The following is a 57,671-nucleotide window of genomic DNA, read 5'->3' as shown; positions in this document are numbered from 1 at the left end:
ATACAGGTGACCGGACGGATAGCGCTTGAATTCCGTGATTTCGCCACGCACGCGAATGCGGCCAAATGTGCCTTCAAGCACCCGGCGGATGGCCCCTGAAATCTCGGCAACCGAAAATTCCGGGGTATTGCCGCCCATGGTGCGACCGGAGTCGGGAAACTGTTCATCCATTCGCGCAAGGTATGATAGAGACGGCCACCCCGAAAGGGCCGAGATGAAAAACGGGAGAAACAGAGTAATGCGGGTGCTGCTGATTGGATCAGGCGGACGTGAACATGCCATGGCCGCTGCCATTGCGCGGTCGCCATTGCTTGACGCCCTGTTCATTGCGCCGGGCAATCCCGGCACCGCCGTTCTGGGCACGAACTGCGCCGTGCGCGCTGATGACGTGCCAGAACTGATCGCACTGGCGCGGCAGGAAGGCATCGACCTGGTCATACCCGGCCCCGAAGCCCCGCTGGTGGCAGGTATTGCCGATGCGTGCGCGAAGGCGGGCATTCCCTGCGCCGGCCCCACGCAGGCCGCCGCCGCACTGGAGGGCAGCAAGACCTTCACCAAGGAAGTGTGCGATGCGGCAGGCATCCCCACCGCGCGATGGGAACGCTTTGACGCTGCCGGTCCCGCGCTGGACTATGTCCGCCGGCATGGGGCGCCCGTGGTGGTGAAAGCCGACGGCCTTGCGGCAGGCAAGGGCGTGGTGGTGGCGCAGACCGTGCCTGAAGCCGAACAGGCCATTACCGACATGATGACCGACGGCACGCTGGGACAGGCGGGCCACAGCGTGGTAATCGAGGACTGCCTGATGGGCGACGAGGTATCCCTGTTCGCGTTCTGCGCGGGGGAAACCGCCGTGCTGATTGGCGCGGCACAGGACCACAAGCGCATTGGCGATGGCGATACCGGCCCCAATACCGGCGGGATGGGCGCGGTCTCCCCCCCCACCGGTTTTGACCGTGAACAGCAGGAAGCCGCCCTGGACCTGCTGGTACGGCCCATGCTGCGCGAAATGGTGCGTCGGGGCACGCCGTTCACCGGCATCATTTTCGCGGGCCTCATGCTGACCGCAACCGGCCCGCAACTGATCGAATATAATGTCCGCCTTGGGGATCCGGAAGCGCAGGCCCTGCTGATCCGGCTCGAAAGCGACCTGCTGGCCGCCCTTGCCGCCGTGGCAAAGGGGCAGCTGGATCAGACAGATATCCGTTTTGCCAACCAGTCCTCCGTAAGCGTGGTCATGGCCGCGCGCGGCTATCCCGGCACGCCGGTAACGGGCGGGGTGATCCGCGATATCGCGACCGCCGAAGCCATGCCGGGGGTGCATGTATTCCAGGCGGGCACGAAACGGAATGCAGCGGACGAACTGGTTGCCGCGGGCGGGCGCGTGCTTGCGGTCTGCGCGACGGGCGACACACTGCAGCAGGCCCGTGACCGCGCATATAGTGCGGTCAGGGTCATTGACTGGCCCGATGGCATCTACCGCCATGACATCGGCCAGCGCGCTCTGCTGGCGGAAGGATGACGGACCTGTCCTGCGGCATCCCCCCTGCAATGGGCGACTATTGATACCCCTGCTGCAGGGCCATATAATGTTTCACTATCAAAACCATAATTTCCTTCCCGTCTGAAAAGCCGCTGCCATGCCCCCCCGATCGACCCCTGTCCTGACCGAAGGCGAAGGCCTGCATGGTGCGGCCCGCGTCCGGGCGGTCAGCGCCGTGGCGCTGTCGGTACTGCTGGCGCTGCTGGATTACGCCATCGCCAACGTGGCCCTGCCCACCATCGCGCAGGACATCCATGTTTCCCCGGCTTCGGCGGTATGGATCGTCAATTCCTACCAGTTGGCCAGCGTGGTCTCGCTGCTGCCCATGGCGGCCCTGGGCTCGCGCATCGGTTTTGCGCGGCTGTGCCAGATCGGGCTGGCGCTGCTGACGGTGGCGTCACTGTTCTGCGCACTGTCCCATTCGCTGCTCATGCTGTCGCTGGCGCGGGCGGTGCAGGGCGTGGGGGGCGCATGTATCATGAGCGTCAGCATCGCGCTGATCCGCTTCATCTATCCCCATGCCATACTGGGTCGCGGCATCGCCCTGAATGGCGTGATGGTGGCGCTGGGCGTAGGGGGTGGCCCGACGGTCGCCTCCATCATCCTGACGGTCGCGTCATGGCCATGGCTGTTCCTGATCAACATTCCGCTGGGGGTGACAGCCCTTGTGCTGGCGCTGGTTTCGCTGCCGCGCACGCCTGTCAGCGCGGGAACATTCGACGGGATCAGCGCCCTGCTGAACGTGCTGACCTTTGGCGCGCTGATCATGGCGGGGGATTCGGTGGCGCATCACGCGGGCATGGCGCAGGTCATCTTACTGCTGCTGGCCGGGATCGGCGCGGGCTGGCTGCTGGTGCGCCGACAGCGCGGGCGCGAACACCCCATGTTTCCGGTGGACATGCTACGTATCCCGGCCTTCCGCACCGGGACGCTGGTGGGATTCGTGGGCTTCGTATCCTCCAACCTGTTCATGATCTCCTTCCCGTTCACGCTGCAGTCCATGTTCCATTATCCCCCGTCCATCGTGGGATTGCTGATGACACCGTGGCCGGTTGGCATCATGGCCGTATCCCCCGTCATCAGCCGGCTGGCGGACCGCATTCCGGCCGCCATCCTGTCATCGGTAGGACTGTTCATCACCTCAATGGGGTTTCTGCTGCTTTATAACCTGCCACCACATCCGGGCTGGTTCGACATTGCATGGCGCATCACGATCGCGGGGATGGGGTTCGGGATTTTCCAGCCGCCCAACAACCGCATCATGATGGTGACGGCCCCGCCGGGGCGTTCAGGCAGCGCGTCGGGCATGGTGCAGATCGCGCGGCAGTGCGGGCAGGCCACCGGGGCCATGTTCGTGGCCATGGCCTTTGGCCTGATCACGCATGATGCGGAGCGCAGCTGCCTGGGCTTCGGGTCGATTGTCGCCTTTATCGGCATGCTGTGCAGCGCCGCGCGCCTGCTGAACCGCCGCACCGCCTGAAGGACGACAGATACAGGAACGGGCAAAGGTTCCGGATATTGCCCTGCCCCAGATAAAGACAGCGTTATCTGAAGCTTTCCGGACAGAGCGTCACCAGAAATTTCTTTATGGTCCTCAGGCTTTCATGGCGTGCGTTCGTCCACCACGCTTTCCACATCCGGCGCGCTTTTCCCTACGATCAGGTTCATCAGCACGCCCGACAGGATGCACAGCAGCACACCATTACCCAGTAACAGCCGCGCCAGCCCGCTTATATGCGTAAACAGGTCCGGGCACGCCATTGGCAATACGCCCAGCCCGATGGAAACAGCCGCAATCAGGCCATTCCGTGTCCCTTCAAACCGGACATGCAGCAGTTCGCGTATGCCGCCAATGGTGGTCATGCCGAACATGACCAGACCACATCCCCCCAGAACCGGCGGTGGCAGGGCGGCAATCAACGCGCCAAGCTTGGGAAACAGTCCCAGCCCGATCATGACCATCCCTGCCGCCGCCACGACAAAACGGCTGCGGATATCGGTTATGGCGATCAGGCCGGTATTCTGCGTAAAGGCATTATAGGGAAAGCTGTTGAACAACCCGCCCAGCATGGTGGACAGGCCATCGGCCCGTAAGGCGCCGGCAATGGTGGCATCGGTAATCGGCACATCGACCACGCGGCCAATCGCCAGGCAGTTACCGGTCGTTTCCGCCACGATGATAACCATGCTGAGCAACATGATCATGATCGGCATGAAATGAAATTCCGGCATGCCGAACGCAAACGGCGTGCTGATGGCAAACCATGGCGCATCGGCAACCACGCCATAATGGCCCATGCCGCACAGCGCGGCGAGGATACTGCCCGCAATCAGCCCGATCAGAACGCTGATATTGGCCACGAACCCCCTGCCCCATGCCTGCACCCCCACGGTAATAAGGATGGTGGCGAACGCCAGGGTCAGGTTTGCGATGCTGCCAAAATCGGGTGTGCCAGGCGTACCGCCGCCAATCCACCGCCCCGCCACCGGCACCAGCGTCAGGCCGATGATGGTGATCAGGCACCCGATCACCACCGGCGGGAAAAACCGCATGAGCCGCGCCATGAACGGCGCCAGCACCACCATGGCCAGCCCCGCGCCGATGACCGCGCCAAATACCGACGGCACGCCGTACATCTGCCCGATCAGCAGCATGGATGCCAGCATGGCAAAGGACGACCCCTGCACGATTGGCAGGCGGGAGCCGAATTTCCATACCCCGATACTCTGTATGATCGTGGCGATGCCCGAAGTCATCAGCCCGCAGTTGATCAGCAGGATGGTCTGCGCGGATGACAGGTGCATGGCCGCGGCAAAAACCAGCGGCACGGCAACCGTGCCCGCGTACATGACCAGCGCATGCTGGAGGCCAAAGGCGAACAGCATGCCCGCAGGCAGCATTTCATCAACCGGGTGTGTCGGGTCTGTTTTCACAATCATACGGTTTCCAGCGGCAGCGCGCCCTGTCTGCCTTTCTGTCAGCGGCCCTGTGCCATCCGGCCATGCTGAAGGCATGACGGAAACTGGGTGTTCCGCCTGTCCGTTGACTTATGGAATACAGATACGCGGACAAAGCTTAAAAAATGCAACATGCTGTTCATCTAACTGCCTGTTGCACGTTCCGATGACCACCCGCCGGCCCGGAACCCGCATAAAACACTCATTCCGCCGTAATATTCGATCTGCCTGCCCCGATGCAGGCGGGAAAGTGATTGGGAACAATGCGGGTCCTGTGGCTTTCATGCCACATGGTGCCATTCCCTAATGCCCTGAAAACGGAAATTTTTCCGGGTCACGGCGAACATAAAAAAACGGCCCTTCCCATAAGGAAAGGGCCGCCGTGCTGTCTGGCAGGATACCGTCAGGAAACTGACAGGGTTACTGCGCATCCATGAACTGGTCGCTACCCATGATACCAAGCTTGCTTACACCCAGGCGCTGCGCATCTGCCAGAACCCGTGCCACGACCTTGTAGCTGGCCAGACGGTCTGGGTGGATATGCATTTCCGGCTGTACCGGCTGGGCGGCTGCATCCCTGAAACGGGCCTGCAGGTCCGCATCGCTGGCGACGGGTTCGCCATTCCACGTGATGGTGTTGTCAAAATCGATCGCCACCGTGTCCACAACCGGGTCCGGTGCGGAAGACGGCGGAGGATTGCCCTGCGGCAGGTCGATCGAAACTGAATGCGTCTGAAGCGGAATGGTGATGATCAGCATGATCAACAGCACCAGCATGACGTCAATCAGGGGCGTGGTATTGATATCGACAATACCTTCGTCCTCTGTCGTGCTGTCTGAGCCGATATTCATGCCCATGGTCTACTCTCCCGAAATTGGCCGGGGCACACAGGCCCCGGCCGGGAATGGATATCAGCCGTGCGGCTGCTCGGTAATGAAGTCGATGTGGACGATACCAGCCTGCTGGCAGGCTGCAATCACCTTGCCCACACCTTCGTATTTTGCCGCCTGGTCACCACGGATCTGGATCTGTGGCTGCGGGTTTTCCGCCGCCACGTGTTCCAGATGGGACTCCAGATCGGCATAGCTGGTCAGAGGCGTCTCGTTCCAGTAGGCCTGACCCTCCGGGGTCACTGCGATGACGATGTTGTTCATCATCGTCCGGGTGGGCTGGTTGGCATCCATGGGGAGGCTAACCTTGATGGTATGTGTCGCGACGGGGATGGTGATCAGGAAGATGATCAGCAGCACCAGCATGACATCGACAAGCGGTGTGGTGTTGATGGCGGACACCACCTCGTCTTCATCGCTGCCACCTCCAACTTGCATACCCATGATCAGGCCACCCGGTTATCGATAGTCGTCGTGGTCGGGGAGTTGTCCGGATGGACGGTGATTTCTGCACCATGGCGATAACCACCCATCAGGATCGACTGCACGTCAGCGGCGAAGTTGCGGATCTTGTCCATCGCACCCTTGTTACGGCGCACCAGCAGGTTGTAGCCCAGAACCGCAGGCACGGCGGTGCCCAGGCCGATGGCGGTCATGATCAGCGATTCACCAACCGGACCGGCAACCTTGTCGATCGAGGCCTGACCCGCGATGCCAATGGCCGTCAGCGCGTGATAGATGCCCCACACGGTCCCGAACAGACCCACGAACGGAGAGGTCGACCCCACGGTGCCGAGGAAGGCAAGGCCGCCCTGCAGCTTGGTCTGGATCACGTCAACCGAACGCTGGATGGACATGGTGGTCCAGGAATGCAGGTCGATGGATTCCTGCATCGTGCCTTCGTGGTGTTCAGCAGCCTTCACGCCGGTATCGGCAATGTAGCGGAACGGGGAGTTCGCGGGCAGGGCGGCAGCACCGTCCTTGATGGAACCCTTGGTCCAGAAATCGGTCATGACCTGCTTGGCAGCGTTCATGACACGCGCCTGCTCAAAGAACTTGGTGATCATGATGTACCATGTGCCAAGCGACATGAAGACCATGATCAGCAGGACGCCACGGGCAATGAAGTCACCATTGGCCCACAGCGCGCCCAGGCCATACGGGTTACCCTCGGGTGCCTTGGGGGCATCGGCCGGGGGGGCTGCATCGGCGGCGGGCGCCGGGGCTGCGGGTTCTGCCGGGGCGGCAGGGGCCGCATCAGCAGCCGGTGCGGCATCGGTCGGGGTGGATGCCTGCGGGGCCGGGGCATCCGTGCCGGGGGCCGGGGTGGCGGCAGCGCCGCTGCCATCGGTTGCGGGGGCGGAAACCGCCGGTGCCGTGGCCGCATCGCTAGCGGCCGGGGCGGCGTCCTGTGCCAGCGCGGCGAGCGGGGAAGCCGCGCACAGCATGGCAGCGAAAGCAGCCGAGGCAACAAGAGTGTGTTTACGATGCAGTCTGATCATTTAACCAAAATCCTCTGGAGCAGGATGTTTTTTTTCCGAGGCGGCGGGGTGCTGCCGGCCCCCGCCGTGCCTGACCTAACACTCAGGCTCAGTCATTCAGACTGAACGTGATCGTATAGAGATGGTGGAACTCCTTGACGGGCACACCATTTTTGACAGCCGGCGCATAACGCGAACGGCGGACCGCCTTCAGCGCGGCATCAGCGAATGCCTGGCCACCCTTTACACTGACCACCTGGCAGTTGCTGGTAACACCGGTCGCTTCCACGTCACATGCCACGGACACGACGCCTTCACGGCCTTCTTCCGACATTTCCTCCGGATATTCCGGCACGACATGGTTCAGCGGCGACGTGCCTGCCGAATGATCGGGCACGGGCGGCGCGTTGGACACGGGCGCATCAGCCGGCGGGGCTGCCTTTGCGGGCGGCATCGCCTTCGGCGGCTTCGTGTGGGTCACCTTCATCGGCGGCGGCGGCGTCGGAACCTGAATCTTCGGCGGCGGAATATACGGCGGCGGCGGCTGCGTAATTTCCGGCGGCGGCGGCGGTGGTGGCGGCGGTGGCGGCGGTGGTGGCGGTTCCTTGATCATGTGGACTTCCACCGGCGGCCGCGGCGGTTCCTTGGGCGCATCCGGCGGGGAACTGAGCCCGAACAGCAGCGCAAGCACCAGCAGCCCTTCAAATACCAAAACAAGGGCGAAAATTATTATCTTCTGTAGTCTGTTATCACTCTGTTCCGCATACGTCATACCCATACCTCACTCAGAACGGCATAGTTTTTAGGAAGGAATTATTACAGAATTTGTTCTGGTTGTTCTGATTTCACCAATTTTACTACGGGAGTATGACCAGATTTCTACGAAACGACTGATGCGATCCGCCTTGTTCTCCCCAGCTCAACCCTGAAGCCCGATTGCCCTCTTTCCCGGCGGAACGGGAAAGCACGACCCTCGCCACCTCCGGCAGTGCATATACCAATGCACAGGCATTGGATGCGCCCTGCCCTGACAGGCCAAGCCATTCATTCATCACGTTTTATCCATAAACATTATTAACATCTCGAAATCAACCCTGATCTTAATATGAAATAATCTTCCAGCGGCGCCCCGCCCGACAGGCCGCGGTCCATGGCGAAAAAATGCCCTGTTGGAATGGCCGCTGTCCCGGTCTGGCAGGCCGGTAAAAAACTCATACCTGCCAGCTTGATCAAAAAAAAATCCCAGTCAAGCAAACTGTTAAAAAATTAGGAAAAAATCTGCCTGTTCGTGCCCGATAGCCTGTTTTTTCATATGATATTATCAATTCGACATGAACCGGCGGTCTGACAGTATAAGCTGCAACGATCCGTTCATTTCGTCCTGTTTCCAGATCCGGGGGAACTTTTTCCCTGTCGCGGCGTTGCGTCCGGCACACCGCTGAAACAGGGCATGGTTTCCGGGGCGGGCTGATAGGCCAGGGCCTCCCCCTGCTTCACCATTTCCAGACAGGCGGCGAACGTACTGCTCCATGCCGACCGCCGCTGCCCCGATGACAGGTCGCCCCCCTGCCCCACCCGCACGGAATCGGGCAGCATCCGGTCCAGCGGCACCGGTTCGTCCTGCGCACGCGCAAGACAGGTGCGCACGCGCATGCGGGCGTCCTCCACAGAAAACAGGTCCAGCTGCACCGGGGCATAGAATGGCGTTTCCACCGGCATGACGCCCCAGTTGCCGTCAAACACCGCAAGGCAGCCCCACAGGAACTCGATCCGGTCCACTTCCCACTGCGCCGATTCGTCCGCTTCGGGGGCAACCGCGCCGCCAAAGGCATGGACATCCCGGCCCAGCTGTTCACGCACCGCAAGCCAGCCCGCCAGGCGGGCGGCGTCCTCCGCCGCCAGCAGGCGCGTGCGCAGGTCGGCTGCCTCCTGCGTGGCCTGAGCCTGACGCGGATCGTCCGCAGGCAACATGAGTCGCGAACGCAGCAGCAGCAGCCCCGACGCCATGACCGCCCACTGTGCCTTGATTCCCAGCGGCAGGTCGGTATGGGTCCGCGCGGCCTCGGCCAGCTGGTCGATCAGGGTGACGATATCCAGCCGCGCCAGATCGATTTCACGCGCATGCGCCAGCTGCAGCAGGTGCGACAGCCCGCCCTGATAGATGTCGAGGACAATGACCGGTTCGCCATCGGGCAACGGCCTGCTGAACAGGTCGGTCTGTTCCGTCATGCCAGCGACCGTTCCGACAGGCGGAATGTCAGGGTGGGGTAATGCTCCTCCATCCGGCGGACCACGGGGGCTGGCGTGCCCATGCGGGTAAAGAAACCATAGACCATGGCCCGATGGCCACGCGGCAGGCGGCGGCCCGCCTTGCGCCCCGGCAGGTGGCGCACCTGTCGCGGTGCTTCGGTCAGGCCCCAGTTGGCATGCAGCCATGCCCGGGCATCGGGGTGGGTGGCGCCCAGATGGAGGATCCGCTCCGGCACGGGCACAAGCTGGTGGAAATCCAGCGGACATGCCTTTTCCATACGCAGGCCCAGCCGGGCATGCCGTGCTTCCGCCGCCGCACGGAACTGGCGCGCCAGAATACGGCAGCCATCAATGGACAGTCCCGCCCGGCCACGTGCCGGGCCGTTGGCACCAATGGCCAGCGCGAACATGTCCTCCTCCACCCGTTCGGCGTCAAACGGCCACGGGATCAGGCCGGGACCCGCCGCTTCCGTAACAAAAGCGTCCATGCCGGCATCCGGCCCGTATACCAGCAGATGCCACCACTGCCATGGCGATGGTTCGGCAGGCTGCGGCCATGCGGAAAGTGGCCGCCGTCCCCGCCTGCCCGGTGGGCGGCGCGTGGTCTCGGCGGGCGTCTCCTCCTCCCGCGCGGTTGCGGGAGGCAGGTCGGCCCAGGGCAGGCGCAGGTTTTCAGTCATGGGTCAGCAGGCGTTCATACTGGCGCAGGGCACGCGGATCACGGTACCGGGTATGCTGGCACAGTGCTTCGGTGTCCATGCCCTGCCGCAACGCAGCGACAATGTAGCCCGCACGCAGGGCATGCGCGCTGAGTGCCGTTGCGATCTCGGGCGGGATTTCGGCCATCGCCGCGCGTCGTTGCAGGATGCGGGTCACGGCATAGGGTGTCAGCGCGCGTCCCCCCACGCGCTCCCCCTTGGAAATGGCGCGGAACAGCGGCCCGGTCTGCCGGTGCGCCACCTGCTGCCATGCCGTGAACGCCGCAGCGGGGCACATCTCCTTCGCTTCGGGCAGGGGCAGGTGCACCGGCTGCGCTTCACCGTCCTCACGAATGCTCAGCACGACCGCCATGCGGTCGATGCGCACGTCCTCCACCTGCAATCCCACCAGTTCCGAACGCCGCAACGCGCCCGCAAACCCGAACAGAAGCAGGCAGCGGTCACGCAGGCCGCGGGGGGATCCGTCCGCGCAGCGTTCAACCATGGCGCGCAGCATGTCCGGTGTCACCACCGCGGGCGGCGGAGCCGGACGGCGGGCCCGTTCGGTCATGTCGGTCAGTGCCGCGCGGATGCGGCCGTCGGTCACATCCCACGGCATTTCGTTAAAGCGGTGCATCTTGCCGATCGCAGCCAGCCTGCGGCGTATGGTGGCGGGCGCGAATTCCGTCAGGCTGCGCAGGTACGCCGCCACGACATCCGCCGCGGCGGGAATGGGGGACACGGCATGTCCCGCGCACCAGTTGGTGAAATGCACCCAGTCCGCACGATAGGCCCGCAGGGTGGCCACGGCTTCACGCACGGGGGCTGCGACATCGGCCCCTGTCATGGTCTGCTCCTGTATCGTGACCGCGTCAGACCAGTTCCATCCGGTTGACATCCACCATGCCGAAATCCGTGATCTTGAGATGCGGGATCACCGGCAGCGGCAGGAAGGCCAGTTGCAGGAACGGCTCATCAAGCTTGCAGCCCAGCGCACGGGCGGCGGCGCGCAGCACCTCAAGCTGGTCACGCACGGTCTCGAACGGGGCGTCGCTCATCAGGCCCGCCACCGGCAGCGGCATGTCGGCCACCACCTTTCCATCACGCACCACCACGAAGCCGCCACCGGTCTTTTCCAGATGGTTGACCGCAAGCGCCATGTCCGCGTCATCCATGCCAACCACGCAGATATTGTGGCTGTCATGCCCGACCGAGGACGCCAGCGCGCCACCCGACAGGCCAAACCCCTTTACGAAGCCCCGGCCGATATTGTCGTTATGGCCATGCCGTGCCACCACGCAGATACGCGCGATATCCTGCGCCGGGTCGGGTTGGACGACGCCATCGACCACCGGCAGGTCGGCATGCAGGAAGGGGGTGATGATCTGGCCAGGCAGCAGGCCGATCACGGGGCGCTGCGTGCCGCTTCCCCTGACCTGCATGTCCCCTGCGCTGACGGGGCCGGGCAGGTTGATGCTGTCGGTGCCGACGGGGGGAATGACCTCCCGCGCGGCGAACAGCGCGTCATTTACCAGACGCCCCGCGCTGATCACGTCCGACACCCGGCATTCGCGCAGGTCATCAAGCAGCACGATATCCGCCCGCCGGCCCGGCACGATCATGCCCCGGTCACGCAGGCCGAAGGCATTGGCGGCGCTGAGCGAGGCGCTGCGATAGGCGGCCAGCGGCTCCACCCCCAGCGAGATGGCAAGGCGGATCAGGTAATCCAGATGCCCTTCATGCGCGATTTCCAGCGGGTTGCGGTCATCGGTGCAGAAGGCGAAGAACGGCGATGTCACCGGGTTGAGCAGCGGCACAAGCGCACGCAGGTCCTTGCACACCGAGCCTTCGCGGATCAGCACCGTCATGCCCTTGCGCACCTTCTCCAGCGCTTCTTCGGCCGTTGTCGCCTCATGGTCGGTGGTGATGCCGGCTGACAGGTAGCCATTCAGCTTCCGCCCGCGCAGCAGCGGGGCATGGCCGTCAATATGGCCGCCCGCGAACGCTTCCAGCTTTTCCATGCACACCGGGTCGCCATTCAGCACACCGGGAATGTTCATGAACTCGGCCAGGCCAATGACCTTGGGGTGATCACGGTACGGCAGCAGGTCAGCCGCATCCAGCGTCGCCCCCGATGTTTCCAGATGGGTCGCAGGTACGCAGCTGGACAGGTTGACCCGCAGGTCCATGACCGTGCGCAGCGCCGCTTCGGTAAAGTAGTCCAGCGCCGGACGCCCCAGCACGTTGGCCATTTCATGCGGGTCGCATATGGCGGTGGTCACGCCATGGGGCAGGACGCAGCGGTCGAATTCAAACGGGGTGATCAGCGAGGATTCAACATGCAGGTGCGTGTCGATAAAGCCCGGCACGGCAATGCGGCCATGCCCCTCGATCACGTTCGTGCCCTCGTACCGGTCCAGCGTGCCAACAATGGTGTCACCACATATGGCGATATCGGTTGGCAGCAGTTCACCGGTCACCAGATCGAACAGACGGACATTGCGGATCACGGTGTCCGCCACGCTCCGTCCGCTTCCCTGTGCAATCCGGTCGGAAATCACGCTACCTGCCATACTGTCCTGCTTCCTGGTGAAAAAACGATGGTGCCCGCAGTCTATCACAACAGCGCGCCTGGCAAATCGATACACGGATTCTTTTTCGTCGCCAGCCCGCGAACCATCGCGGCACTGTTGACAAAAGCAAGGCATTTCAACATCCTGAAACGACCAAGGGGAGTCCCGGCAAGGGGCTGAGATACCGCTGGCATGGGCCAACCATGCGCGCGGGGACCCTTCCGGGCGCATCGTGCGTTCCGGGGAACCTGATCCGGCTCATACCGGCGGAGGGACTGGTGCAGACAATCGGCACGACGCATCGGCCCTGCTGGCCCGGGCGACACCGCGCGCATGATCCATGCGGGCGTTCCGGTTTTCTCCCCCACACCCCCTGTCGGAGAGGAAACTTGGAGCATTGCCATGTCGACTGTTGCTTCGCCTTCGTCTCCCGACCATGTCACCACCGGCCCCATCATGGGGTCCACCAAGATCTGGTCCTCGCCCGAAGGCCACCCGCATATCCGCGTGCCGTTGCGCGAAATCGCCCTTGAACCCGGCGCGAACGAACCGCCGGTGCGCGTCTATGACACCTCCGGCCCCTATACTGATCCGGCTGCGCGTATCGATGTACGTGCGGGCCTGCCCCCCGTCCGTGCACCGTGGATTGCGGCACGCCACCTGCCCACGGTCGTGCCCCGCGCCGTCCGCCCCGAGGATAACGGCTTTGCCAAAGGCGAAAACCTGGTCCCGCCCTGCCCTGCCCCCCATACGGTGCATGAAGGCCAGCCGGGGCAGATGGTCACGCAGTACGAATTCGCCCGTGCAGGCATCATTACCGAGGAAATGATCTACGCCGCCCACCGCGAAAACCTTGGCCGCACCACCATGGACGAAGGGGCCGAGGCACGCCGCGCCGATGGCGAGGATTTCGGCGCGGACATTCCCGCCTTCGTCACCCCCGAATTCGTACGGTCCGAAATCGCGGCGGGCCGCGCCATCCTGCCCGCCAACATCAACCACCCCGAACTTGAGCCCATGGTGATCGGGCGCAATTTCCTTGTGAAGGTCAACGCCAATATCGGCAATTCCGCCGTAACCTCGTCAGTGGCCGAGGAAGTGGAGAAGATGGTCTGGTCCATCCGCTGGGGTGCCGATACGGTCATGGACCTGTCCACCGGGCGCAATATCCACAACATCCGCGACTGGATCCTGCGCAACGCGCCGGTGCCCATCGGCACGGTGCCGCTGTATCAGGCGCTGGAAAAGGTCGGTGGCGTGCCCGAGGCCCTGACATGGGACATCTTCCGCGACACGCTGATCGAGCAGGCGGAACAGGGCGTGGATTACTTCACCATCCATGCGGGCGTACGCCTGCAGCATGTGCCGCTGACGGCCAACCGGGTCACCGGCATCGTCTCCCGCGGCGGGTCGATCATGGCCGGGTGGTGCCTGCACCATCATCGCGAAAGCTTCCTGTATGAACATTTCGGGGAGATATGCGACATCATGCGCCGTTATGATGTCTCGTTCTCGCTGGGTGACGGGCTGCGCCCCGGCTCCATCGCCGATGCGAATGATGCCGCCCAGTTCGCGGAACTGGAAACACTGGGCGAACTGACGAAAATCGCATGGGCGAAAGGCTGTCAGGTCATGATCGAGGGGCCGGGCCACGTGCCCATGCACAAGATCAAGGTCAATGTGGAAAAGCAGCTGCGGGAATGTGGCGAGGCGCCGTTCTACACGCTTGGTCCGCTGACGACCGATATCGCGCCGGGCTACGACCACATCACATCAGGCATAGGGGCCGCCATGATCGGCTGGTTCGGCACCGCCATGCTGTGTTACGTGACACCAAAGGAACATCTGGGCCTGCCCGACCGCAATGACGTGAAGGTGGGTGTCGTGACCTACCGCATTGCCGCCCATGCCGCCGACCTGGCCAAGGGGCACCCGGCCGCGCGCATCCGCGATGATGCGATCAGCCGCGCGCGTTTCGATTTCCGCTGGAATGACCAGTTCAAACTGTCGCTCGATCCGGATACTGCGTGTTCGTACCATGATGAGACACTGCCGCGGGAGGCGCACAAGAACGCACATTTCTGTTCCATGTGCGGACCCAAATTCTGTTCCATGCGCATAAGCCATGACCTGAAGGCCAATGCGCAGCGGCAGGCGGGACTGGAACAGAAAAAGGAAGAATTCCGCAATAACGGCAATCGGATCTATGTACCGGTCGACGATGCGGTGACACCTGCGCAATAGGCCCGCAGGGCAATCGCGGGACCGATTCCGATGGGTCTGCAACAAGCCGGAATGCAGGCCCATCGCGCAGCCCGAACGCCATAGGCAAAGTTTCCGCTGACACGCTGTCCGGACAGCATCAAACAGATGCCGCCTTTCAAAAACAAAGGCGGCATTTGGAAAATTATTTCTGAAAACAATGTTTTGATTAAAGAATGTCCAGAGTTTCCGGGCGTTGCCTTTTTCAAAAGACAGCGGTCTTCGAAGCTTTTTGAAAAAAGCTTCACCAAAAACTTTCAGCCGGTTTTTAGCAGGAAACGGGCGCGCAATCCGCATTGGACAGGGCGTTGGACACTGTCGTTTCCGCCACCCTGTGTTCCGCAACCGTGCCCCCCGCCGCCCGGCGGATCATGAGGAACGGCCCCGACCAGGATCCGGCGATACGCCATTCCCCTTCGATCTCGCAGCCATCCGCGCTCAGCGTGCCCGCATACAGCACGGCATGGATGTGCACATGGTCTTCATATGTCTTTGTAAACCGCACATGCAGGCCGTTGCGCTCCCCCTGTACCGTTGCGATGAAACACGCCCCGGCACTGGCGCCCGACGTGGCGCGCTCCGTCACCGTTCCGCCCACATGCCCACCGGTTTCGAACAGGGAGGCCGAAAAAGACTCCGGCATCAGCGTATGGGGATAACTGAACTGCCCATCCCACTGTCCCGTTACATCCAGAGTCGTCTCAGTCATCGAAACCTGTGTTTATCTTGATACAAGGGAACCCAGACCAATCTGCCAACCGGAAACGGCAGAAGCTGTCGGACACTACTTTATTTAAAAGACCGCGTTCTGGTCCGCAGGCCATTCCATACAGCCCGCACCAGGGATGGGGATGGGGATGGCCGGGCATGACACCCATCCCGGCCATGTGCGCGTGATCAGATGACCTTTTCGACCCAGCCATGCGGGTCGGGTGCCGTGCCGCGCTGGATGCCGATCAGGGCATTGCGCAGCTTTTCGGTCACGGGGCCAATACCCGCGCCATCACCGATCACGGCCTCGCCCCTGTGGCCGCGGAAACGCCCGATGGGGGACACCACCGCCGCCGTGCCGCAGGCGAACACTTCCTTCAGGCGACCGGACGCGGCATCGGCATAAAGCTGATCGATGGCATAGGGTTCTTCCCGCACGGTCAGGCCCATTCCACGCGCCAGCGTCAGCAGCGAATCACGCGTGATGCCACGCAGGATCGTGCCGGTCAGCGGCGGGGTGGCAAGAGAGCCGTCGTCAAAGACGAAAAACACGTTCATGCCGCCCATTTCCTCGATCCAGCGGCGTTCCACCGCATCAAGGAACAGGACCTGCGCGCAGCCATGGCCCTTGGCTTCCTGCTGCGCCAGCAGGCTTGCGGCATAGTTGCCGCCGCACTTGGCTTCCCCCGTGCCGCCGGGGGCGGCGCGACAGAAATCGGACACCCACACGCTGACCGCTTCAGCGCCGAAATACGCGCCCACGGGCGATGCGATGACCATGAACATGTATTCCGACGCGGGCTTGACGCCCAGGAACGTCTCGCTCGCGATCATGTAGGGGCGGATATACAGGCTTTCATCGGGGTTGCCGGGAACCCAGACATGGTCCACGCGCACAAGCTGGCGCACTGCCTCGACAAACACTTCATCGGGCAAATCCGCCATCGCCAGGCGTTCAGCCGACTTGCGGAAGCGCGCGGCATTGGCATAGGGGCGGAACAGGGTAATGCCGCCGTCTGCCGTCCGGTACGCCTTCATCCCTTCGAAGATTTCCTGCGCGTAGTGCAGGACGGCCGCCGCCGGGTTCAGCGTAATCGGTGCATAGGGCTGTACGCGCGCATCATGCCATCCCCTGCCTTCCACATAACGGATCACGACCATGTTGTCGGTAAAGACACGCCCGAAACCGGGATTGGCCAGAATCTCCGCCCGCCGCTGCGGCGAAACCGGGGAGGTGCTGGGTGAAAGCGTAAAGGGAAGGGAAGTGGCGCTGTCCATAGCCGTTCGTTTCTCTTTCATCATGGCGCTGGCGCGATACACAGGGCGCGCCCCTGCCCGCCAACAGATGCGGGCAACGTTAGCAGAAGTTCACCAGAACATTGTGCCGGTCAACCCCGCCACGTGCGCATGACCCCTGCTTTTCATGCCTCGCCCAGCATGAAACCAAGCCGCCGCAGCACCTGCGGCAGGTGTTCGCGCCCATGCAGCGCGCTTATGTCACCCAGCCGCGCCAGCACGCTGTCGCTCCATCCCCGCGCGGGCTTGCCCTGGGCCGCGGCGGCCGCGCGCAGGCGGTCGTCATAGGCGTCCAGGACCTCGGGATTGCTGGCGGCGGCCCCGTTGTACTGCTCGGAATGCAGGACAGCCTGCTGCGGCAGGCGGGGGCGGATGGCGGTGGGCTGCTTGCGATCAGGGTAGCCCACGCTCATGCCGAACACCGCAAGCGTGCGTTTGGGCAGCCCCAGTTCCGCGGAAATCGCTTCGGGCTGGTTGCGCACCGCGCCCACATACACGATTCCCAGACCATAGGACTCGAACGTGGCCGCCGCGTTCTGCGCGGCAAAGGCCGTATCCATGACCGCGCCCAGGAACGTATCAAGGCAGTCCAGTCCCGGCAGCGCACGCCCGCGCGACTGTCCCACATGTTCCAGCCGCGACAGGTCGGCGATCCATGCAAGGAACAATGGCGCCTGCGCGATGAAATCCTGATCCCCCGCGATTCTGGCCAGCCGTTCGCGCCGCGCCGGATCGCGCACGGCGATCACGCTCCATGCCTGCAGGTTGCATGAGGTCGAGGCCGACTGCCCCGCCGCCACGGCCGCTTCCAGCACGCCATCGGGCACTGGCGTGGGGCTGAAGGCCCGCACCGAACGATGGGTCATGAGACTGCGCGCCACCGGGCTTTCGGGCAGGGAAATACCGGGGGGACGGGTGCCATAGCGCGCCTGCCACAGCGCGTTCATGGAAGACAGGGCGGAAAAGGAAGAAACGGTGACGTCGGACATGGGCATGCCTCCTGCCTGTGCAATGATGGCTGAAAAATCAGCACACCACACCCACCTTCCGGCAGGAAGCGGGGGAAGGTCACACCAGCCCTGCGCTTTTCTGCATCGCATCACGCACTGCCCGGACGGTGCGGAACAGGCATGGGTACGGCTGCCGCTACATTGGAAAATCTTCTTGCACAATCAGAAGGTTCAGAAACCAGACCGCTTCACGATCATGCGAAATCACGCGGCTGTACATAGGAAGACAGACCTGAATCAGGCATGGATGATGCATTGAACGCGGTCCTGCGTTCCCCTCCCCCTCATCACCACGGAAGACTGCCAGCATGTTCGACGCCCTCATGATCAGCCGCGCGGATGGCGTGGTCACGACCCGGCTGGAGCAGGTCGATCCCATGACCCTGCCCGAAGGCGACGTGACGGTGGAAATTGATCATTCCAGCCTGAATTACAAGGATGCGCTGGCCATAACCCGTGGCGCGCCGGTGGTGCGGCATTTTCCCATGATTCCCGGCATCGACCTTGCCGGACGCGTCATTCACTCCGACGATCCCGTCCATTGCACGGGTGACCGGGTTCTGGCCACCGGCTGGGGACTGGGGGAACGGCACTGGGGCGGACTTGCCCGCATGGCCCGCCTGTCGGGACGGTGGCTGCTGCCACAGCCTACGGGCCTGAGCGCACGGCAGGCCATGGGAATCGGCACGGCGGGACTGACCGCCATGCTGTGTGTCATGAGCCTTGAAGAAGGCGGCCTGACCCCCGCCAGTGGTCCCATCATCGTCAATGGTGCCGGCGGCGGTGTAGGGGGTATGGCGATCATGCTGCTGGCGCAGCTGGGCTATCAGGTGGTGGCGGTCACCGGACGGCCACAGCTTCATGCCTACCTGACCGGCCTGGGGGCCGCGGAGGTACTGCCGCGCGATACCCTGTCCCCCACTGGCAAGGCGCTGGAAACCGCGCGCTGGGCGGGGGGAATCGACGTTGTAGGTGGCGAGACGCTGGCCGCGATGTGCGCCTCCATCCAGTACGGGGGCACGGTGGCGGCATGCGGGCTGGCGGGCGGGCTGGCGCTGCCGATGACAGTAGCGCCGTTCATCCTGCGCGGCGTACGCCTGCAGGGAATCGACAGCGTGATGTGTCCGCGCCCGCGCCGCATGACGGCATGGGCCCGGCTGGCGCGCGATATCGATCCCACACGACTGGAAAGCATGCTGCACGATGCCCCCTTGTCCGACGCCATCGCCATCGCGCCGCGCATCCTTGCCGGTCATATCCGGGGCCGGACCGTCATCACCATCAACTGAACCAACCGGGGCCGCGCAATAAAAAACGGCATGCCCGCAGGGGCATGCCGTCCGTCACCCGCCATCGCGCAACCATGGCACGACGCCGTGCCTTCAGTGGCAGGGGAAACCCAGCAGGTGACGGCCATCATGCACGAATTCATGCACGTAATGACCGGAAATAAGGGAGGTCGCCCCCTGCTCCGCTCCGACGAAATACAGCAGCAGGGACGCCAGAACCAGCCCGAACACACCCCACGGCAACAGGTCGCGAACCGGGATGGAAACCTGCGGCGCGGCGACAGCGGCGCTGGACAGAACGGATGTATCTTGGCTCATTGACTGGAAACTCCCTGGATCACATGCGACCCGGGGCAGCATGTGGGCGACGTGCCGCGTCAGGCCGTCCTTCCCATAACCGGATCGGGGCGCATGTTTCCAAAAACGGCATGGAAGGTCAATCACTCCCTGTGCATATCCCACCCCTTCCCCCCGTGCGCGGCCACTGCGCATGACCCAGACCCTGACCTGCATCGCGCTGCCTGCCGCCGGGTGCATGCGTCGCGGCATTTTCCCGAGACGTGATGAAATCCCGCCCCTGCCCACCGGTCTGGCGCGGCACGTCGGGACGGCCGGGCAGATCATGCTGCCCCCCGCCCTTCTGGCCGCGTGGCCTTCCACCGCCACCGGCACGGCCTGCCCGCAGGCGGCCCTGACCGCGCCGGACATGGGCGCATGGCATGGGCAATCGCTGAAGGACCTGCCGCCTGACGACGTGGCGCGCTGGATTGCGGATGCCGGTTTCGCCCCGCCGGGGGGTGAAAGCCGGGCTGCGCACCTGCATCGCATGGCCCGGTGGCTGGTTGCCCTGCCGCCTGCGCCCGCGCAGATCACGGTGCTGGCGCATGCCACGGTGGTCCGGGCCATCGTGGTGGCTGCCCTTGGCGGAAGCGCAGCCATGCTGTCACGGCTGGATATCGCCCCCCTGACCCGGTCCCGCCTGACCCGCCATACGGCATGGCGCGTGGCCATCAGCGGCGCACCGCTGCCATGACCGCATGGCATGCGCCCCGCACCGGGTTCCTTTGACAGTGCCGGGACCGATCGTCTAAATCCGCCGGTGATGGTTCCCCCTTCCGGGGGAGAATAGGGAAGACGGTGCGCCATACCGGCAAGTCCGTCGCTGCCCCCGCAACTGTGGGTGGTGATGTCCCGGCACGGTCCATGAAAACATGGACCGGCATACGCCACTGGCCCCCTTCACGGGACCGGGAAGGCCGCCGGGATCGGGGGTGCGGCCGCACCCTCCGCCACAAGCCAGGAGACCTGCCATCATGCCACGCCCTGCCGGCGGGCATAACAGGACCGAATTCGATCGCATGGCCGGCGGGGTGCCCGGCACGCGACAGGCGACCACCCCGCCCCATGCCGGGTGACGCCGCCATGACCGTGCACCCCGCATTCAGCTGCCACGCGCAGCACCGCCGCGAAAGGGCACGGACCGTCATGAGCATTCCCGCACCACCCGAGCCGACGGATGAGACCGGCCCCGTTCACCTGCATGTCTGCGTGACCTGCCGCCGTGGCCTGCCCGCGTCCGACAATCCGCCGGGACGGCAGCTGCATGACGCCATGCAGGCGCTGGCGGCGGACAGCCCGCAGGTCGTGGTGCACGAGGTCAGCTGCCTTGCCGCCTGCAATGACGGCTGCACCGCCGTGGTGGCCATGCCGGGCAAATGGGGCTGGCTGCTGGCCAATCTCGGACCGGAGAAGGCGGATGACCTCATGACCTATGTCGCGGCCTACGGCGCATCACGCAGCGGCACCGTCATGCCGTCCCGCCGCCCCGCCAGCCTGTCGGACATGGTGCGCGGCCGTTTCCCCGCATCCCTTTTTTCAGGAGCCTGATCGCCATGACCCCATCCACCACGGCCCGCGCGCGGGTGCCCGTTACCGTCATCACCGGTTTTCTGGGGGCGGGCAAGACCACGCTGCTACGCCATGTGCTGGCCAATGCGAAGGGACAGCGCATCGCCATTGTCGTCAATGAATTCGGCACGCTGGGCATTGATGGCGATACGCTGCGCGCCTGTGGCGTGGAAGGCTGCCGCGACGAGGATATTGTCGAACTGACCAATGGCTGCCTGTGCTGCACGGTGGCAGATGACTTCCTGCCCACCATGGAGGCGCTGCTGGACCGTGATGCACCGCCCGACCATATCGTGATCGAGACATCGGGGCTGGCGCTGCCCAAACCGCTGCTCAAGGCATTTGGCTGGCCCACCATCCGCACCCGCATGACGGTGGATGGCGTGGTGACGGTCGTGGACGGTCCCGCGGTCGCCGCCGGCCGCTTTGCCGACAACCCCGAGGAAGTCGCCCGCCAGCAGGCCGCCGACCCGTCGCTGGACCACGACAACCCGCTGGCGGAAGTATACGAGGACCAGCTTCTGTCCGCCGACCTGGTGGTGCTGAACAAGACCGACCTCATGACGCCCGCGCAGGCCGACGCGGTGGAATCGTCCATCCGCGCCGAGATCCCGCGCGTGGTGAAGGTGGTGCGCGCGACCGACGGACAGGTGGACCCCGCCATCCTGCTGGGGCTTGATGCCGCAGCGGAAGATGACCTTGACGCCCGTCCCTCGCACCACGATGCCGAAGGCGGCGAGCACGAGCACGATGATTTCGAAAGCTTTGTCGCACCCGTGCCCGAACAGGACAGCGTGGAAGATTTCATCGCGCGGCTGAAAACACTGGCTGAACGGCATGACATCCTGCGCATGAAGGGCTACGCCACGGTGCGCGGCAAGGCCATGCGCCTTGCGGTGCAGGGGGTGGGCAGCCGTTTCCGCCACCAGTTCGACCGCGCCCTGCCCAAGGACGCGCCGCGCACGGGCAGCCTTGTGGTCATTGGCCAGAAGGGGCTGGACCAGTCCGCCATTACGGCTGCATTGGCGCAGGGCTAGACGGCAGGCAGACTGACGGGAACGGGGCAGCGCCATGCATCTGCTTGCACGTGAGGTCCGCACGCTGGATGACGGCGCGCAGGCGGAAGACCTGGGGCATGCCCCGGCTGATATCGTGTTCCTGTCCTTTTCGGACAGTGACCTGCTCTGCCTGAGCGCCGCCCACGCGGCACAGGACGCGCCTGCCGCGACCCTGCGCATGGCCACGCTGTCGCGCCTGCTGCATCCCATGTCCATCGACCTGTACGTAGCCGATACGATCATGGACTCGCGCTGCGTGGTGGTCCGGCTGCTCGGCGGCGTGGAATACTGGCGCTACGGGGCGGAAGAACTGTCGCGCGCGTGCCGGCAGGGGGGCATTCCACTGGCCTTCGTGGCGGGGGACGGGCGCGATGACCCCCGCCTTGCCGCCCAGTCCACCATGCCGGAACCCATGCGCGCCCGCCTTGACGCGCTGCTGCGCACGGGGGGCACGGCCAATATGGAAGCCGCCCTGCGTCTTATGGCGCATCTGGCAGGTCGCTGCGCGGATGACGGCACCGCTCCCGTTCCCCTGCCACCCGCCGACGTGCTGCATGAAGCCGACCCGGCGCTGCCGCTGCGCGCCATGGTGGTGTTCTACCGCGCGCACCTGCTGGCCGGTGACATCGCACCCGTTACGCAGCTGGCAGCGCAACTGGCGCGCCACGGCATGGGGGCGGACCTTGTCTATGTCACATCGCTCAAGAACCCTGACTCCGCCCGGGTGGTGGCCGCACGGCTGACGGCCTGCCCGCCGGACGTCATCATAAACGCCACCTTCTTTTCTGCCCGCGCGGGGAATGACAGCCGTTCCCCGCTGGATCTCGCGGGCGTGCCGGTACTGCAGGTGCAGCAGCCGGGCATTCCCTACACCGTATGGCGCGACAGCGTGCGCAGCCTGTCGCAGGCCGACCTGGCCATGCAGGTGGTGCTGCCTGAACTGGATGGCCGCATTCCCGCCTGCCCCATTTCCTTCAAGGAAGAAACCACCCCCGGCCTGCCCGCACGCCATGAACCCTATCCCGATGGCATCACCCTGACCTGCGCACGCGCGGTCGGATGGGCGCGGCTGGGGCATGAAGCGCCCGCCGCGCGACGGGTGGGGATCATCCTGTCCGATTATCCCGGCGCGCAGGGTGCCCCCACGGGACAGGCGGCGCATGCCGTGGGGCTGGACAGTTTCGCAAGCCTTGAACACATCCTGCGCCTGCTGCGCGACGCCGGTTACGATACGGGTGATGCGTCCCTGCCCACGGCGGATGCACTGGCCCACATGCTGGCGCGGGCACCGGCGCGACCCTTCGTTTCCGTCACCACCTACCGCCAGTGGCTGGGCGCACTACCCGCCACATTGCGCGACGCACTGGCCGCCTGCTGGGGCGCGCCGGAAGAGGATCCGGCAGTAACCGATGGCCGGTTCTGCCTGCGTCATGTCCATCTTGGCCATATCCTGATGGCATTGCAGCCCGATCGCGGGGCCACGACCGACCGGCATGCGGGCTATCATGATCCCGACACGCCACCACGCCATGCCTATGTCGCGTTCTACCTGTGGCTGCGCCATGAACGGCAACTGGACGCCATGGTGCATCTGGGCACGCATGGCACGCTGGAATGGCTGCCGGGCAAGGCCGCGGCCCCATCGGCCACGTGCTGGCCATCGGTGCTGGTTGGCGGCATGCCGGTCATTTACCCCTTCATCGTCAACAACCCTGGCGAGGCCGCCGCAGCCCGGCGCAGGCTGGGGGCGGTCACCATCGGGCACATGACGCCGCCCATCGTGCCTGCTGGTTCAGCGGGGGCCGATACAGGCGACCTTGAACGGCTGATTGATGAATATGCCGCCGCTGACGGACTGGACCGCAGGCGGGGCGCGATCCTGCGCGGGGAAATCCTGCAGCGCGCCGACAGCCTTGGCCTGCTGCATGAAACCGGCCTGACCCGCACGGATGACGAGGACGAAGCCCTTGCCCGGCTTGACGCCTATCTGTGTGACGTAAAGGACCTGCAGATCCGCGACGGACTGCACGTATTCGGCAATCCGCCGCCGCGCGCGACCGAACTGGCGCAGGCCATCGCACGCTCATGCGGCAGGGTGGAAACGGACGACATCACCACCCGCCTGCTGGCCTGTGGCCCGGCGGAAGGCATGGCACTGCTGGCGGCGCTGGACGGGCGATTCATCCCGGCGGGGCCCGCGGGCGCGCCCACGCGGGGCCGGGCCGACGTGTTGCCTACGGGGCGCAACCTGTATGCCATGGACCCGCGCGCCATTCCCACCCGGTCCGCCATGGTACTGGCGCAGCGCACGGCGGAACTGCTGCTGGAAGGGCACCTGCAGGATCAGGGTGAGCCGCTGTGCAGTCTGGTCATTGACCTGTGGGGATCGGCCAGCCTGCGCACGGGGGGCGAGGACCTTGCCCTTGCGCTGCTGCTGATGGGGGTACGCCCGGTATGGGACGGCGCATCGGGACGGGTCACGGGGATCGAGGTCATCCCGATGGCGGAACTCGACCGTCCGCGCGTGGATGTGACGCTGCGCCTGTCGGGCCTGTTCCGTGACGCCTTTCCGGGGCAGATCGCCCTGTTTGAACAGGCGGTGCAGGCCGTGGCCGCACGCCATTTCGAATCCCCCGACCTCAATCCGCTGGCGGCACAGGCGGCCGGTCTGGACGGGGCGGCGCTGCAGGCCGCGACCGCACGCATGTTTGGCGCGGCACCCGGCAGTTACGGCACGGGCGTGGAAGACCCGCTGGCGCGTGGCGCATGGTCGACACGTGACGATCTGGGCCAGGCATGGCTGGATGGGTCGGCATGGACCTATGGCGGCAACCGCGAGGGACAGCGCCAGCCCGACGCGCTGGCCGCGCGCATGGCGGGTGCAGCGGTCGTGCTGCATGTGCAGGACAGTGCCGAAACCGACATTCTGGAAAGTGCTGACATGGCCACGCATGAAGGCGGCATGGCGGCAGCAGCCAGCATGCTGGGCAATACGCCGCGCCTGCTGCATGGCGATACCTCCCGCCCCGATGCGCCACGCCTGCGGGCCACGGCGCAGGAAGTGGCCCGGATCACGCGCGGGCGGCTGGCCAACCCGGCGTGGCTGGCGGGCATGCGCCGCCATGGCTACCGGGGTGCTGCGGAAATCGCGCGCGGGGTGCAGGCCCTGCATGGTTTCGCCGCAACCATGCCCGTGCGTTTCGACCGGCAGTTTGACCTGACCTTCCGCGCCGTGCTTGACGACCCGGATATCGACGCCTTCCTGCGTCATGCCAATCCCGACGCACATGCCGCCATCCGCCGCCTGCTGGCCGATGCGCTACGCCGCGACCTGTGGCGGCCGCGCAGCAATTCCGCAGCCATGCTGCTGGATGATACACGGCCATGACCACGCCAGCCGCCATACGCGGCTGGTGTCCCGGCCTGCACACCCCCATGGAAGCCGCTGATGGCTGGCTGGTCCGCGTGCGCCCGCCACTGGGCCGCCTGTCCGGGACGCAGGCGCGGCAGATCGCCCGCGCCGCCACCATGCATGGCAATGGCCTGATTGAACTGACCAGCCGGGGCAACCTGCAACTGCGCGGCCTGACACAACACAGCGCCAGCGCCTTTGCCCGCGACATGCACGCGGCAGGACTGGCCAGCAGCGATGCCGCGACCGAGGCACGGCGCAGCCTGCTGCTGTCGCCACTGGCCGGGATCGACCCGGATGCGGCATCCGATGCGCCACAGGTGATCCAGGCACTGGATGCCGCCCTTGCCGGTGCCGATACGCTGTGTGGACTGCCTGCCAAATTCGTGGTGGGCGTGGAATGCGGGGGGTATATCCCGGCAGGCACGCTGCGCGCGGATATTGTCGCCCGCGCCACGGACGGCGGGTGGCTGGTGGCCTGTGGCGATCGCGCGCTGGCCTGCGCTGGCCATGACGTGCCACCCGTTGCTGTCGCGCTGGCGCATGCCCTGGCGGCGATGTCCCCTGCTGCGCGGCCCCTGCGTGACCCCGTGCTGGGCCAGGCGGCCTTTGCCCGCATCGGGCGACCGGATACCGTGGCCGCCCCACCCGCAACCCGGCACAGGCCCCGGCCGGCAGGGCCGCTGCCCGGTCACGCCATGGGTGTCATGCTGCCGCCCGGTCCCGTTACGGCCGACATGTTCGAAGCGATTGCACAATGGTGCGATGACCACGGCAACGGCCATATGCGCGTGGCCCCATGGCGCGCGATCGTGCTGGAACAGTGCGCGGTACCACCCGCCCTGCCCGGTCTGATCACGCACGCGGATGACCCACGCCTGCGCATATGGGCATGCATCGGCACGCGTGGCTGTGCGTGTGCTGCGCGCGACGTGATTGCGGATGCGCAGGCGCTGGCCCCTGATCTGCCGCCGGGTGTCAGCCTGCATGTATCAGGCTGCGCCAAGGGATGCGCCCACCCTGCCCCCGCCGACATCACGCTGGTGGCGGGGCCGGACGGGTATGGCCTGTGCCCGCATGGCCGGGCGGACAATACGCCTGTGGACATCGGGCTTTCGCTGGCACAGATACATCCGATCGTGCGGGGCTGGCCCCCGCGCCCCACCGACGCCACCCCACGCAACGGGAGAACTGAACCGGCATGACCCCGCAGACGGAACCGTACGACTACATTCATGACGGGGCGGCGATCTATGCCCGTTCCTTTGCCATCATCCGCGCCGAAGCCGACCTGAGCGGACTGACCGAGGCCGAAGCCCGCGTGGCCGTGCGCATCATCCACGCCTGCGGCATGGTGGATGTGGTGAAATCCATCCGCATGTCCCCCGATTTCGTAAGCAGTGCGCGCGCGGCCCTGCTGGCGGGCCGGCCCATCCTGTGTGATGCGAACATGGTCGCCCATGGCGTGACCCGCGCGCGCCTGCCTGCCGACAACCCGGTCATCTGCACGCTGCGCGACCCGCGCACGCCCGTGATTGCAAAGGAAATCGGCAATACCCGCTCGGCCGCGGCGATGGACCTGTGGGGCGACCAGCTGGATGGCGCGGTGGTGGCCATTGGCAACGCGCCGACCGCGCTGTTTCACCTGCTGGAACTGATCCGCGCGGGCGCGCCCCGCCCGGCTGCGGTCATTGGCATGCCGGTCGGCTTTGTCGGCGCTGCGGAATCCAAGGACGCGCTGGCGGAGTTTGGCGACCTGCCGTTCATCATCGTGCGCGGACGCCTGGGGGGCAGCGCCATGGCGGCGGCCACCGTCAACGCGCTGGCGAGTGAAGCGGAATGAACGCCAGCGCCGCGACAGGCCGCCTGTCGATCCTTGGCATGGGGCCAGGTGATCCGGAACTGATGACCCTCAAGGCCGCGCGCATACTGCGCGAAAGCCCGGTGGTGGCATGGTTCTGCCGCCATGACCGCCCCGGCCATGCCCGCCAGATCGCAGGCGACATGCTGCCCGAACGGGCGGAGGCCCTGCGCTTCGCCTATCCCTTCACCACGGAAATCCCGGTCAGCGACCCGGCCTATCTGGTGCGCATGGCGGCATTTTACGATGAGTGCGCCAGACAGATCGCAACACGCCTGCAGAACGGACAGGACGTGGCCCTGCTGTGTGAAGGGGACCCGTTCCTGTTCGGGTCGGCCATGTATGTGTTTGACCGCCTGCAGGACCGTTTTGACTGCACCGTGGTGCCCGGCATTACCGCCATGGCGGGATGCTGGTCGGCCGCGCGGCAGCCGATGGTGCATGGGGATGACGTGCTGTGCGTCATTCCCGGCACGCTGGATGAAGCGGCACTGACCTCGGCGCTGGAACACGCGGATGCCGCCGTCATCATGAAGCTGGGCCGCAACCTTGAAAAGGTGCGTACCGCGCTGCGCCATGCGGGGCGGGAGAACCGCGCGATCTATGTCGAACGCGCGACCCAGCCGCAGCAGCGCTGGATGAAGCTTGCGGACATGACGGGACCAGCCCCCTATTTCTCCATCATCCTTGTCCCCGGACGGGAGGACGCGCGATGATGCAGGCGGCAGGGCGCATCTTCATCGTGGGGCTTGGCCCCGGCGCGCCGGAACAGCAGACCCCGCAGGCCAGTCATGCACTGGCGCAGGCAACCGACCTGATCGGCTACACGCCCTATGTCGCCCGGGTCAAAGCCGGGCCGGAGGTCGTGCGCCATGCATCCGACAACCGCGTGGAACTGGACCGCGCGCAGCACGCCATTGAACTCGCACTGGCGGGACGGACCGTGGCGGTCGTATCCGGCGGGGATGCGGGCGTATTCGGCATGGCCAGCGCCGTGTTCGAGGCCATCGACCACGGCCCGGCCACATGGCGGGGGGTGGATGTCACGGTCATACCGGGCGTCTCCGCCGTGCTGGCCGCAGCCGCCCGGCTGGGCGCGCCGCTGGGGGGGGATTTCTGCGTCATTTCCCTGTCGGACAACCTCAAACCGCGTGAGGTCGTGCACCGCAGGCTGGCGGCGGCTGCGGGCGCGGGGCTGGTCATTGCGCTGTACAATCCACGTTCAAAGGCCCGCCCAGACCAGCTGGGCGAGGCGCTGGACCTGCTGCGCACCATCCTGCCCGGCGATGTGCCGGTCGCCTTTGCCCGCGCCATTGGCCGCCCGGATGAACGGGTGATCCTGACCGATATCGCCCATGCCGACCCCGAACAGGTGGACATGAGCACGCTGGTGCTGATCGGCTGCCCGCTGACCCATGTGATCGACCGCGCGGATGGGGGGAAGTGGCTTTATACCTCCCGCCGGGTGGAGGCATCGTGCGCATAAAGGCGCTTCAGCCATGCCATGGCGCCCGCAGCATCGGCCACGGTGGGGGCCGACGCTGCGGGCGGGCGGTCAACCATGATGACCGGCAGACCCAGTGCGCGTGCGGCCTCCAGCTTGGCAGATGTTGCCGTGCCGCCGGAATTCTTGGTGACGATTACATCAATGCGTTCAGTACGCAGCAGCGCATCCTCGGCCGCGACATCAAAGGGACCACGCGCCTGCACCACCCGCGCGCCGGGCGGCAGCAGGGCTGCATCGGGCCGGTCCACGCTGCGCAGCAGCCAGTCATGCGCCCCCGCATGATGGAAGGGCAGCAGGTCCTTGCGCCCCACCGTCAGCAGCACGCGGCGCGGCGTGGCGCCCAGTGCACGGGCAGCGGCCTGCATGTCGCCCACCCGTATCCAGCGGTCCCCCGCCACCGGCGTCCAGCCGGGACGTTCCACGCGCAGCAGCGCGACACCCGCCTGCGCACAGGCCTGTACGGCATTGGCGCTCATGCGCACGGCAAAGGGGTGGGTCGCGTCAATGACCGCCTCGATCCGGTGCGCCACCAGCCACGCCCGCAGGCCGTCCACCCCGCCAAACCCGCCGATCCTGACCGCAAGCCGTGGCAGGACGGGCGCACGCGTGGCCCCGGCGAGGGAGACCGTGACATCAAACCTTGCGGCCGCCTGTTCCAGGAGGCCATACAGCGCGCGGGCCTCCGTCGTGCCACCCAGAACCAGAACCCGCATCTTTCCCCCCTTGCCTGCAACGGGGCCTGCGCATGACCACCCCATGGCTGCATGTTATCGGCATTGGCGAGGAAGGTGTCGAGGGCCTGCCCCCGGCCCTGCGCACCCTGATCGCGGGCGCGGACCTGGTGGTGGGTGGCGCGCGCCACCTGGCCCTTGCGGCGACGATGGTAACCGGGCGCACGCTGGCCTGGCCGCACCCCTTTGTCGATGGCGTTGCCAGGTTGCTGGCCCATCGCGGGCAGGCCGTGTGCGTGCTGGCATCTGGCGATCCGTTCCTGTTCGGGGTGGGCAGCACGCTGTGCCGCCACGTGCCGATGGGTGAAATGCGGTGTTATCCCGCGCCGTCTTCCGTAGCACTGGCATGCAACCTGCTGGGCTGGGCGGAGCAGGATGTGAATGTCCTGTCCCTGTGCGGTCGCCCGATGGAGGCCGTGGCCCCTGCCCTGCAGCCCGGTGCGCGGCTGGTGGTGCTGTCGGCGGATGAAGAAACGCCTGCGCGGTTCGCGCGCTGGCTGCACGAACGCGGCTTTGGTCCGTCCACCATGCATGTGCTGGGCGCGCTGGGCGGGGCGGGACAGACGCACCACACCGCAACAGTTGCGGACATGGCGGCGGATGCGCCCCGCCCGCCCCGGCTGAACCTGATGGCGCTGGATATCGTGGCGACACGTGATGCGCTGGTCATCCCGCTGGCCTGCGGGCTGCCTGATGAGATGTTTGCCCATGACGGGCAGATCACCAAGCGCGAGATCCGGGCAGCAACCCTGTCTGCCCTTGCCCCGCGGCGGGGCGAAGTGCTGTGGGACATTGGCGGCGGATCGGGGTCGATCAGCATTGAATGGATGCTGCGCCACCCGGCCAACCGGGCTGTCGCCATTGAAAAATCGGCTGAACGCCGTGCCCGCATCGCCCGTAACGCCCTGAACCTTGGCGTGCCCGCGCTGCATATCGTGGCGGGGGAAGCGCCTGCAATCCTGCCCACACTTGCGGCCGATGGCCTGCCACCACCTGATGCCATTTTCATTGGTGGCGGCATAAGCAGTCCCGGCATGCTGGACGCGGCATGGCGCGCGCTGCGGCCAGGCGGGCGGCTGGTTGCCAATGCCGTCACACTGGAAAGCGAGGCAGCGGTCATGGCCGCCCATGCCCGCCGGGGCGGCACGCTGACGCGCATGCAGGTGGAACGGCTGGAGGCCATAGGACGCTTCCACGGATTCCGCCCCGGCATGACCGTGACCAGCTACGCCGTCACCCGCACGCAGGACGCATCTGCATGATCGTCGCGGGACTTGGCCTGCGCAGCGGGTGCGCGGCGGGGGCGATCCTTGACCTGCTGCAGGCGGCCCACGAACGCTGTGGCAGGCAGGCGGACCTTGTGGCCGTGCCCGCCTTCCGCTACCGCGAGGCCGGGCTGCAGGCGGCACTCGCCCGGCTGGGCCTGACGCTGTGCGCGGTGACGCCGGATGAACTGGCCGCGGCACAGCCGCGCTGCCTGACCCGATCTGCCCGCGCGCAGGCTGCACTGGGTGTCGCGTCGGTGGCGGAAGGCTGCGCGCTGGCGGCGGCGGGGCCGTACTCACGACTGATCGTGCCGCGCCTGACCGGCACCCACGCAACATGTGCCATGGCACAGGGAGAGGATGCATGACCGTACACTTCATTGGCGCAGGTCCGGGCGCTGCCGACCTGCTGACCCTGCGTGGGCGCGACCTGCTGGCGGCATGCCCGGTCTGCCTGTACGCGGGTTCCATCGTACCGGCCGAAATGCTGGAACACTGCCCGCCAGATGCGCGGCTGGTGGATACTGCCCCGCTGACGCTGGACCTGATCGAGCAGGAATATCTGAAGGCCCATGCGGCGGGACAGGATGTGGCGCGCCTGCATTCGGGTGATCTGTCTGTCTATAGCGCGGTAGCCGAACAGATCCGCCGTCTGGACCGCCATGGCATTCCGTGGACCATGACACCGGGCGTGCCAGCCTTTGCTGCTGCCGCTTCCGTTCTGGGGCGGGAACTGACGGTGCCCGAAGTGGCGCAGAGCGTGGTGCTGACGCGTGTCAGCGGGCGGGCATCGGCCATGCCGGACCGTGAAAAACTGACCGCTTTCGGCGCGACGGGCGCAACGCTTGCAATCCATCTGGCCATTCATGTGCTGGACCGGATCGTGGCCGACCTGACGCCGCTTTATGGCGCGGACTGTCCCGTGGCCATTGTGGCGCGGGCGACATGGCCTGACCAGCTGGTGCTGCGCGGCACGTTGGGGGATATCTGTGCGAAGCTGTCGGAAAATCCCATCGAGCGCACGGCACTGGTGCTGGTGGGCCGGGCGCTGGGCACGCACAATTTCAGGGAAAGCGCGTTGTACAACGCCGATTATCATCGCCGCTTCCGGTCCTGAACGACAGCACCAGAAAGTATCGAGACCAGAAGATAAAAAATTTTGGGTGCTGCCTTCTTCAAAAGGCGGCGTTTCCTGAAACTTTTTGGGGAAATTTTACCAAAAACTTTTATCCAGCAGTAGTAATCATCCATCTTTTTCCGGTTTGGTAAATAAAACCGGATATGATGATACCGCGTTTCAGCCCCTGACCGGATGCGGGCCATGCCGGGCAACCAGCGTGCCCGCGCGGTCGAACAGCAGCACATCCAGCACGCAGTCATTGCCAGCCAGCACATCGGCCGCCGCCTGCCACGCCCCGTGCGCAACAGCCGGACCAAGGGGATACCCGGCCCCGGCCGCCAGCGCGAAGGCGGCGGCGACGGAATGGCTCCGTGCAATGTCCTCCACCAGCGGATCAGGTCCCCCCATCCCCCGCGCAAGCGCCGCCAGCCGCGTCATGTCCGCCTGTCCACGGCGGGAATGCAGATCAAGAAAACCCTGCGCCAGCTTGGTCATCTTGGCCACGCCGCCACCAATGGTCACACGCCCCACCGGATGACGGCGCAGGTATTTCAGCAGGCCACCGGCAAAATCCCCCATTTCCAGCATGGCTTCTTCCGGCAGGCCGTACAGCGCCCGCGTGGCCCGTTCCGACACATCGCCCGTGCAGCCCGCCACATGCGGCAGGCCCAGCGCGCGCGCCACGTCCACGCCGCGATGGATGCTGTCGATCCACGCGGCACAGGAAAACGGCACGACAATGCCCGTCGTGCCCAGAATGGACAGACCGCCCACGATTCCGAGACGGCCATTGAGCGTATGACGCGCCATGTCCTGCCCACCCGCGACGGACACCGTGACCACGACATCCGGTTCCCGCCCCGACACGTCACGCAGGGCGGTCCGGATCATGCGGCGGGGCACCGGGTTGATGGCGGGCTCGCCCGGCGGGACGGGCAGGCCGGGCAGGGTCACGGTGCCCACGCCTTCGCCCGCACGAAACACCACGCCACTTCCCGGTGGCCCACGGCGCACGTCCACACGCACATGCGCGCCGTGTGTCACATCCGGGTCGTCGCCTGCGTCCTTCACAACCTCCGCCCATGCGCCATCCCCATCATGCCCGTGGGCCGCCAGCGCGAACGCCACATGCTGCCCACCGGGCAGGACAATGGTCACAGGGTCGGGAAACGCCCCCCCGCACAGGCCACACCATGCGGCACGGGCGGCGGCGGTGGCGCAGCTGCCAGTGGTCCATCCCCGGCGCAGGCTGGTATGGGTACGCTCCATCTGGGTGGTCTTCTTTTCCTGCAGGGGTAAAAGGTGACTTGGCTCAACACGGTCTAGCAGGAACGGATACGATGACACGAGGGCTGATGATAGCCGCGCCCCGATCTGGTGGCGGCAAGACCACGCTGACGCTGGCCCTGCTGGCCGCCCTGCGCCGCAGGGGTATTGCCGTGCGCGGGGCCAAGACCGGGCCGGACTATATCGACCCTGCGTTCCATGAAGCGCTGACCGGGCTGTCCAGCCTCAACCTGGACAGCTGGGCCATGCCGCCCGCGCTGCTGGATGATGTCATGTCGCAGGCGTGTTCAGGCTGCGACATGCTGGTGACCGAAGCCTCCATGGGTCTGTTTGACGGACTGCTGGAGCCACGCGGCGCGCGGGGCGCGCCTGCGGATATCGCCGCACGCTTTGGCCTGCCGGTCGTGCTGGTGCTGGATATTTCCGGGCAGGGGCAGTCAGCGGCGGCCACCGCGCTGGGTTTTGCAACGCTTGATCCCTCCGTCCGGATCGCGGGGGTCATCCTGAACCGCGTGGGATCCCCCCGTCATGCCGCCATGGCGACACGGGCCATTACCGCCACGGGCATACCGGTACTGGGCGCATTCGGGCGTGATACGCAGCTGCAGATGCCCGAACGCCATCTGGGACTGGTACAGGCGCGGGAGCATGGCGGGCTGGATGCACTGGCCGAACGTCTGGCCACGCAGGCCGAACGAGACCTTGACCTTGACGCCATACTGGCCTGCGCCATGCCACAGTCCCCTGCCGCCGCGACTGACGCCATTGCCATCGCTCCACCGGGGCAGCGGATCGCGGTGGCGAATGACGCGGCCTTTTCCTTCCTGTACGCACACGTGGCGGCAGGCTGGCGCAGGGCGGGGGCAGAACTGCATTTTTTCTCCCCGCTGAATGACGAAGGCCCGGCGGACGGATGCGATGCCTGCTGGCTGCCTGGCGGCTATCCCGAACTGCATGCCGGGCGGCTGGCGGCAGCGGACCATTTCCGCCATGCGCTGGCATGCTTCGCGCAGACCCGGCCGGTGCATGGGGAATGCGGGGGATTCATGGTGCTGGGTGAAAGCCTGACGGACAAGGCAGGGGAAACCCACCGCATGACCGGGCTGCTGGGGCATGCCACATCATTTGCGCGGCGACGGATGAACCTGGGCTATCGCACGGCGCAACTGCGCCACGACTGTGCCATTGGCCGGGCGGGGACGGTCCTGCGCGGGCATGAATTCCATTACGCCACCGTGACAGATCCGGGTAATGACACGACACTGGCGGACATGCACGACGGATACGGCGAACCACGTGGCACGGGCGGGGGCCGGCGCGGGCTGGTATCGGGCACGTTCTTCCATATCCTGTCCACGCTGCCCGCATTGCACGACGGGGCTACATGCACACCCGGCATACCCGCATCCGCCACGGCGCAGGTATCGGAACAAACATGATGGACAACATTACCACCAGTATTTAATAATAATTATCACTTACTATTATTGTCCGGATAATACCGCCTTATGCGACTGAGTGACCTGCCACGCGGAACCGACGCCGTGATCGACAGCGTTGATGACCACGGCAGCACAGACCCCGTGGCCCACAGACTGCGTGAACTCGGCTTCGTGCCGGGGGAGGCGGTGCGCGTTGTCGCGACCGCGCCACTGGGAGGGGATCCGCTGGCGGTGCGCATCGGCTTCACACGATTTGCCCTGCGCCGCACGGAAGCCGATCGCGTGAACGTCCATGCCGCGGTTGGAACACCGGCATGACCACACTCAACATCGCACTGGTCGGCAATCCGAACTGTGGCAAGACCGCGCTATTCAACCTGCTGACCGGCAGCAGGCAGAAAGTGGCCAATTACGCCGGTGCTACGGTGGAACGCAAGGAAGGCTGGTTCACCACACCCGCGGGCCATACCGTGCGCCTGCTGGACCTGCCCGGCGCATACAGCCTGAACGCCACCAGCCCCGATGAAGCCGTCACCCGCGATGTCTGCGCCGGTACCTACAAAGGGGAGGCTGCGCCCGACCTGCTGGTCTGTGTTGCGGATGCGACGAACCTGCGGCTGCACCTGCGCTTCGTGCTGGAAATGCGCAACCTTGGCCGGCCGGTGGTACTGGCACTGAACATGATCGATGCGGCCCAGCGCGGCGGCATGGAGATCGACCTGCCCCGCCTGCAGGCGGAAATCGGCATGCCGGTGGTGCCCACGGTGGGAATCAGGCGGGACGGCGCACGCAGCCTGCTGACACAGCTGGACGAAACCCTGCCCCCCGTGCCCACGCCCCTGCCCGCGGGCACCGACCTGCATGCGCTGGTGCGGCAGATCCTGTCGGACTGCGTGACCCAGTCCACCCCCCTGTCCGACCGGGTGGAAGAACGGCTCGACCGATGGGTGCTGCACCCGGTCTGGGGGCCGGTCATCCTGATCGTGCTGCTGTTCTTCATGTTCCAGGCGGTTTTTTCATGGGCCCAGCCCGTCATGGACGGAATCGATGCGGGCATGGGCTGGCTGGGACAGCAGGTCGGGCAGCTGCTGCCCGATGGCGTGCTGCGCAGCCTGATCGTGGATGGCGTGATCGCGGGGGCCGGCAGCGTGGTGACGTTCCTGCCGCAGATCCTGATCCTGTTTGCATGGATACTGGCGCTGGAGGAATCGGGCTACCTGCCCCGGGCCGCGTTCCTGCTGGACCGGCTTATGTCATTCGCGGGGCTGAGCGGGCGTTCCTTCATTCCGCTGCTGTCCAGCTTTGCCTGCGCCGTGCCCGGGGTCATGGCCACGCGCACGATCCAGAACCCGCGTGACCGGCTGGTGACCATTTTGATCGCGCCGCTCATGACCTGTTCGGCCCGGCTGCCGGTCTATACGCTGCTGATCGGGGCATTCATTCCCCACCGCAACATCGCCGGATTCCTGAACCTGCAGGGGCTTGTCCTGTTCGGGCTGTATGCGCTGGGCATCATCTCCGCCGTGGTGGTGGCGCGCATACTGCGCTGGCGCAATGCCGACCGGCAGGAAGCCACCCTGCTTATGGAACTGCCTGCCTACCGCCTGCCCAACCCGCGCGACCTTGCGCTGGGGCTGTGGGAACGCGCGCGCATCTTCCTGCTCCGCGTGGGCACGACCATTGTCTCGCTCACGGTGCTGTTGTGGGGCCTGTCCAGCTTTCCCGCCCCGCCGCCGGGTGCGCCTGGGCCTGCCATCGACTGGAGCCTTGCAGGCCGGATCGGCCACCTGATGCTGCCGGTCTTCGCGCCGCTGGGCTTCAACTGGCAGATCTGCGTGGCGCTGATTCCCGGGCTTGCCGCGCGTGAAGTCGCGGTGGGTGCGCTGGCCACGATCTATTCCCTTGGCTCCGGCACGGATACCGATCAGGCGGCCATCCAGCTTGGGCAGATGCTGCCCACGCACTGGAGCATGGCGACCGCGCTGTCGCTGCTGGCGTGGTATGTCTACGCACCACAATGCGTTGCAACGCTGGCGGTCATCCGGCGGGAGACGTCATCATGGCGCGTGGTAGCGCTTGCGGCGGGGTACCTGTTTGCCCTTGCCTATGTCGCGGCGTTCCTGACCTACCATATCGCACGGATGTTCTGATGCATTTCACGACGCTGCTGCAGACGCTGCTGGCCTGTGGGCTGGTGCTGGCGTGCGCGCTGTACTGGGCGGGACGGCTGTTTCCGGCACTGGCGCGCAAGGGCTGGCACCAGACAGGCAGCCTGCTGCGGTGGCTTCATGCCCCTGCCGCCATGACCCGCTACGCCACCCGGCGCGCCGCACCCCGTTCCGCTGGCGGATGCGGCGGATGTTCCGGCTGTCGTGGTGAAACCTGTAGCACAGACAGAAAAGCGGTCAGGTAAGTACGGGTATTTTAAACAAATGACGCGATGGATCAGTGCACCGGGATGGGTTATATAGACCATCTGGTTTTCTGTTAAATCGTGTACCATGGTTTTCGTCTATACAAATTCGGAATAAATACTATTCTATATAATATGTAATATATGTCTGCTGTTCATATGATATGCCTGCGCCCACTGCTATTACCGGCATGTCCGTCTTCCCTATAACGTCACGTCCGGCACGCCGTGTGCCTACCTGTCCCATACTGCATGCCCCACGGTCCGCATGGCTCGTGGCTGCAGGCCGTCCTTGTCCCTTTTGCGAGGTAACTCAATGTCCAAGCCTAACCTGAGCGCTGAAGTCCTGATTTCGGCACTGGAACAGGCCATAGACGCAACCGTTATTATCGATGACCAGAACCGCGTCATCTTTTTCAATAGCGCTGCGGAAAACCTGTGGGGTCTGGACAAGAAGGACGTGCTTGGCCAGAACGTGAACGTGCTGGTGCCCATGCTGCACCGCAACGGACATGACGCGTTTGTGGACCGCAGCCGATCCAGCAGCCAGAACCGTATTGTCGGCACATCGCGTGAGGTGGAGTTCACCCGCAGCGACGGGGAATACATCTGTGGCGAACTGTCCCTGTCGAAGGTCGTGACCGATAACGGGCGCATCTTCTTCATGGGGGTGATGAAAAACGTCACCAACGAAAGCCAGCAACGCAAGATCCTGATCCTGCAGAACGACGTGCTGCAGGCGCTGGCCAGCGACATGGTCATACAGGACGTGGCCGACCTGCTGTGCCGCCGGGTGGAAAGCTTCGTGCCCGGCACGGTTGCGGTGCTCATGCTCATCACGCCTGACGGGCAGCTGCGTGTCCTGTCCAGCCCCACACTGCCCAAGCGGTACCGGGCATCGCTGGAAAGCCTGTACATTTCATCATCCGAGCTGGAGAAGCTGCGGCTTGATCCCAAATACGCCACGCGCCTGGTATGGGACAGCTACCGCTCGCTCGGGATCTCGCTGGGGCTGCAGCAGTGTTTCTGCACGCCGGTCTGCACCCGGTCGGGTCAGGTCAAGGGCATTTTCGCCCTGTATTCGCGTGAAGACCAGGGCCGCAACACATGGCCGCAGCGCATTGTCGATTCCTGCATTCCCTTCTGTGCGCTGGCGTTCGAGCAGAATGCAACGCAGGAACACATCTCCCACCTTGCCAATTTCGACAGCCTGACCGGGCTGCTCAACCGGTCCTCGGTCCACAAGGTGATCGAGAGCATGATCAACAAGCAGGATGGCAACCGCCAGTTTGCCATCTTCATGCTGGACATCGACCGCTTCCGCGACATCAACGACGCCCTGGGCCATGTCTATGCCGACCAGTTCCTGGTTGAAATCGCGGCCCGTATCCGCGCCATCGCGCTGGATGGGTATGTCATCAGCCGCTCGGGCGGGGATGAATTCGTGGTGGTGGTGCCCAACTGCCCCAACAAGGAAGCCGCCGAATTTGCCGAACGCCTGCTGACCACCATCGCCAAGCCCATGCAGATCGGGCAGAACACACTGACGATTTCCTGCTCCATCGGCATCAGCACCTATCCCGATAACGGGCCGGACAGTGAATCGCTGCTCAGCACGGCGGACGTGGCGCTGCGACAGGCCAAGGAAGACGGGCGCGGCACCTTCCGCTTCGCCAACCTTGAAAAGAACCAGGTGGCGCAGGACCGTCTGGTGCTGGGCTCCGCGCTGCGTGATTCACTGGCCAAGGGCATGCTGAACCTGCATTACCAGCCGCAGGTGCGCACGCATACGCTCGAACTCAGCGGGGTGGAGGCCCTGTCGCGGTGGCACCATCCGACGCTGGGCAACATCTATCCCTCGCGCTTCATCGCGGTGGCGGAGGAAACCGGCCAGATCGAGGCCATCGGCCGGTGGTCGCTGCTGGAGGCCTGCCGCCAGATCGTGAAATGGGACCGCGACGGCATCCATGTGCCGACCGTGGCCGTGAACCTGTCGGCGGTGCATTTCCGCAATCGCGCGCTGCCTGAACACATCGCCGCCCTGCTGAAGGACCATGACCTCAAGCCCGCGCGCCTGACGGTGGAAATCACCGAAAGCGTGATGATGGACAACAGCCGCGATACCGAGGAAGTGCTGCAGTCCATCCGCAACCTTGGCTGTGGCCTGTCGATGGATGATTTCGGGACGGGGTATTCGTCGCTGTCGCGGCTGACGCGCCTGCCGCTGACAGAAATCAAGATCGACCGCAGCTTCATCAACGATTTCGAATACGACACCAATGCGCAGGCCGTGACCATGGCCGTGATCGGCATTGGCTCGCGCCTTGGCATGACGGTCGTGACCGAAGGGGTGGAGACCGAACAGCAGCGCGAACTGCTGGAAGAACTGAACTGCGACGTGATGCAGGGCTACCTGTTCGCCAAGCCGCTGGCCCCCGATGACCTGGAAAAATGGGTACGGCAGCACAAGACGGTCAAGAAGGCCCCGCCGGCCGGCGCAGCTGCCAAAACGGTTTCCGATAAGAAGAAATCGTCCTAGATTGAGTACCGGTAATTCCCCGTTTCCCGCTTCGTATCGAGGTAACAGAATGTCCGCACACCATGATAACAGGCTTCGTGCCCTAACACATGAAGATGCCGACTTCTGGGCGGACGTGGTGGATAATGTCCTGATCGTGGCGGTCACTGACCGCAAGGGGATCATTACCTACGTTAACGACAAATTCTGCCAGATCAGCCAGTACTCGCGTGAAGAACTGCTGGGCCACACCCACCGTATCCTGAATTCCGGTGAGCATAACAAGGCGTTCTTCCGCGACATGTACCGCACCCTGTATTCGGGGGAAACATGGTACGGTAACCTGTGCAACCGCGCCAAGGACGGCAGCCATTACTGGGTGGCAACCACCATTATCCCCCACAAGAACGCAAACGGGGACATAAGCGGGTTCGTGGCAACCCGTTTCGAGATTACCGAACTCATGAACACCAAGGTCCGGCTGAAAAAACAGGCCGCGACCGATGTCATGACCGGACTGCTGAACCGTGGGGGGTTCAACGCAAGCCTTGTCACCGCGGTCGAGGCCAGCAAGCGCCGTAACGCCGACCCGCAGGTACTGATGATGTTCGACCTTGACGGCTTCAAGCCCGTCAATGACATCCATGGCCACCATGCCGGTGATGAGGTGCTCAAGACCATTGCGACGCGCCTGATCGAAGTGATCGGGCCGCAGGATGCCATAAGCCGTCTGGGCGGGGATGAGTTCGCGGTGATCCTGCATCACAGCCTGAAGCACACGCCGCTGCAGACCATCCTGAACAAGATCCAGAACCTGCTGGAAGAACCAATCATGCTGGACAGCGCCACCGTGCGCATTTCCGGCAGTATCGGCGCCACCCCCATCACCAGCGAGGACACGCTGGAGGGGCTGCAGAAAAACGCCGATGTCGCGGTCTATGCCGCCAAGCAGGCGGGTGGCAAGCAGGCACGCATGTTCACACCCAGCCTGCACAAGACCACGATGGAGCGGGCCAAGATCCTGTCGGAAGCCCGGCAGGGCGTCGTGGAAAAGCAGTTCGAGGTCTATTACCAGCCCATCCTCAACGCCCGCACCGGCAGGATCGAACAGGCGGAAGCCCTGATGCGCTGGCACCATCCGGAACGTGGACTGCTGTCCGCCGGTGCCTTCACCGATGTGTTCGCGGATTCCGCGCTGGCCCAGATCATGGAAACGCATCTGGTGCAGTCCTTCCATGATGATATCCTGAAATGGAAGGAAGCGGGTCTTCCCAGCCTGCGGCTGGCGGTCAACCTGTCGCATCTGGACCTGCTGAACCTTGAACAGCAGATCGACCTGTTCAGTGAAATCAGGCAGCTCAACCTTGATCCCGGCACTTTCATGCTGGAAGTCACCGAACAGATGCTGCAGGGACGGCGCGCGGAAAAAAGTCGCCTGCGCCTGCGCGGGCTGGCCGAAGACGGGTTCGGCCTGGCGATGGACAATTTCGGATACGGAACTGTACGCCTGTCCACCCTGCGGGAACTGCCGTTACAGTCACTGAAGCTGGACCGTTGCCTGGTTCGCAATATCGGGTCGGATACCAAGGCACGCAGCCTTCTGGCCTCGCTCATCAAACTGGGTCACGGCTACAACCTTGCCGTAACGGTGGAAGGCGTGGAAACGCAGGACGAATTCGATACGGTGCGCAAGCTGGGCGTGGATTATGTGCAGGGTTTCTTCATTTCGCCTGCGGTCTCCGCCACGGAACTGATCCGCATTACCCGCGAAGAAGCCTGGAACCCCGCGCCGACCGCATCCTGATGCCTGTGCCATTGTACTGTTAACTAAAAAGACGTTGCTGGATGCTGCCTTTTTCCAAAAAAGGCGGTGTTTCCAGAAGCTTTTTGGAAAAATCTTCACCAAAAACTTTTATTTCCTGAACAAATTCTAGGAAATTTTACGTAATTTCAGGAAATTATAAAGTTTCTGCTTGGTAAACAAAAAAAACCCACCCGGCAGCAGACCTGCCGGGTGGGTTTTCTTTCAGTCACGCCAGATCAGATATGGATCGCGCGCTTGTCCACATCCAGCGCCGCTTCCTTCACCGCTTCGCTCAGCGTGGGATGGGCGTGGCAGGTGCGTGCAATGTCTTCCGACGACGCGCCGAATTCGATCGCCATTGTGCATTCGGCAATCAGTTCGCCCGCCATCGGGCCGATGATATGCACGCCCAGCACCTGATCGGTGGTGGAATCGGCCAGAACCTTTACAAATCCGTCCGTCATGCCGATGGCGCGCGCACGGCCATTCGCAGTGAAGGGGAATTTACCAACCTTGTAGGAAACACCCTCTTCCTTCAGGTTTTCTTCGGTCTTGCCGACGGTTGCGACTTCCGGCCAGGTGTAGACCACGGCGGGGATGGCACCATAATTGACGTGGCCTGCCTGGCCCGCCAGCAGTTCGGCCACGGCAACGCCTTCTTCCTCGGCCTTGTGCGCCAGCATCGGGCCTGCAATCACGTCACCAATGGCATAGATGCCCGGCACGCTGGTTGCGTAATGCGCATCGGTGACGATCCGGCCACGCTTGTCCAGTTCAATACCGGCTTCTTCCAGCCCGAAGCCCTTGCTGGCTGCCGTACGGCCAATGGCCAGCAGAACCACGTCGGCTTCCAGCGTTTCAGCCGTCCCGCCCTGCGCGGGCTCCACGGTCAGCGTCACGCCCTTGGCGGATTTTTCCGCCTTGGTCACCTTGTGGCCCAGCTTCATCTTCAGGCCCTGCTTGGTCAGGATGCGCTGGAACGTCTTGGCCACTTCGTTATCCGTGCCGGGAACCAGACGGTCGAGGTATTCGATCACCGTCACATCCGCACCCAGCCTGTGCCACACGCTGCCCAGTTCAAGGCCGATCACACCGCCGCCAATCACCACCATCTTCTTGGGAACAGCGGAGAGTTCAAGCGCGCCGGTGGAGGTGACGATCTGCTTTTCGTCCACTTCAACGCCCGGCAGGCCTGCGCTGTCGCTGCCGCTGGCAATGACAATATGCCTGGCCGTGACCGGCTTGCCATCAACTGTGATACGGCCCGTGCCCTCAACCTTGCCGACACCCTTGAGCCAGGTGACCTTGTTCTTCTTGAACAGGAACTCCACGCCCTTCACATTGGCATCGACCACGGACTGCTTGCGCGCCATCATCTTCGCCAGATCCAACTTCACGCTGTCGATGATGATGCCCATCTCGCCATACTCATCCTTGGCGGCATGGAAGTTTTCGGACTGCTGCAGCAGCGCCTTGGACGGGATACAGCCAACATTCAGACAGGTGCCCCCCAGCGTCGCGCGCTTTTCCACACATGCCACCTTGAAACCAAGCTGGGCTGCGCGGATGGCGCACACATAGCCACCGGGGCCTGCGCCGATCACGATCACATCGTAATCCGTCTCCGCCGGGGCCTCGGCGGCAGCCTTGGGCGCGGGGGCCGTGGCAGGGGCCGCAGCAGCCGGTGCAGGCTGGGCTGGCCTAGCGGCGGCTGGTGCTGCCTTCTGGCCACCCGCGCCGGGGGTCAGGGTGGTCAGTACGGTGCCGACCTCAACCTCGTCGCCTTCCTTCACGGCGTGTGCGCCCAGCACGCCAGCCTGCGGGGCGGGGACTTCCACGCTGACCTTGTCGGTTTCCAGTTCAGCGACCGGATCATCCGCGTTCACGGTATCGCCGGGCTGCTTCAGCCACTTGCTGACCGTAGCCGTGGTCACACTTTCGCCCAGCGTGGGCACCTTGATGTCGATTGTCATGTCTATTCAGTCCTGCTTGCTATGCGGTTGCGCGTAGGGGCCGCGCATGGCACGGCCCCGGCAGGCATCAGACCTGCAGCAGCAGACGGCGCGGGTCTTCCACGTTCTGCTTGACCCGCACAAGGAAGCTGACCGCTTCCTTGCCATCCACGATCCGGTGATCGTAGGTCAGGGCGATATACATCATCGGGCGGATCACGACCTGCCCGTCAACCGCCACCGGACGATCCTGGATGGCATGCATGCCAAGGATGGCCGACTGCGGCGCGTTGATAATGGGCGTGGACATGAGCGAGCCATAGATTCCGCCATTGGTGATCGAGAACGTGCCACCCGACAGTTCATCGATCTTCAGCGTACCTTCGCGTGCCTTCTTCCCGAAGCCCGCAATGGTGCTTTCGATTTCGGCAAAGCTCATCTTGTCCGCGTCGCGGATTACGGGCACGACCAGCCCGTTGGGGCCACCCACGGCAATGCCCAGGTTCACGAATTCACGGTAGATCACGTCATCGCCGTCGATTTCGGCGTTGATGGCCGGGAATTCCTGCAGGGCCGCGATCACCGCACGGCTGAAGATGGACATGAAGCCCAGCTTGGTGCCGTTGTGCTTCTTGACGAACAGATCCTTGTATTCCGCGCGCATCTGCTTGACGGCGGACATGTCCACTTCGTTGAAGGTGGTCAGCAGGGCTGCGGTGTTCTGCGCATCCTTCAGGCGACGGGCGATGGTGCGACGCAGGCGCGTCATCTTCACGCGTTCTTCACGCGGGTCGTCCTGACGGGGCGGGCGTGCGGCGGCGGCAGGCTGGGCTGCACGCGGCTGCGACAGGAACGTCTGCACGTCACCCTTGGTGATCCGGCCATCCTTGCCGGTGCCGGTGCCGACCTGGGCTGCGGACACGCCCTGCTCGGTCATCATCTTGCGCGCGCTCGGGAAAGCCACGGCTGCGGCACCCTGTGCCGCGACATCGGACGGCGGCGTTGCCGGGCGGGCAACCGGGCCGCTGGCGGCGGGCTGGGCCTGCACGCCCGCAGGGGCGGCTTCCTTCTTCGGCGCGGGGGCGGCCGCAGGCTTGGGGGCGGCGCCACTGCCGGCCTCGATCGTGGACAGCACGGTGCCGACCTCGACTTCCTCACCCTCGGGAACCAGCAGCGGGCCAAGCACGCCAGACTGCGGCGCGGGAACTTCCACGCTGACCTTGTCGGTTTCCAGTTCCACCAACGGGTCATCTTCCTTCACGGCATCACCGGGATGCTTCAGCCATTTTGCAACGGTTGCTGTGGTAACACTTTCACCCAGTGTCGGTACCTTGATATCGGCAGACATCTTTTAATTCCCAATCCCTTTGCCGCCCTGGCGCATCGGACACGTCCGGGCGGCCTTATCGTTATTCAGGGGAACGGCCAGACCGCCGTTCCCATTTCCCTTATGCGTAACCCGTGACGGTCAGGCGCTGACACCCAGCGCCCTGTTCACCAGCGCCGTCTGCTCGGCGACATGGATCTTCGCCAGGCCCGTGGCGGGGCTTGCCGCCGCCACACGCCCGACATAGGCCGGCCGCGTGCTCTTGTGGCCAACCGATGTCAGCACGCCTTCGATCAGGCGATCGACAAAGCTCCATCCACCCATGTTTTCCGGTTCTTCCTGGCACCAGATCACCTTGGCCTGCGGATAGCGGGCCAGTTCCTCGGCCAGCATCTTTTCGGGGAAGGGATAGAACTGCTCCAGCCGAAGGATGGCGACGTTATCCAGCTTGCGCTCACGCCGTTCGGCCAGCAGGTCGTAATAGACCTTGCCCGAACAGATCACCACGCGGTCCACCTTGGCCGGGGCGGCAATCTGGTCGATTTCCCCAATCACCGGCAGGAAGCGCGTGCCCGGACCGAAATCCTTCAGTGCCGACACCGCCAGCTTATGACGCAGCAGGGATTTCGGCGTCATGATGATCAGCGGCTTGCGGTAATCAAGGAACAGCTGGCGGCGCAGGGCGTGGTAGTAGTTGGCTGGCGTGGTCAGGTTACACACGCGCATGTTGTTTTCAGCGCAGAGCTGGAGATAACGCTCCAGACGGGCGGAGGAATGTTCCGGCCCCTGCCCTTCGTACCCATGCGGCAGCAGCATGACCAGACCGGACATGCGCAGCCACTTGGTCTCACCCGACGCGATGAACTGGTCGATGATGACCTGCGCGCCATTGGCGAAGTCACCGAACTGCGCTTCCCACAGCACCAGCGCGTTCGGGTCGGCCAGCGAATAGCCGTATTCAAACCCGAGCACACCGAATTCGGACAGCAGCGAGTTGTAGATCTCGATCGCGGCCTGGTCCTTGGCGATGTTGTTCAGCGGCACGTAGGTGTTCTGGTTGATCTGGTCGATCAGCACCGCATGACGCTGGCTGAAGGTGCCGCGCTGGCAGTCCTCGCCCGACAGGCGGACATGGTGCTTTTCCAGCAGCAGCGTGCCAAAGCCCAGCGCCTCGCCCGTAGCCCAGTCAATGCCCTCGCCCGTCTCGAACATCTTGGCCTTGGCCTTGAGCTGACGGACAATCTTGGAATTGGCGTTGAAATCATCGGGCACCTGCGCCAGCGCCGCGCCCACTTCCTTGAGCGTGTCGATCGCCACGCCGGTTTCCGGCGCGGGACGGGTTGCGTCCACCGGCGGCGGCTTCAGGCCCTTCCACGCGCCTTCCAGCCAGTCGGCCTTGTTGGGCTTGTAGCCCTGTGCCGCCTGGTAGGCTTCTTCCAGCCTGTTGTGGAAGCCGTCCCATTCGGCCGTGACCTCAGCCTCGGTCACGACACCTTCGCGCACCAGACGGTCGGAATACAGCGTGCGGATGGTCGGGCGCGCGGCAATGGCCTTGTACATGGTGGGCTGGGTGAAGGACGGCTCGTCGGACTCGTTATGGCCGTGGCGACGGTAACCCACGATGTCCAGCACCACGTCGGACGCGAACTTCTGGCGGAACTCGGCCGCAAGGCGGGAGCAGTAGATCACCGCTTCGGGCTCGTCACCATTGACGTGCAGGATCGGGGCCTGCACCGCCTTGGCCACGTCCGTGCAGTACAGACCGGAGAAGGAATGGACCGAAACGGTGGTGAAGCCGATCTGGTTGTTGACCACGACATGGATCGTGCCGCCGGTGCGGTAGCCGATCAGCTGCGACATGGCCAGCGTTTCATACACGATGCCCTGACCGGCGAACGCCGCGTCACCATGCAGCAGCAGGCCCATATGGCGACCACGCTGGTGGGGATCGTCATCATCCTGTGTCGCGCGGACCTTGCCGATCACGACCGGGTCCACCGCCTCGAGATGCGAGGGGTTGGGCTGGAGCGAGATATGGACCGGGGTGCCGCCGATCTCGACATCGGTGGAGGTGCCGAGATGGTATTTCACATCGCCCGACCCCTGCACGTCGTCCGGCTTGAAGGACGCACCGGCGAATTCGCTGAAGATGGCGGTGTAGGGCTTGCGCACGATGTTGACCAGCGTGTTCAGGCGCCCGCGATGCGGCATGCCGATGGCAACCGACCGCACGCCGCCGGCAGCCGCCTGATCAATGATCGCGTGCAGCGCGGGAATGGTCACATCCTCGCCCTCAAGGCCGAAGCGCTTGGTGCCGACATACCGCTTCTGACAGAAGGACTCGAAGCCTTCCGCTTCGGTCAGCTGCTGCAGGATGACCTTCTTCTGTTCGGGGCTTGCGCCCTTGCGCCAGTTGTCGCCTTCCAGCCGCGCCTGCACCCACATGCGCTGCTCGGGGTCCTGGATATGCATGAACTCGGCGCCGATCGGCCCGCAATAGACCGAACGCAGGGCATCAAGCACCTGATTGATGGTCGCGGTGTCGGTCCCGATCAGGCTGGCGACGGTGTGGCCAAGGTAGATCGGGCGATCAAGGTCCTTGGGGCCGAAGCCGTAGGTTGCCGGGTCAAGGTCGGCATGGGGCTGGGGCACCTGCAGGCCCAGCGGGTCCAGCCGGGCCTCCAGGTGGCCACGCACGCGGAACGCGCGGATCAGCTGGGTCGCGCGCAGGCTGTCATCAGCCGCGGCCCGCAGCCCTTCGGCCGTAACCCCCGCCGCCTTGCCATTCGGCAGGGGTGCGGGTTCATCACCGGTGATGATGTGCGGACGCGGCGCCCAGGAGGCCCCTTCCGCATCATGAACGATTTCCGGACCATCCTCATGCAGTTCCTGGAACAGGGAGGCAAAGGAAGGATCGACGCTGTTGGGATCGGCCACCCAGCGCGCATACAATTCAGCCAGATAGGCCGTATTGGCGCCACTGAATGCGGTCGAAAGAATATCTACGCCCGCCATATTGAAGACATCTCCTCGCTGGCGGCCTTTTTTGGCCGCGCTATTGTCGGATCCGGCATGTCATTCTCACCGGCCCGATTTGTATCGCTACCCTAGCCGCACCCTTGCCGGGATGCCGCCATCATTCATCAGGATCAGGTCTGCTTGCCGCGCATACTGACATTTTCGTGCCTGTCCTCCGATAGCGGGGACCGGCGTGCGGAAAACGTCCATATCCGCGGCCTTTGTCCCGGCTGATGCGAACTTGCCCATACCCAAGCAAAGACCGTCCTGCTTGCCTACCGCCTGACCAGTCACACCACCGCCATAACCGTCACGATGGCGTGACCCTTTCATCCCCTGTCCGCTCCTATGCGTTCAGGTGCGGCAGCTGCATGTAGGCCGCGCTCTGCATTTCCTCCAGACGCGAGGCGGTGCGTTCGAACGCGGTGGCGCCCTGCCCCTTTGCATACAGTGCGTCCGGCCTGTCCTCGGCGGAGGCGAACAGCTTGACGTTCTGTTCGTACAGCGTGTCGATCAGGACGATGAAGCGCCGGGCCTCGTCAAAATTATCCGGCCCCATGCGCGGGACGCCATCCAGGACAAGGTTGGGAAACCGCGTGGCCAGCGCCAGGTAATCGCCAGCACCCAGCGGCCTGCCGCACAGATCGGCAAAGCTGAAGCGCGCGACCGGACCTGCCGCCTGGTCCACCTTCAGGCGGCGGCCCATGATGTCCAGCGTAACCGGCACGACCGGCGCGCCATCGGCCAGCCGGGTGAAGATCGAGTCGAGCGCCCGGCGCGCCGCATCATCGGCGGGGATGATCCATGTCTGCATTCCCCGCGCGTTGCCCCGGCGGTAATCGCGCGGGGAATCGAGGATGACGGTATCCACTTCCTTGAGAATCGCGGCGATGAACGGCTTGAAGGCATCAGCGCCCGGACGGTCCTGGAACAGGTCCTCGGGTTTCGTGTTGGATGTCGCGACCACCACCACGCCATCGGCGAACAGGTAATCGAACAGGCGGCCAAGGATCATGGCGTCGGCAATGTCATTGACCTGAAATTCATCAAAGCACAGCAGCCACGCTTCCTGCGCGATCTGGCGCGCCAGCGGCGGGATGGGATCCGTCAGGTCGGGATCGGCCGCCTTCATGTCATGCAGGCGCTGGTGCACGTCCTGCATGAAGCGGTGGAAATGGACCCGGCGCTTGTGTTCCACGGGGGCGAGGCTGAAGAACAGGTCCATGAGCATGGTTTTGCCACGCCCCACCTGTCCCACCATGTAAACGCCGCGCGGACGCGGGGCCTCGGTGGCGTGGCGCCCCGACAGGCCCAGGCGCGCCTTCAGCCCGCCCAGCCAGCCCGAGGCCTGCGGCGCGTGCTGCTGGACCACCGGGTGGTAGTCACGTAGTTCACGCCACAGGCGGTCGAGCCGGCGGGCGGCCTTTTCCTGTTCCGGGTCACGATCAAGACGGCCAGAAGCCACACGGGCCTCATAGGCGGCGAGGGGGCCGGTACCTGCGGGCAACGCCGCAGCGGACGGGCGGGCGGGGGCTATGTCTGTATCCATGGTATTTCGGCGATAGTCCGTAACAAACACCCCATCAAGGGCGCAAACTCGCCAAACTGTGTCATGACAGGGGTTCTCTCCATCTGGTGAACTGAAACCAGCCAGAATGGAGAGTTTGTGATGACTGACTGGAACGCCTACCGCGCCCATCTGGGCGACTCTATCAAAGCTTTCGCGGCGCTCTCGCCCGACACCATCAAGGGACTCCAGACGCTGGATGGCGCTGCCGCGCGCACCGGAAAGCTGGATGCCAAGACACGTGAACTGATCGCGCTGGCGGTTGCCGTGACCACACGGTGCGACGGCTGCATATCCGTCCATTCCACCGCCGCGGTGAAGGCCGGGGCCACGAAAGAGGAAATTGCCGAAGCACTGGGCGTTGCCGTGGCGCTGAATGCGGGGGCGGCCACGGTCTATTCCAGCCGGGTGCTGGACGCGGTGGACACGGTCACGGCCTGATCCCGTACGCATGCTTGCGGGGGGGCGTGTCCGGGCCTAATCTGGAAGCCGCTTAGTGACCAGCTTGCAGGATGGCATGATCCAACCCGTCACCCCCGACTATGCGGCGCTGGAGGCAGCGCCCGTGTCCACCGCACCATTTGCGCATGTGGTGGTCCCGCATTTCATCAGGCCCGATGACCTGCATGCCCTTGCCGCAAGCCTGCCTGACATCCGCTCCGGCGGGTCCTTCCCGCCCGGGGCGCTGACGCTTTCGCCGCTTATGGCGCGGCTGGTGACGGAACTGGAGGGACCACGGCTGCGGACCCTGATCGCGCGGAAATTCGCGCTGGATCTGGATACCGCCCCCACCATGCTGACCCTGCGTGGACGCACGCGGGCCAAGGACGGACGCATCCACCGCGATTCCGCCAGCAAGCGCGTGACCGTCCTGCTGTATCTGAACGCCGGGGACGACACGGCATGGGCACGGCATGAAGGCTGCCTGCGACTGCTGCGCAACGACCATGACCTGGAGGATTTCACGGTCGAGGTTCCGCCCGTCAACGGCACGCTGCTGGTCTTCCCCAACGGGCCGGACACATGGCATGGCCACCGGCAGTACGTCGGTCCCCGCCACACCATACAGCTGAATTACATGACCAATGATGCCAGGGCGCGCAACGAATTGCGTCGCCACCGGTTATCCGCCCTGACAAAGCGATTGCCCTGGGTGGCCTGACACGGACCCGGCCATTGTTTCGACACGGACATTGGTCATAATGATCCTGTTATCCGCCTTCACGATATGTCGAGGTTCTCAAACTCCATGCATCTGCGCAAACTTACTGCTTCCCTCCTGTCAGCCAGCCTTGCGCTGGGCATACTGGCAACGGCCGTGCCGGCTGCGCAGGCCCAGCCGTGGCATGGCGGTCCCCGCGGTGGACGTGGCGGACCGCCCCCGCCGCCGCGTGGCGGTTATTATGGCGGCCACCGTGGTGGCGGCGGCGCGGGTCTGGCCGTGGGCAGTGGCCTGGCCGGTCTTGCAGTGGGCGCCATGCTGGGCAGCACGCTGGCCGAACGCGGCGCTGCGGCACCGCCACCGGCCTACTATCCCACCCCCGCGCCGGCCCCGCCGCCGCCGGCCTATTACCCCTATGGCGGCGGTTACTGATAACCGCAGCCCTGACACATCCCACGCATATCGACACCCCTGCGAAGGAAAATATACAACATGATGTTCCGCCGGTTCCTACCCACCGCTGCCCTGCTGATGCTGCCCGCCATGGCCATGGCCGCCGACCCGCAGCCCACCACGGGTACCCAGACAGAAGCAGGCAAGCCCAACCCGACCGCGCCACTGGCCCACACCCCGCGCGATCCCGCGCCGGAACAGGTGGAAGCCCATATCAAGGCGCTGCATGACCAGCTGGGCATTACCAAGAAGCAGGAAGCGCTGTGGGCCCCCTTCGCACAGGACATGCGCGACAACGCGCAGCGCCTGCATGATGCGATCGAGGACCGCCGGTCCAAGCTGCCCACCCTGAACGCGGTGGAAAACATGCAGTCCTATGCCGATCTGGTGATCGAGCGCGCGCGTGACATGCAGACGCTGAACACGGCGTTCGCATCGCTGTATGACAGCCTGTCCAAGAAGCAGCGCAAGCATGCCGACACCCTGTTCCGTGAGGGCGACAGCGAACACACCGCCGCACAGCAGGCCAAGGCTGCCGATGCGCAGGGGACCACCGCCGCCCCCGCGCAGTAAACGCGTCCCGCCCCGCCCACAGCATGTTGCGGGCGGGGCCAGGCCATATCCGGCTTACCTGACAGTCCCGGGCGATCCGCAACAGCCAGACGGAGCCGGTCGCAAGAAAGTTTCTGGTGAAGCTTTTTTCAGAAAGCTTCTAAGGAACGCCGCCTTTCTGAAGAAAGGCGGCAGCCGGAAACTTTCATCCTTATGAACAGGTCGTTTTCAAAAAATCTTTCAGGCGCGATCAAGCGGGTACCACGACCGTCCGTCACGATGCAGCAGGTCGTCCGCCCCGCTGGGACCTGATGTCCCGGCTTCGTATAGTTCCGGCCCCGCCGTATCCTTCGCCCATGCCTGCAGGACAGGATCGACGGCCTTCCACGCGGCCTCGATATTATCGGCACGCTGGAACAGGGTCTCGTCCCCCATCAGGCAGTCATACAGCAGGGTTTCGTACCCGACATTGGGCGATTTGGCGAACACGTCCTCGTAACGGAAACGGGCCTGCACATCGGTCAGGTCCATTTCCGGCCCCGGCTTTTTCGCACCCAGTTCCACCGTCAGCCCCTGGGCTGGCTGGATGTTGAGGATAATGCGGTTGGGGGGCAGTTCCTCCGTTTCGGTTTCACGGAACATGAGCATTGGCGGCTTGCGGAACTGCACCACAACTTCGGTCCGCCGTCCCCCCAGCGCCTTGCCGGTGCGCAGGTAGAACGGCACCCCGGCCCAGCGCCAGTTATCCACATGCAGCTTCAGCGCCACATAGGTTTCGGTATTGCTGTGCGGGGCCACGCCGGGGCTTTCGCGGTAGCCGACCATGGGTCTGCCCTCCACCGTGCCGGTTGCATACTGGCCGCGCACGGCATCCGCCGGGTCGATGGGGGTCACGGCCTCGAACAGCTGTTCCTTGGCGTTGCGCACGCTTTCGGCGTCGAAGGTATTGGGGGGCTCCATCGCCACCATGGCGAAAAGCTGGAACAGGTGGTTGGGCACCATGTCACGCAGCGCGCCCGTGGGCTCGTAAAACGCGCCGCGCTGTTCCACGCCAATGGTCTCGGCAGCAGTGATCTCGACATGATCGACATATTCATTGCGCCACAGCGGTTCGAATATCAGATTGCCGAATCGCATGGCGAGGATGTTCTGCACCGTTTCCTTGCCAAGGAAATGGTCAATGCGGAAGACCTGCGACTCGTCCAGTACCGACAGCACCCGGCGGTTGAGTTCCTTTGCCGAAGCCAGGTCCGAACCAAACGGCTTTTCAATCACCACGCGGCGGAAAACGCCCTCCTTCTGCGCCACCACACCGGCCTTGCCCAATGTTTCGACCACCGTGGCGAAAAACCGCGACGGGATGGCCAGGTAGAAGATGGCGTTGCCCGGCAGCTTCGTGCCCAGCTGGCGCAGGGCGTCCGCATCACTGAAATCGGCCTGTACATACTCCAGCCGCTGCGCCAGCCAGTCCCACTGCTGTGCATTGATGCTGGCAGGATGGAATTCGGCGTTCGGGTCATGGGTGAAGGACTGCATCATGGCGGCAAGGCCGTCGCGCCATTGCGCGGTGGTGCTGTCCACGCGGTCCACGCCAATGACGCGGAAGCCGTCATCCAGCAGCCCGTTACCCACCAGATTGTACAGCGCGGGCATGAGCAGCCGCTTGGTCAGATCCCCATGCGCCCCGAAAATGACCAGGGTGCACGCGGGGGCCCGACGGGCACCGGGCGGCATGGTTGCGGAAATATCAGATGATAGGGCCATGATCTCTCTAACCGTTCTTGCCTGCGCCCTGTACCGGGACGGATGGCGGCGTGCCTGCCCGGTATGGCGCGATGGGCCAAGCGTGCACCCGGCACGCCGATACGGACAAGGCCTATCACCGCATGGGACGTGTCACCTTGACCTTACCCCCGATTCGGTTAGCGGTTTTGCGCGGTCCGTCCTGCTTGCGCCTTTGCCGCGCAGGCTCTAGGTGTCGGTACAGTTACGGCAATGGGTCCGTCCGCCCGGATGGACCGGCATGACAGGACAGGAAGAAGATTATGGGTTACCGCGTTGCGGTGGTGGGCGCCACCGGCGCTGTGGGGCGCGAGATCCTCAAGACTCTGGCCGAGCGCCAGTTCCCTGTGGATGAGATCGTGGCCCTGGCGTCCGCCCGTTCGGCGGGCAAGGAAGTCTCCTTTGGCGATAAGAAGGTACTGAAGGTCCAGAACCTCGAGACCTTTGACTTTACCGGCTGGGATGTCGCCCTTTTCTCCCCCGGCGGGGCGGTTTCGGCCGTGCATGCGCCGCGGGCTGCGAAAGCGGGCTGCATCGTGATTGACAACACGTCCCACTTCCGCATGGAACCGGACGTGCCGCTGGTCGTGCCCGAGGTCAATCCCAACGATGTGAAGAAGGCCAGGCGCGGCATCATTGCCAATCCCAACTGCTCCACCATCCAGATGGTGGTTGCACTCAAACCGCTGCATGACCTGTTCACAATCAAGCGCGTTGTGGTCGCCACCTACCAGGCCGTGGCCGGTGCGGGCAAAAGCGGCATGGACGAACTGTTCAACCAGTCACGCGGCAGCCTGGTGGGCGACCCGCTGAAGGCCGAACAGTTCACAAAGCAGATCGCGTTCAACTGCATTCCCCACATCGACCGGTTCATGGATGACGGCGCGACCAAGGAAGAGTGGAAGATGACGGTCGAGACCCGCAAGATCCTTGACCCCGACATTGCCGTTTTCGCCACCTGCGTGCGTGTTCCCGTGTTCATTGGCCATGCCGAGGCCATTAGCGTGGAATTCGAGGAACCCGTTGATATCAAACGCGCCCGCGAAGCCCTGCGTGAAGCGCCGGGCGTGGTGCTGCATGACAAGCGCGAGGACGGCGGATATGCGACACCGCTTGAGATCGTGGGTGAGGACGCAACCTATGTCTCGCGCCTGCGCATTGACCCGACGGTGCCCAATGGACTCGGCTTCTGGTGCGTTGCCGACAACCTGCGCAAGGGGGCGGCGCTGAACGCGGTCCAGATCGCGGAGACGATGGTCGCCCTCGACCTGCTCGGACACTGACGGGCTGCCTGCGGGGTCCCCATGGATGGCGGTGCAGCGGGGCTGTACCGCCATGTAGCCGGGGGAAGGTCTCTCAACCTCGTGTTCCGGGCGTGCGTTGACCCGGCCTTCCGTGCGGCGTAGGACCGAATTCAGACAAGGCAACGGAACAAACCGAAGCCATAACAGGGAAATTGACGAGACGACCATGCAGGATGTCCGTGATGCGCTCTATGTAGGGCAGCGAAGCGACGGAACTCTGACCAGGCGGCCTATGTCCCCACACCTCCAGGTCTACCGCTTCCGTCTTTCCATGTTCCTTTCAATCGCGAACCGCGCCGCCGGTGTCGCCGCCGCAGGCGGTTCGGCACTTGGTCTGTGCTGGATCAGCGCGGCGGCAAAGGGACCCAAATCTTTCAGCAAGGTCCAGAAGGTGACCGGCAACCCGCTGGGGCAGATGCTGCTCGCGGGGTGGGCACTGGCGCTGGTCTATCACTTCGTGGCGGGGATACGCCACCTTGTGTGGGATAGCGGCTATCGCTTTTCCAAAAAGGAAATCAACGAGGATGGCCCCGTGGCCGTGGGCGTGACGGTGGGAACCACGCTGGCGCTGGTGGCCGGTATCCTTGGTGTCGCGATCTGTCGTTCCCGCAAGAAGGCGTCCTGATCATGAGCAATCCGAAGAAACCGCATATCACGGTCATGCGCTCCCAGCTTTCGCGCGCGCGCGGACTGGGCTCGGGTCAGGCCGGTGTCGGCCACTGGTGGGCAGAACGTGCATCGGCGGTGGCCCTTGTGCCGCTGTCGGGCTGGTTCGTGATCCAGGTCTTCCGCCTTGCTGGCGCATCACAGCCGGAAGTGGCGAAGTGGGGCGCACGCCCGCTCAACACCACCATGATGCTGTCGCTGGTGATCCTGACCTTCTACCATACCCAGCTTGGGCTGCAGGTCATCATTGATGACTACGTGCACGGCAAGGCGCACCTGCCTGCGGGCCTGCTGATGAAGGGGATCGTCTTCCTTCTGGGTCTGTTCGGCACGGTTTCCGTACTGAAGCTGGCGCTGGCCGGCAGCAGCCGGGGCAGGATTGCAGCGGGCTGAAGCCCGCGCGATCGCCTGAGCAGAACATGACATTCGCGGACCGGCGGGCCGCAATACTGGCCGGCCGTCCGAACGAGCATCGGGACACGTCCAAGAAATGAACGCGACCACTTCACCACTCACCGGCTCCTACAGGATCGTTGACCACGCATATGACGTGGTTGTCGTAGGCGCTGGTGGCTCCGGCCTCCGGGCCACGCTGGGCATGGGGGCCGCTGGCCTCAAGACTGCCTGCGTGACCAAGGTTTTCCCCACACGCAGCCATACCGTCGCAGCACAGGGCGGCATTGGCGCATCGCTTGGCAACATGGCCGAGGATAACTGGCGCTGGCACATGTACGATACCGTCAAGGGATCGGACTGGCTGGGTGACCAGGACGCCATCGAATACATGTGCCGCGAGGCGGTGCCCGCCGTGCAGGAACTGGAACACATGGGTGTGCCCTTTTCCCGCACGGAAGATGGCAAGATCTACCAGCGCCCCTTTGGCGGGCACATGCGCAACTATGGCGAGGCCCCGGTGCCCCGCGCCTGCGCCGCCGCCGACCGGACGGGCCATGCCATCCTGCACACGCTGTACCAGCAGTGCCTGAAGCATAACGTCGAATTCTTTGTCGAATACTTCGCCATCGACCTGATCATGGATGACGACGGTGCCTGCCGTGGTGTCATGGCATGGTGCCTGGAAGACGGCACACTGCACCGCTTCCGTGCGCAGAAAGTCGTGCTGGCGACCGGCGGCTATGGCCGTGCGTACCATTCATGCACCTCCGCCCATACCTGCACGGGTGATGGTGGCGGCATGGCGATCCGCGCCGGTATCCCGATGCAGGACATGGAATTCGTGCAGTTCCACCCCACCGGCATCTTCCCCGCAGGCTGCCTGCTGACGGAAGGCTGCCGTGGCGAAGGCGGCTACCTGACCAATTCCGAAGGCGAGCGCTTCATGGAACGCTACGCGCCGACCGCCAAGGATCTGGCTTCGCGTGACGTGGTCTCGCGCGCCATGACCATCGAAATCAACGAAGGTCGCGGCTGTGGTCCGGAAAAGAACTACATCATGCTGCACCTCGAGCATCTTGGTCCCGAGATCCTGCATGAACGCCTGCCCGGCATTTCGGAAACGGCGCGCATCTTTGCCGGGATCGACGTGACCAAGGAACCCGTGCCGGTGCTGCCGACAGTACATTACAACATGGGCGGCATCCCCACCAACTACCATGGCGAGGTCATCCGCCCCACGGCTGATGATGTCGATGCGGTGGTGCCCGGCCTTATGGCGGTGGGTGAAGCGGCGTGCGTGTCCGTGCATGGCGCGAACCGCCTTGGCACCAACTCGCTGCTTGACCTCGTGGTATTTGGCCGTGCCGCCGCCCAGCGCGCCGCCGCTACCATCAAGAGCGAGGAAGTCATCCCGCCGCTGCCCGAAGGGGCCGGTGATGCCGCAATCGCGCGCTTCGACCGCCTGCGCTACGCCAAGGGCAAGACCCATGTGGCCGACATGCGCAGCAAGCTGCAGCGCACCATGCAGAAGCATGCCGCCGTGTTCCGCAACACCGAAAGCCTTGCGCAGGGTGTGGAGAAGATCAAGGAAATCTGGTCGGAAATTCCCGACATCTCGATCAACGACCGTTCGCTGATCTGGAACAGCGACCTTATGGAAGCGCTGGAGTTCGAGAACCTGCTGGCCAACGCCACCGTCACCATGGCGGGTGCCGACGCACGTCACGAAAGCCGCGGCGCGCAGGCGCATGACGACTATCCCGACCGTGACGACAAGAACTGGATGAAGCACACCGTCGCCCACATGACCGACAAGGGCGATGTCACGCTAAGCTACCGCCCCGTGCACATGAAAACGCTGACCAACGATGTGCAGGTCTTCCCCCCCAAGAAGCGCGTCTACTGACGTAACGGCGGAAAAGGAACGAGACGATGGTCGAATTCAGGCTGCCAAAGAACAGCACGGTGGGCAAGGGCCGCATTTTCACCGCCGCCCCCGGCGCCACCAATGTCAAGAACTTCCGGATCTATCGCTGGAGCCCGGACGATGACAAGAACCCCGTGGTCGATACCTACGAAATTGATCTGGACAAGATCGGGCCGATGGTGCTCGACGCGCTTATCCATATCAAGAACGATGTCGACTCCACCCTGACCTTCCGGCGTTCATGCCGTGAAGGGATCTGCGGGTCATGCGCGATGAACAT

The 57,671-nt window shown here is 64.3% G+C and carries 51 protein-coding genes and 1 riboswitch (2 of these 52 only partly in view); of the genes, 30 read left to right on the top strand and 21 right to left on the bottom strand.

Annotation, left to right across the window (positions count from 1 at the left end):
- Positions 1-171 carry the start of an exodeoxyribonuclease VII large subunit gene (gene xseA / locus CFR80_RS03425; protein WP_029329428.1) on the bottom strand. Its footprint begins 1,290 nt before the window's first position, so only the first 171 of its 1,461 coding nucleotides appear in the window; it begins with the start codon at positions 169-171; its stop codon lies off the left edge, out of view.
- A 67-nt stretch (positions 172-238) separates the two neighbouring features.
- On the opposite strand from xseA, the gene purD reads away from it, so the two are divergent.
- Positions 239-1,519, top strand: a complete 1,281-nt coding sequence (gene purD, locus CFR80_RS03420; protein WP_010514183.1) for a phosphoribosylamine--glycine ligase — start codon at positions 239-241, stop codon at positions 1,517-1,519.
- A gap of 118 nt (positions 1,520-1,637) precedes the next feature.
- Positions 1,638-3,020, top strand: a complete 1,383-nt coding sequence (locus CFR80_RS03415) for an MFS transporter (protein ID WP_010514184.1) — start codon at positions 1,638-1,640, stop codon at positions 3,018-3,020.
- 122 nt (positions 3,021-3,142) lie between these two features.
- Here CFR80_RS03415 and CFR80_RS03410 read toward each other — a convergent pair whose 3' ends face one another.
- The 9 genes from CFR80_RS03410 to ade all read right to left on the bottom strand — a co-directional run bounded on the left by CFR80_RS03410 (position 3,143) and on the right by ade (position 12,391).
- Positions 3,143-4,441 carry a nucleobase:cation symporter-2 family protein gene (locus tag CFR80_RS03410; protein ID WP_029329429.1) on the bottom strand — a complete coding sequence of 433 codons (1,299 nt, stop codon included), beginning with the start codon at positions 4,439-4,441 and terminating at the stop codon, positions 3,143-3,145.
- Positions 4,442-4,918: 477 nt separating this feature from the next.
- A complete protein-coding gene (locus tag CFR80_RS03405; RefSeq protein WP_010514186.1) occupies positions 4,919-5,356 on the bottom strand; it encodes an ExbD/TolR family protein in 438 nt (145 codons plus the stop codon).
- Positions 5,357-5,410: 54 nt separating this feature from the next.
- The gene (locus tag CFR80_RS03400; protein WP_010514187.1) at positions 5,411-5,833 is read right to left on the bottom strand and encodes an ExbD/TolR family protein; all 423 of its coding nucleotides are present in this window, start codon (positions 5,831-5,833) and stop codon (positions 5,411-5,413) included.
- Positions 5,834-5,835: 2 nt separating this feature from the next.
- Entirely contained in the window at positions 5,836-6,891 is a 1,056-nt protein-coding gene (locus CFR80_RS03395) for a MotA/TolQ/ExbB proton channel family protein (RefSeq protein WP_083819082.1), read from the bottom strand.
- An 88-nt stretch (positions 6,892-6,979) separates the two neighbouring features.
- Positions 6,980-7,648: an energy transducer TonB gene (locus CFR80_RS03390; RefSeq protein WP_010514189.1), complete on the bottom strand. Its 669-nt coding sequence runs from the start codon at positions 7,646-7,648 to the stop codon at positions 6,980-6,982.
- A 593-nt stretch (positions 7,649-8,241) separates the two neighbouring features.
- Entirely contained in the window at positions 8,242-9,099 is an 858-nt protein-coding gene (locus tag CFR80_RS03385) for a segregation and condensation protein A (protein ID WP_010514190.1), read from the bottom strand.
- Positions 9,096-9,800, bottom strand: a complete 705-nt coding sequence (locus CFR80_RS03380) for a hypothetical protein (RefSeq protein ID WP_010514191.1) — start codon at positions 9,798-9,800, stop codon at positions 9,096-9,098. The genes CFR80_RS03385 and CFR80_RS03380 overlap by 4 nt, the downstream gene beginning before the upstream one ends.
- Positions 9,793-10,665 (bottom strand): tyrosine-type recombinase/integrase, encoded by an 873-nt coding sequence (locus CFR80_RS03375; protein ID WP_110507087.1) that lies wholly within the window; start codon positions 10,663-10,665, stop codon positions 9,793-9,795. The genes CFR80_RS03380 and CFR80_RS03375 overlap by 8 nt, the downstream gene beginning before the upstream one ends.
- Before the next feature lie 25 nt (positions 10,666-10,690).
- Positions 10,691-12,391, bottom strand: coding sequence for an adenine deaminase (gene ade / locus CFR80_RS03370; protein ID WP_010514193.1), 1,701 nt, complete (start codon positions 12,389-12,391; stop codon positions 10,691-10,693).
- 402 nt (positions 12,392-12,793) lie between these two features.
- Between ade and thiC the strand changes: the two genes are divergently transcribed.
- Positions 12,794-14,635, top strand: a complete 1,842-nt coding sequence (gene thiC / locus CFR80_RS03365; RefSeq protein ID WP_010514194.1) for a phosphomethylpyrimidine synthase ThiC — start codon at positions 12,794-12,796, stop codon at positions 14,633-14,635.
- 286 nt (positions 14,636-14,921) lie between these two features.
- On the opposite strand, the gene CFR80_RS03360 is transcribed toward thiC, so the two are convergent.
- From CFR80_RS03360 to CFR80_RS03350, 3 genes are all read right to left on the bottom strand, one after another.
- Positions 14,922-15,362 (bottom strand): hypothetical protein, encoded by a 441-nt coding sequence (locus CFR80_RS03360; protein ID WP_010514195.1) that lies wholly within the window; start codon positions 15,360-15,362, stop codon positions 14,922-14,924.
- Positions 15,363-15,550: 188 nt separating this feature from the next.
- Positions 15,551-16,642 (bottom strand): branched-chain amino acid aminotransferase, encoded by a 1,092-nt coding sequence (locus tag CFR80_RS03355; protein ID WP_010514196.1) that lies wholly within the window; start codon positions 16,640-16,642, stop codon positions 15,551-15,553.
- Between the two features lie 143 nt (positions 16,643-16,785).
- Complete coding sequence (locus tag CFR80_RS03350; RefSeq protein WP_110507099.1) at positions 16,786-17,649, bottom strand: NADPH-dependent oxidoreductase; 864 nt, start codon at positions 17,647-17,649, stop codon at positions 16,786-16,788.
- A gap of 329 nt (positions 17,650-17,978) precedes the next feature.
- Here CFR80_RS03350 and acuI point away from each other — a divergent pair, with 329 nt between their 5' ends.
- Positions 17,979-18,959 carry an acrylyl-CoA reductase (NADPH) gene (acuI, locus tag CFR80_RS03345; RefSeq protein WP_010514200.1) on the top strand — a complete coding sequence of 327 codons (981 nt, stop codon included), beginning with the start codon at positions 17,979-17,981 and terminating at the stop codon, positions 18,957-18,959.
- Between the two features lie 93 nt (positions 18,960-19,052).
- Here acuI and CFR80_RS03340 read toward each other — a convergent pair whose 3' ends face one another.
- On the bottom strand, positions 19,053-19,277 hold the full coding sequence (locus CFR80_RS03340; protein WP_029329432.1) for a CbtB domain-containing protein: 225 nt from the start codon (positions 19,275-19,277) through the stop codon (positions 19,053-19,055).
- Positions 19,278-19,449: 172 nt separating this feature from the next.
- Here CFR80_RS03340 and CFR80_RS03335 point away from each other — a divergent pair, with 172 nt between their 5' ends.
- The 8 genes from CFR80_RS03335 (at position 19,450) to cobJ (ending at position 28,684) form a co-directional block, all read left to right on the top strand.
- Complete coding sequence (locus CFR80_RS03335) at positions 19,450-19,992, top strand: histidine phosphatase family protein (RefSeq protein ID WP_029329433.1); 543 nt, start codon at positions 19,450-19,452, stop codon at positions 19,990-19,992.
- A gap of 53 nt (positions 19,993-20,045) precedes the next feature.
- Positions 20,046-20,286: riboswitch (cobalamin riboswitch) on the top strand.
- A gap of 158 nt (positions 20,287-20,444) precedes the next feature.
- Positions 20,445-20,846 (top strand): DUF1636 domain-containing protein, encoded by a 402-nt coding sequence (locus CFR80_RS03330; RefSeq protein WP_029329434.1) that lies wholly within the window; start codon positions 20,445-20,447, stop codon positions 20,844-20,846.
- A gap of 5 nt (positions 20,847-20,851) precedes the next feature.
- Complete coding sequence (cobW, locus tag CFR80_RS03325; protein WP_010514205.1) at positions 20,852-21,904, top strand: cobalamin biosynthesis protein CobW; 1,053 nt, start codon at positions 20,852-20,854, stop codon at positions 21,902-21,904.
- A 34-nt stretch (positions 21,905-21,938) separates the two neighbouring features.
- A complete protein-coding gene (gene cobN / locus CFR80_RS03320) occupies positions 21,939-25,313 on the top strand; it encodes a cobaltochelatase subunit CobN (RefSeq protein ID WP_110507086.1) in 3,375 nt (1,124 codons plus the stop codon).
- Complete coding sequence (cobG, locus tag CFR80_RS03315; protein ID WP_010514208.1) at positions 25,310-26,542, top strand: precorrin-3B synthase; 1,233 nt, start codon at positions 25,310-25,312, stop codon at positions 26,540-26,542. Before cobN ends, cobG begins: the two co-directional genes overlap by 4 nt.
- Positions 26,539-27,180 carry a precorrin-8X methylmutase gene (locus tag CFR80_RS03310; RefSeq protein ID WP_010514210.1) on the top strand — a complete coding sequence of 214 codons (642 nt, stop codon included), beginning with the start codon at positions 26,539-26,541 and terminating at the stop codon, positions 27,178-27,180. The genes cobG and CFR80_RS03310 overlap by 4 nt, the downstream gene beginning before the upstream one ends.
- Complete coding sequence (locus CFR80_RS03305) at positions 27,177-27,914, top strand: precorrin-2 C(20)-methyltransferase (protein WP_010514211.1); 738 nt, start codon at positions 27,177-27,179, stop codon at positions 27,912-27,914. The genes CFR80_RS03310 and CFR80_RS03305 overlap by 4 nt, the downstream gene beginning before the upstream one ends.
- Complete coding sequence (gene cobJ, locus CFR80_RS03300; RefSeq protein WP_010514212.1) at positions 27,911-28,684, top strand: precorrin-3B C(17)-methyltransferase; 774 nt, start codon at positions 27,911-27,913, stop codon at positions 28,682-28,684. Before CFR80_RS03305 ends, cobJ begins: the two co-directional genes overlap by 4 nt.
- Here cobJ and CFR80_RS03295 read toward each other — a convergent pair.
- Positions 28,648-29,418: a cobalt-precorrin-6A reductase gene (locus CFR80_RS03295; RefSeq protein ID WP_010514213.1), complete on the bottom strand. Its 771-nt coding sequence runs from the start codon at positions 29,416-29,418 to the stop codon at positions 28,648-28,650. The genes cobJ and CFR80_RS03295 overlap by 37 nt on opposite strands.
- Positions 29,419-29,450: 32 nt before the next feature.
- Here CFR80_RS03295 and CFR80_RS03290 point away from each other — a divergent pair, with 32 nt between their 5' ends.
- Genes CFR80_RS03290 through cobM form a run of 3 tightly spaced genes read left to right on the top strand, consistent with a single transcriptional unit; the run spans position 29,451 to position 31,818 of the window.
- Complete coding sequence (locus CFR80_RS03290) at positions 29,451-30,698, top strand: bifunctional cobalt-precorrin-7 (C(5))-methyltransferase/cobalt-precorrin-6B (C(15))-methyltransferase (protein WP_010514215.1); 1,248 nt, start codon at positions 29,451-29,453, stop codon at positions 30,696-30,698.
- Positions 30,695-31,069 (top strand): cobalamin biosynthesis protein, encoded by a 375-nt coding sequence (locus CFR80_RS03285; protein WP_010514216.1) that lies wholly within the window; start codon positions 30,695-30,697, stop codon positions 31,067-31,069. Before CFR80_RS03290 ends, CFR80_RS03285 begins: the two co-directional genes overlap by 4 nt.
- Positions 31,066-31,818 carry a precorrin-4 C(11)-methyltransferase gene (gene cobM / locus CFR80_RS03280; RefSeq protein WP_010514217.1) on the top strand — a complete coding sequence of 251 codons (753 nt, stop codon included), beginning with the start codon at positions 31,066-31,068 and terminating at the stop codon, positions 31,816-31,818. The genes CFR80_RS03285 and cobM overlap by 4 nt, the downstream gene beginning before the upstream one ends.
- A gap of 180 nt (positions 31,819-31,998) precedes the next feature.
- On the opposite strand, the gene CFR80_RS03275 is transcribed toward cobM, so the two are convergent.
- Entirely contained in the window at positions 31,999-33,090 is a 1,092-nt protein-coding gene (locus CFR80_RS03275; RefSeq protein ID WP_010514218.1) for a cobalt-precorrin-5B (C(1))-methyltransferase, read from the bottom strand.
- Between the two features lie 71 nt (positions 33,091-33,161).
- Between CFR80_RS03275 and CFR80_RS03270 the strand changes: the two genes are divergently transcribed.
- The 6 genes from CFR80_RS03270 (at position 33,162) to CFR80_RS03245 (ending at position 41,285) form a co-directional block, all read left to right on the top strand.
- Complete coding sequence (locus tag CFR80_RS03270; protein ID WP_181418155.1) at positions 33,162-34,547, top strand: cobyrinate a,c-diamide synthase; 1,386 nt, start codon at positions 33,162-33,164, stop codon at positions 34,545-34,547.
- A gap of 69 nt (positions 34,548-34,616) precedes the next feature.
- Positions 34,617-34,868 carry a FeoA family protein gene (locus CFR80_RS03265; protein WP_010514220.1) on the top strand — a complete coding sequence of 84 codons (252 nt, stop codon included), beginning with the start codon at positions 34,617-34,619 and terminating at the stop codon, positions 34,866-34,868.
- Entirely contained in the window at positions 34,865-36,700 is a 1,836-nt protein-coding gene (gene feoB / locus CFR80_RS03260; RefSeq protein WP_010514221.1) for a ferrous iron transport protein B, read from the top strand. The genes CFR80_RS03265 and feoB overlap by 4 nt, the downstream gene beginning before the upstream one ends.
- Positions 36,700-36,963: a DUF6587 family protein gene (locus CFR80_RS03255; RefSeq protein WP_010514223.1), complete on the top strand. Its 264-nt coding sequence runs from the start codon at positions 36,700-36,702 to the stop codon at positions 36,961-36,963. The genes feoB and CFR80_RS03255 overlap by 1 nt, the downstream gene beginning before the upstream one ends.
- Positions 36,964-37,279: 316 nt before the next feature.
- Positions 37,280-39,502 carry an EAL domain-containing protein gene (locus CFR80_RS03250; protein WP_110507085.1) on the top strand — a complete coding sequence of 741 codons (2,223 nt, stop codon included), beginning with the start codon at positions 37,280-37,282 and terminating at the stop codon, positions 39,500-39,502.
- 49 nt (positions 39,503-39,551) lie between these two features.
- Complete coding sequence (locus tag CFR80_RS03245) at positions 39,552-41,285, top strand: putative bifunctional diguanylate cyclase/phosphodiesterase (protein ID WP_010514784.1); 1,734 nt, start codon at positions 39,552-39,554, stop codon at positions 41,283-41,285.
- Positions 41,286-41,521: 236 nt separating this feature from the next.
- Here CFR80_RS03245 and lpdA read toward each other — a convergent pair whose 3' ends face one another.
- The 4 genes from lpdA to zapE all read right to left on the bottom strand — a co-directional run bounded on the left by lpdA (position 41,522) and on the right by zapE (position 49,131).
- On the bottom strand, positions 41,522-43,258 hold the full coding sequence (lpdA, locus tag CFR80_RS03240) for a dihydrolipoyl dehydrogenase (RefSeq protein ID WP_010514782.1): 1,737 nt from the start codon (positions 43,256-43,258) through the stop codon (positions 41,522-41,524).
- Positions 43,259-43,325: 67 nt separating this feature from the next.
- Positions 43,326-44,585: a 2-oxoglutarate dehydrogenase complex dihydrolipoyllysine-residue succinyltransferase gene (gene odhB, locus CFR80_RS03235; protein ID WP_010514781.1), complete on the bottom strand. Its 1,260-nt coding sequence runs from the start codon at positions 44,583-44,585 to the stop codon at positions 43,326-43,328.
- Positions 44,586-44,705: 120 nt separating this feature from the next.
- On the bottom strand, positions 44,706-47,579 hold the full coding sequence (locus tag CFR80_RS03230; protein ID WP_010514780.1) for a 2-oxoglutarate dehydrogenase E1 component: 2,874 nt from the start codon (positions 47,577-47,579) through the stop codon (positions 44,706-44,708).
- Between the two features lie 349 nt (positions 47,580-47,928).
- The gene (zapE, locus tag CFR80_RS03225) at positions 47,929-49,131 is read right to left on the bottom strand and encodes a cell division protein ZapE (RefSeq protein WP_010514775.1); all 1,203 of its coding nucleotides are present in this window, start codon (positions 49,129-49,131) and stop codon (positions 47,929-47,931) included.
- A 120-nt stretch (positions 49,132-49,251) separates the two neighbouring features.
- Between zapE and CFR80_RS03220 the strand changes: the two genes are divergently transcribed.
- The 4 genes from CFR80_RS03220 (at position 49,252) to CFR80_RS03205 (ending at position 51,337) form a co-directional block, all read left to right on the top strand.
- Positions 49,252-49,590: a carboxymuconolactone decarboxylase family protein gene (locus CFR80_RS03220; protein WP_010514774.1), complete on the top strand. Its 339-nt coding sequence runs from the start codon at positions 49,252-49,254 to the stop codon at positions 49,588-49,590.
- A 76-nt stretch (positions 49,591-49,666) separates the two neighbouring features.
- Positions 49,667-50,311: a 2OG-Fe(II) oxygenase gene (locus CFR80_RS03215; protein WP_029329517.1), complete on the top strand. Its 645-nt coding sequence runs from the start codon at positions 49,667-49,669 to the stop codon at positions 50,309-50,311.
- Between the two features lie 87 nt (positions 50,312-50,398).
- Positions 50,399-50,743 carry a hypothetical protein gene (locus CFR80_RS03210; protein WP_048857290.1) on the top strand — a complete coding sequence of 115 codons (345 nt, stop codon included), beginning with the start codon at positions 50,399-50,401 and terminating at the stop codon, positions 50,741-50,743.
- 60 nt (positions 50,744-50,803) lie between these two features.
- Positions 50,804-51,337, top strand: coding sequence for a Spy/CpxP family protein refolding chaperone (locus tag CFR80_RS03205; RefSeq protein WP_010514770.1), 534 nt, complete (start codon positions 50,804-50,806; stop codon positions 51,335-51,337).
- Positions 51,338-51,556: 219 nt separating this feature from the next.
- Here CFR80_RS03205 and zwf read toward each other — a convergent pair whose 3' ends face one another.
- Positions 51,557-53,080 (bottom strand): glucose-6-phosphate dehydrogenase, encoded by a 1,524-nt coding sequence (gene zwf, locus CFR80_RS03195; RefSeq protein WP_010514769.1) that lies wholly within the window; start codon positions 53,078-53,080, stop codon positions 51,557-51,559.
- A gap of 281 nt (positions 53,081-53,361) precedes the next feature.
- Between zwf and CFR80_RS03190 the strand changes: the two genes are divergently transcribed.
- The 5 genes from CFR80_RS03190 to CFR80_RS03170 form a co-directional block, all read left to right on the top strand.
- Positions 53,362-54,381 (top strand): aspartate-semialdehyde dehydrogenase, encoded by a 1,020-nt coding sequence (locus CFR80_RS03190; RefSeq protein ID WP_010514768.1) that lies wholly within the window; start codon positions 53,362-53,364, stop codon positions 54,379-54,381.
- Positions 54,382-54,634: 253 nt separating this feature from the next.
- Positions 54,635-55,027, top strand: coding sequence for a succinate dehydrogenase, cytochrome b556 subunit (gene sdhC / locus CFR80_RS03185; RefSeq protein WP_010514767.1), 393 nt, complete (start codon positions 54,635-54,637; stop codon positions 55,025-55,027).
- A 2-nt stretch (positions 55,028-55,029) separates the two neighbouring features.
- Positions 55,030-55,461 carry a succinate dehydrogenase, hydrophobic membrane anchor protein gene (sdhD, locus tag CFR80_RS03180; RefSeq protein WP_010514766.1) on the top strand — a complete coding sequence of 144 codons (432 nt, stop codon included), beginning with the start codon at positions 55,030-55,032 and terminating at the stop codon, positions 55,459-55,461.
- 97 nt (positions 55,462-55,558) lie between these two features.
- Positions 55,559-57,370, top strand: coding sequence for a succinate dehydrogenase flavoprotein subunit (sdhA, locus tag CFR80_RS03175; RefSeq protein WP_010514765.1), 1,812 nt, complete (start codon positions 55,559-55,561; stop codon positions 57,368-57,370).
- A gap of 26 nt (positions 57,371-57,396) precedes the next feature.
- Positions 57,397-57,671, top strand: partial view of a succinate dehydrogenase iron-sulfur subunit gene (locus CFR80_RS03170; protein WP_010509197.1) — the beginning only. The gene runs 508 nt beyond the window's last position; only the first 275 of its 783 coding nucleotides appear in the window; the start codon lies at positions 57,397-57,399; its stop codon lies off the right edge, out of view.

The organism is Komagataeibacter oboediens, from assembly GCF_003207815.1.
Taxonomy (GTDB): domain Bacteria; phylum Pseudomonadota; class Alphaproteobacteria; order Acetobacterales; family Acetobacteraceae; genus Komagataeibacter; species Komagataeibacter oboediens.
The sequence above is the reverse complement of the archived record's forward strand: the minus strand, read 5'-3'. Positions and strand labels throughout refer to the sequence as shown.

Bases quoted from the DNA above. Each gene is read 5' to 3' on its own strand.
- CFR80_RS03335 (WP_029329433.1), top strand. From the start codon at position 19,450: ATGACCCAGACCCTGACCTGCATCGCGCTGCCTGCCGCCGGGTGCATG.
- cobJ (WP_010514212.1), top strand. From the start codon at position 27,911: ATGATGCAGGCGGCAGGGCGCATCTTCATCGTGGGGCTTGGCCCCGGC.
- CFR80_RS03190 (WP_010514768.1), top strand. From the start codon at position 53,362: ATGGGTTACCGCGTTGCGGTGGTGGGCGCCACCGGCGCTGTGGGGCGC.
- CFR80_RS03310 (WP_010514210.1), top strand. From the start codon at position 26,539: ATGACCCCGCAGACGGAACCGTACGACTACATTCATGACGGGGCGGCG.
- CFR80_RS03415 (WP_010514184.1), top strand. From the start codon at position 1,638: ATGCCCCCCCGATCGACCCCTGTCCTGACCGAAGGCGAAGGCCTGCAT.
- CFR80_RS03210 (WP_048857290.1), top strand. From the start codon at position 50,399: ATGCATCTGCGCAAACTTACTGCTTCCCTCCTGTCAGCCAGCCTTGCG.
- sdhC (WP_010514767.1), top strand. From the start codon at position 54,635: ATGTCCCCACACCTCCAGGTCTACCGCTTCCGTCTTTCCATGTTCCTT.
- feoB (WP_010514221.1), top strand. From the start codon at position 34,865: ATGACCACACTCAACATCGCACTGGTCGGCAATCCGAACTGTGGCAAG.
- ade (WP_010514193.1), bottom strand. From the start codon at position 12,391: ATGGCAGGTAGCGTGATTTCCGACCGGATTGCACAGGGAAGCGGACGG.
- lpdA (WP_010514782.1), bottom strand. From the start codon at position 43,258: ATGACAATCGACATCAAGGTGCCCACGCTGGGCGAAAGTGTGACCACG.
- zwf (WP_010514769.1), bottom strand. From the start codon at position 53,080: ATGGCCCTATCATCTGATATTTCCGCAACCATGCCGCCCGGTGCCCGT.
- CFR80_RS03330 (WP_029329434.1), top strand. From the start codon at position 20,445: ATGAGCATTCCCGCACCACCCGAGCCGACGGATGAGACCGGCCCCGTT.
- CFR80_RS03290 (WP_010514215.1), top strand. From the start codon at position 29,451: ATGACCACCCCATGGCTGCATGTTATCGGCATTGGCGAGGAAGGTGTC.
- cobM (WP_010514217.1), top strand. From the start codon at position 31,066: ATGACCGTACACTTCATTGGCGCAGGTCCGGGCGCTGCCGACCTGCTG.
- CFR80_RS03380 (WP_010514191.1), bottom strand. From the start codon at position 9,800: ATGACTGAAAACCTGCGCCTGCCCTGGGCCGACCTGCCTCCCGCAACC.
- cobW (WP_010514205.1), top strand. From the start codon at position 20,852: ATGACCCCATCCACCACGGCCCGCGCGCGGGTGCCCGTTACCGTCATC.
- CFR80_RS03395 (WP_083819082.1), bottom strand. From the start codon at position 6,891: ATGATCAGACTGCATCGTAAACACACTCTTGTTGCCTCGGCTGCTTTC.
- CFR80_RS03305 (WP_010514211.1), top strand. From the start codon at position 27,177: ATGAACGCCAGCGCCGCGACAGGCCGCCTGTCGATCCTTGGCATGGGG.
- purD (WP_010514183.1), top strand. From the start codon at position 239: ATGCGGGTGCTGCTGATTGGATCAGGCGGACGTGAACATGCCATGGCC.
- cobN (WP_110507086.1), top strand. From the start codon at position 21,939: ATGCATCTGCTTGCACGTGAGGTCCGCACGCTGGATGACGGCGCGCAG.
- CFR80_RS03405 (WP_010514186.1), bottom strand. From the start codon at position 5,356: ATGGGCATGAATATCGGCTCAGACAGCACGACAGAGGACGAAGGTATT.
- sdhA (WP_010514765.1), top strand. From the start codon at position 55,559: ATGAACGCGACCACTTCACCACTCACCGGCTCCTACAGGATCGTTGAC.
- CFR80_RS03410 (WP_029329429.1), bottom strand. From the start codon at position 4,441: ATGCTGCCTGCGGGCATGCTGTTCGCCTTTGGCCTCCAGCATGCGCTG.
- CFR80_RS03205 (WP_010514770.1), top strand. From the start codon at position 50,804: ATGATGTTCCGCCGGTTCCTACCCACCGCTGCCCTGCTGATGCTGCCC.
- CFR80_RS03255 (WP_010514223.1), top strand. From the start codon at position 36,700: ATGCATTTCACGACGCTGCTGCAGACGCTGCTGGCCTGTGGGCTGGTG.
- CFR80_RS03245 (WP_010514784.1), top strand. From the start codon at position 39,552: ATGTCCGCACACCATGATAACAGGCTTCGTGCCCTAACACATGAAGAT.
- CFR80_RS03390 (WP_010514189.1), bottom strand. From the start codon at position 7,648: ATGGGTATGACGTATGCGGAACAGAGTGATAACAGACTACAGAAGATA.
- CFR80_RS03270 (WP_181418155.1), top strand. From the start codon at position 33,162: ATGACACGAGGGCTGATGATAGCCGCGCCCCGATCTGGTGGCGGCAAG.
- CFR80_RS03360 (WP_010514195.1), bottom strand. From the start codon at position 15,362: ATGACTGAGACGACTCTGGATGTAACGGGACAGTGGGATGGGCAGTTC.
- CFR80_RS03285 (WP_010514216.1), top strand. From the start codon at position 30,695: ATGATCGTCGCGGGACTTGGCCTGCGCAGCGGGTGCGCGGCGGGGGCG.
- CFR80_RS03215 (WP_029329517.1), top strand. From the start codon at position 49,667: ATGATCCAACCCGTCACCCCCGACTATGCGGCGCTGGAGGCAGCGCCC.
- thiC (WP_010514194.1), top strand. From the start codon at position 12,794: ATGTCGACTGTTGCTTCGCCTTCGTCTCCCGACCATGTCACCACCGGC.
- odhB (WP_010514781.1), bottom strand. From the start codon at position 44,585: ATGTCTGCCGATATCAAGGTACCGACACTGGGTGAAAGTGTTACCACA.
- CFR80_RS03385 (WP_010514190.1), bottom strand. From the start codon at position 9,099: ATGACGGAACAGACCGACCTGTTCAGCAGGCCGTTGCCCGATGGCGAA.
- CFR80_RS03275 (WP_010514218.1), bottom strand. From the start codon at position 33,090: ATGGAGCGTACCCATACCAGCCTGCGCCGGGGATGGACCACTGGCAGC.
- zapE (WP_010514775.1), bottom strand. From the start codon at position 49,131: ATGGATACAGACATAGCCCCCGCCCGCCCGTCCGCTGCGGCGTTGCCC.
- sdhD (WP_010514766.1), top strand. From the start codon at position 55,030: ATGAGCAATCCGAAGAAACCGCATATCACGGTCATGCGCTCCCAGCTT.
- cobG (WP_010514208.1), top strand. From the start codon at position 25,310: ATGACCACGCCAGCCGCCATACGCGGCTGGTGTCCCGGCCTGCACACC.
- CFR80_RS03230 (WP_010514780.1), bottom strand. From the start codon at position 47,579: ATGGCGGGCGTAGATATTCTTTCGACCGCATTCAGTGGCGCCAATACG.
- CFR80_RS03375 (WP_110507087.1), bottom strand. From the start codon at position 10,665: ATGACAGGGGCCGATGTCGCAGCCCCCGTGCGTGAAGCCGTGGCCACC.
- CFR80_RS03340 (WP_029329432.1), bottom strand. From the start codon at position 19,277: ATGAGCCAAGATACATCCGTTCTGTCCAGCGCCGCTGTCGCCGCGCCG.
- CFR80_RS03265 (WP_010514220.1), top strand. From the start codon at position 34,617: ATGCGACTGAGTGACCTGCCACGCGGAACCGACGCCGTGATCGACAGC.
- CFR80_RS03295 (WP_010514213.1), bottom strand. From the start codon at position 29,418: ATGCGGGTTCTGGTTCTGGGTGGCACGACGGAGGCCCGCGCGCTGTAT.
- CFR80_RS03350 (WP_110507099.1), bottom strand. From the start codon at position 17,649: ATGTCCGACGTCACCGTTTCTTCCTTTTCCGCCCTGTCTTCCATGAAC.
- CFR80_RS03250 (WP_110507085.1), top strand. From the start codon at position 37,280: ATGTCCAAGCCTAACCTGAGCGCTGAAGTCCTGATTTCGGCACTGGAA.
- CFR80_RS03355 (WP_010514196.1), bottom strand. From the start codon at position 16,642: ATGGACAGCGCCACTTCCCTTCCCTTTACGCTTTCACCCAGCACCTCC.
- CFR80_RS03400 (WP_010514187.1), bottom strand. From the start codon at position 5,833: ATGGGTATGCAAGTTGGAGGTGGCAGCGATGAAGACGAGGTGGTGTCC.
- CFR80_RS03220 (WP_010514774.1), top strand. From the start codon at position 49,252: ATGACTGACTGGAACGCCTACCGCGCCCATCTGGGCGACTCTATCAAA.
- acuI (WP_010514200.1), top strand. From the start codon at position 17,979: ATGTTCGACGCCCTCATGATCAGCCGCGCGGATGGCGTGGTCACGACC.